Annotated in this window: 52 protein-coding genes, 1 tRNA gene and 1 pseudogene (2 of these 54 only partly in view); 39 read left to right on the forward strand and 15 right to left on the reverse strand. The window is 63.3% G+C overall.

Annotated elements, in window-relative coordinates; all coding sequences use genetic code 11:
• The 6 genes from tssK to AB3347_RS07855 all read left to right on the forward strand — a co-directional run.
• Positions 1 to 831, forward strand: the 3' portion of a protein-coding gene (gene tssK, locus AB3347_RS07830) for a type VI secretion system baseplate subunit TssK (RefSeq protein ID WP_369091226.1). Its footprint begins 510 nt before the window's first position; the window shows 831 of its 1341 coding nt (coding positions 511-1341); the start codon falls outside the window, past its left edge; it ends in the stop codon at positions 829 to 831.
• Positions 828 to 3653 (forward strand): type VI secretion system Vgr family protein, encoded by a 2826-nt coding sequence (locus AB3347_RS07835; RefSeq protein ID WP_369091227.1) that lies wholly within the window; start codon positions 828 to 830, stop codon positions 3651 to 3653. The genes tssK and AB3347_RS07835 overlap by 4 nt, the downstream gene beginning before the upstream one ends.
• Positions 3654 to 3689: 36 nt before the next feature.
• Positions 3690 to 5135 carry a hypothetical protein gene (locus tag AB3347_RS07840; RefSeq protein WP_369091228.1) on the forward strand — a complete coding sequence of 482 codons (1446 nt, stop codon included), beginning with the start codon at positions 3690 to 3692 and terminating at the stop codon, positions 5133 to 5135.
• Between the two features lie 139 nt (positions 5136 to 5274).
• Entirely contained in the window at positions 5275 to 6372 is a 1098-nt protein-coding gene (locus tag AB3347_RS07845; protein WP_369091229.1) for a hypothetical protein, read from the forward strand.
• 36 nt (positions 6373 to 6408) lie between these two features.
• The gene (locus AB3347_RS07850; protein ID WP_369091230.1) at positions 6409 to 6672 is read left to right on the forward strand and encodes a PAAR domain-containing protein; all 264 of its coding nucleotides are present in this window, start codon (positions 6409 to 6411) and stop codon (positions 6670 to 6672) included.
• A 9-nt stretch (positions 6673 to 6681) separates the two neighbouring features.
• A complete protein-coding gene (locus AB3347_RS07855) occupies positions 6682 to 8088 on the forward strand; it encodes a hypothetical protein (RefSeq protein WP_369091231.1) in 1407 nt (468 codons plus the stop codon).
• Positions 8089 to 8106: 18 nt separating this feature from the next.
• Here AB3347_RS07855 and AB3347_RS07860 read toward each other — a convergent pair whose 3' ends face one another.
• Positions 8107 to 9414 (reverse strand): hypothetical protein, encoded by a 1308-nt coding sequence (locus AB3347_RS07860; RefSeq protein ID WP_369091232.1) that lies wholly within the window; start codon positions 9412 to 9414, stop codon positions 8107 to 8109.
• A 3-nt stretch (positions 9415 to 9417) separates the two neighbouring features.
• Entirely contained in the window at positions 9418 to 10509 is a 1092-nt protein-coding gene (locus AB3347_RS07865; RefSeq protein WP_369091233.1) for an NAD/NADP octopine/nopaline dehydrogenase family protein, read from the reverse strand.
• A 614-nt stretch (positions 10510 to 11123) separates the two neighbouring features.
• Here AB3347_RS07865 and AB3347_RS07870 point away from each other — a divergent pair.
• A complete protein-coding gene (locus AB3347_RS07870; RefSeq protein ID WP_369091234.1) occupies positions 11124 to 12476 on the forward strand; it encodes an amidohydrolase family protein in 1353 nt (450 codons plus the stop codon).
• 161 nt (positions 12477 to 12637) lie between these two features.
• Here AB3347_RS07870 and glmS read toward each other — a convergent pair whose 3' ends face one another.
• Positions 12638 to 14467 carry a glutamine--fructose-6-phosphate transaminase (isomerizing) gene (glmS, locus tag AB3347_RS07875; protein WP_369091235.1) on the reverse strand — a complete coding sequence of 610 codons (1830 nt, stop codon included), beginning with the start codon at positions 14465 to 14467 and terminating at the stop codon, positions 12638 to 12640.
• Between the two features lie 159 nt (positions 14468 to 14626).
• On the opposite strand from glmS, the gene AB3347_RS07880 reads away from it, so the two are divergent.
• The gene (locus tag AB3347_RS07880; protein ID WP_369091236.1) at positions 14627 to 15097 is read left to right on the forward strand and encodes an Lrp/AsnC family transcriptional regulator; all 471 of its coding nucleotides are present in this window, start codon (positions 14627 to 14629) and stop codon (positions 15095 to 15097) included.
• A gap of 124 nt (positions 15098 to 15221) precedes the next feature.
• On the opposite strand, the gene glmU is transcribed toward AB3347_RS07880, so the two are convergent.
• A complete protein-coding gene (gene glmU, locus AB3347_RS07885) occupies positions 15222 to 16598 on the reverse strand; it encodes a bifunctional UDP-N-acetylglucosamine diphosphorylase/glucosamine-1-phosphate N-acetyltransferase GlmU (RefSeq protein ID WP_369091237.1) in 1377 nt (458 codons plus the stop codon).
• Between the two features lie 24 nt (positions 16599 to 16622).
• Here glmU and AB3347_RS07890 point away from each other — a divergent pair, with 24 nt between their 5' ends.
• The 5 genes from AB3347_RS07890 (at position 16623) to AB3347_RS07910 (ending at position 19810) form a co-directional block, all read left to right on the forward strand.
• Entirely contained in the window at positions 16623 to 17516 is an 894-nt protein-coding gene (locus AB3347_RS07890; RefSeq protein WP_369091238.1) for a DUF6279 family lipoprotein, read from the forward strand.
• 41 nt (positions 17517 to 17557) lie between these two features.
• Positions 17558 to 18208, forward strand: coding sequence for a 16S rRNA (guanine(966)-N(2))-methyltransferase RsmD (gene rsmD, locus AB3347_RS07895; protein WP_369091239.1), 651 nt, complete (start codon positions 17558 to 17560; stop codon positions 18206 to 18208).
• A 110-nt stretch (positions 18209 to 18318) separates the two neighbouring features.
• Positions 18319 to 18819 carry a pantetheine-phosphate adenylyltransferase gene (gene coaD / locus AB3347_RS07900; RefSeq protein ID WP_369091240.1) on the forward strand — a complete coding sequence of 167 codons (501 nt, stop codon included), beginning with the start codon at positions 18319 to 18321 and terminating at the stop codon, positions 18817 to 18819.
• 34 nt (positions 18820 to 18853) lie between these two features.
• Positions 18854 to 19114, forward strand: coding sequence for a YfhL family 4Fe-4S dicluster ferredoxin (locus tag AB3347_RS07905; protein WP_369091241.1), 261 nt, complete (start codon positions 18854 to 18856; stop codon positions 19112 to 19114).
• Positions 19115 to 19258: 144 nt separating this feature from the next.
• Positions 19259 to 19810: a DUF1003 domain-containing protein gene (locus tag AB3347_RS07910; protein WP_369091242.1), complete on the forward strand. Its 552-nt coding sequence runs from the start codon at positions 19259 to 19261 to the stop codon at positions 19808 to 19810.
• 572 nt (positions 19811 to 20382) lie between these two features.
• On the opposite strand, the gene AB3347_RS07915 is transcribed toward AB3347_RS07910, so the two are convergent.
• On the reverse strand, positions 20383 to 20589 hold the full coding sequence (locus tag AB3347_RS07915) for a hypothetical protein (RefSeq protein WP_369091243.1): 207 nt from the start codon (positions 20587 to 20589) through the stop codon (positions 20383 to 20385).
• A 142-nt stretch (positions 20590 to 20731) separates the two neighbouring features.
• On the opposite strand from AB3347_RS07915, the gene AB3347_RS07920 reads away from it, so the two are divergent.
• The gene (locus AB3347_RS07920; RefSeq protein ID WP_369091244.1) at positions 20732 to 21688 is read left to right on the forward strand and encodes a LysR family transcriptional regulator; all 957 of its coding nucleotides are present in this window, start codon (positions 20732 to 20734) and stop codon (positions 21686 to 21688) included.
• 114 nt (positions 21689 to 21802) lie between these two features.
• Here AB3347_RS07920 and AB3347_RS07925 read toward each other — a convergent pair whose 3' ends face one another.
• Positions 21803 to 22258 carry an Lrp/AsnC ligand binding domain-containing protein gene (locus tag AB3347_RS07925; protein ID WP_005664065.1) on the reverse strand — a complete coding sequence of 152 codons (456 nt, stop codon included), beginning with the start codon at positions 22256 to 22258 and terminating at the stop codon, positions 21803 to 21805.
• A gap of 215 nt (positions 22259 to 22473) precedes the next feature.
• On the opposite strand from AB3347_RS07925, the gene putA reads away from it, so the two are divergent.
• Positions 22474 to 26130, forward strand: coding sequence for a trifunctional transcriptional regulator/proline dehydrogenase/L-glutamate gamma-semialdehyde dehydrogenase (gene putA, locus AB3347_RS07930; RefSeq protein ID WP_369091245.1), 3657 nt, complete (start codon positions 22474 to 22476; stop codon positions 26128 to 26130).
• 223 nt (positions 26131 to 26353) lie between these two features.
• Positions 26354 to 27469, forward strand: coding sequence for an alanine dehydrogenase (gene ald / locus AB3347_RS07935; RefSeq protein ID WP_369091246.1), 1116 nt, complete (start codon positions 26354 to 26356; stop codon positions 27467 to 27469).
• 136 nt (positions 27470 to 27605) lie between these two features.
• On the opposite strand, the gene AB3347_RS07940 is transcribed toward ald, so the two are convergent.
• Together AB3347_RS07940 and aac(6') are read right to left on the reverse strand one after the other, a co-directional pair.
• Positions 27606 to 28502, reverse strand: a complete 897-nt coding sequence (locus AB3347_RS07940) for a 5'-methylthioadenosine/adenosylhomocysteine nucleosidase (protein WP_369091247.1) — start codon at positions 28500 to 28502, stop codon at positions 27606 to 27608.
• Entirely contained in the window at positions 28432 to 28878 is a 447-nt protein-coding gene (gene aac(6') / locus AB3347_RS07945) for an aminoglycoside 6'-N-acetyltransferase (RefSeq protein ID WP_369091248.1), read from the reverse strand. The genes AB3347_RS07940 and aac(6') overlap by 71 nt, the downstream gene beginning before the upstream one ends.
• A gap of 1381 nt (positions 28879 to 30259) precedes the next feature.
• Here aac(6') and AB3347_RS07950 point away from each other — a divergent pair.
• The 3 genes and pseudogenes from AB3347_RS07950 to AB3347_RS07960 all read left to right on the forward strand — a co-directional run bounded on the left by AB3347_RS07950 (position 30260) and on the right by AB3347_RS07960 (position 32923).
• Positions 30260 to 31900 (forward strand): GMC family oxidoreductase, encoded by a 1641-nt coding sequence (locus AB3347_RS07950; protein ID WP_369091249.1) that lies wholly within the window; start codon positions 30260 to 30262, stop codon positions 31898 to 31900.
• Between the two features lie 50 nt (positions 31901 to 31950).
• A pseudogene (locus AB3347_RS07955) lies at positions 31951 to 32076 on the forward strand (branched-chain amino acid ABC transporter permease); the annotation flags it as partial.
• Positions 32077 to 32104: 28 nt separating this feature from the next.
• On the forward strand, positions 32105 to 32923 hold the full coding sequence (locus AB3347_RS07960; RefSeq protein WP_369091250.1) for an alpha/beta fold hydrolase: 819 nt from the start codon (positions 32105 to 32107) through the stop codon (positions 32921 to 32923).
• A gap of 3 nt (positions 32924 to 32926) precedes the next feature.
• Here the strand turns inward: AB3347_RS07960 and AB3347_RS07965 are convergent, their stop codons facing one another.
• A complete protein-coding gene (locus AB3347_RS07965) occupies positions 32927 to 34084 on the reverse strand; it encodes an iron-containing alcohol dehydrogenase (protein ID WP_369091251.1) in 1158 nt (385 codons plus the stop codon).
• Between the two features lie 118 nt (positions 34085 to 34202).
• Between AB3347_RS07965 and AB3347_RS07970 the strand changes: the two genes are divergently transcribed.
• The 16 genes from AB3347_RS07970 to AB3347_RS08045 all read left to right on the forward strand — a co-directional run bounded on the left by AB3347_RS07970 (position 34203) and on the right by AB3347_RS08045 (position 49392).
• Positions 34203 to 34973 (forward strand): TSUP family transporter, encoded by a 771-nt coding sequence (locus tag AB3347_RS07970; protein ID WP_369091252.1) that lies wholly within the window; start codon positions 34203 to 34205, stop codon positions 34971 to 34973.
• A gap of 192 nt (positions 34974 to 35165) precedes the next feature.
• Positions 35166 to 37097 carry a tRNA uridine-5-carboxymethylaminomethyl(34) synthesis enzyme MnmG gene (mnmG, locus tag AB3347_RS07975; protein WP_369091253.1) on the forward strand — a complete coding sequence of 644 codons (1932 nt, stop codon included), beginning with the start codon at positions 35166 to 35168 and terminating at the stop codon, positions 37095 to 37097.
• Positions 37094 to 37753, forward strand: a complete 660-nt coding sequence (gene rsmG / locus AB3347_RS07980; protein WP_369091254.1) for a 16S rRNA (guanine(527)-N(7))-methyltransferase RsmG — start codon at positions 37094 to 37096, stop codon at positions 37751 to 37753. The genes mnmG and rsmG overlap by 4 nt, the downstream gene beginning before the upstream one ends.
• A gap of 131 nt (positions 37754 to 37884) precedes the next feature.
• Positions 37885 to 38655 (forward strand): ParA family protein, encoded by a 771-nt coding sequence (locus AB3347_RS07985; RefSeq protein ID WP_369091255.1) that lies wholly within the window; start codon positions 37885 to 37887, stop codon positions 38653 to 38655.
• Positions 38656 to 38675: 20 nt separating this feature from the next.
• Positions 38676 to 39548: a ParB/RepB/Spo0J family partition protein gene (locus tag AB3347_RS07990; protein ID WP_369091256.1), complete on the forward strand. Its 873-nt coding sequence runs from the start codon at positions 38676 to 38678 to the stop codon at positions 39546 to 39548.
• Positions 39549 to 39862: 314 nt separating this feature from the next.
• Positions 39863 to 40201 (forward strand): ATP synthase subunit I, encoded by a 339-nt coding sequence (locus tag AB3347_RS07995; protein WP_369091257.1) that lies wholly within the window; start codon positions 39863 to 39865, stop codon positions 40199 to 40201.
• Between the two features lies 1 nt (position 40202).
• Positions 40203 to 41054 carry a F0F1 ATP synthase subunit A gene (gene atpB / locus AB3347_RS08000; protein WP_369091258.1) on the forward strand — a complete coding sequence of 284 codons (852 nt, stop codon included), beginning with the start codon at positions 40203 to 40205 and terminating at the stop codon, positions 41052 to 41054.
• 74 nt (positions 41055 to 41128) lie between these two features.
• On the forward strand, positions 41129 to 41380 hold the full coding sequence (atpE, locus tag AB3347_RS08005) for a F0F1 ATP synthase subunit C (RefSeq protein WP_209589398.1): 252 nt from the start codon (positions 41129 to 41131) through the stop codon (positions 41378 to 41380).
• Positions 41381 to 41453: 73 nt separating this feature from the next.
• The gene (locus tag AB3347_RS08010; RefSeq protein WP_369091259.1) at positions 41454 to 41924 is read left to right on the forward strand and encodes a F0F1 ATP synthase subunit B; all 471 of its coding nucleotides are present in this window, start codon (positions 41454 to 41456) and stop codon (positions 41922 to 41924) included.
• 2 nt (positions 41925 to 41926) lie between these two features.
• Positions 41927 to 42460 (forward strand): F0F1 ATP synthase subunit delta, encoded by a 534-nt coding sequence (locus tag AB3347_RS08015; protein ID WP_369091260.1) that lies wholly within the window; start codon positions 41927 to 41929, stop codon positions 42458 to 42460.
• Between the two features lie 77 nt (positions 42461 to 42537).
• On the forward strand, positions 42538 to 44079 hold the full coding sequence (gene atpA / locus AB3347_RS08020) for a F0F1 ATP synthase subunit alpha (protein WP_277484939.1): 1542 nt from the start codon (positions 42538 to 42540) through the stop codon (positions 44077 to 44079).
• A gap of 56 nt (positions 44080 to 44135) precedes the next feature.
• Positions 44136 to 45011 (forward strand): F0F1 ATP synthase subunit gamma, encoded by an 876-nt coding sequence (gene atpG, locus AB3347_RS08025; RefSeq protein ID WP_369091261.1) that lies wholly within the window; start codon positions 44136 to 44138, stop codon positions 45009 to 45011.
• A gap of 44 nt (positions 45012 to 45055) precedes the next feature.
• Entirely contained in the window at positions 45056 to 46459 is a 1404-nt protein-coding gene (atpD, locus tag AB3347_RS08030; protein ID WP_027864640.1) for a F0F1 ATP synthase subunit beta, read from the forward strand.
• Between the two features lie 27 nt (positions 46460 to 46486).
• On the forward strand, positions 46487 to 46909 hold the full coding sequence (locus AB3347_RS08035) for a F0F1 ATP synthase subunit epsilon (RefSeq protein ID WP_369091262.1): 423 nt from the start codon (positions 46487 to 46489) through the stop codon (positions 46907 to 46909).
• 312 nt (positions 46910 to 47221) lie between these two features.
• Positions 47222 to 47584, forward strand: a complete 363-nt coding sequence (locus tag AB3347_RS08040) for a hypothetical protein (protein ID WP_051997044.1) — start codon at positions 47222 to 47224, stop codon at positions 47582 to 47584.
• Positions 47585 to 47724: 140 nt separating this feature from the next.
• A complete protein-coding gene (locus AB3347_RS08045; RefSeq protein WP_369091263.1) occupies positions 47725 to 49392 on the forward strand; it encodes a serine hydrolase in 1668 nt (555 codons plus the stop codon).
• 138 nt (positions 49393 to 49530) lie between these two features.
• Here AB3347_RS08045 and AB3347_RS08050 read toward each other — a convergent pair whose 3' ends face one another.
• A complete protein-coding gene (locus AB3347_RS08050; protein WP_369091264.1) occupies positions 49531 to 50148 on the reverse strand; it encodes a peptidoglycan recognition family protein in 618 nt (205 codons plus the stop codon).
• A gap of 123 nt (positions 50149 to 50271) precedes the next feature.
• Between AB3347_RS08050 and AB3347_RS08055 the strand changes: the two genes are divergently transcribed.
• From AB3347_RS08055 to AB3347_RS08065, 3 genes are all read left to right on the forward strand, one after another.
• Positions 50272 to 50694: a CoA-binding protein gene (locus tag AB3347_RS08055; RefSeq protein ID WP_369091265.1), complete on the forward strand. Its 423-nt coding sequence runs from the start codon at positions 50272 to 50274 to the stop codon at positions 50692 to 50694.
• A gap of 97 nt (positions 50695 to 50791) precedes the next feature.
• Positions 50792 to 51391, forward strand: a complete 600-nt coding sequence (locus AB3347_RS08060) for a glutathione peroxidase (RefSeq protein WP_369091266.1) — start codon at positions 50792 to 50794, stop codon at positions 51389 to 51391.
• Between the two features lie 118 nt (positions 51392 to 51509).
• Positions 51510 to 52121, forward strand: coding sequence for an OmpW family protein (locus AB3347_RS08065; RefSeq protein WP_369091267.1), 612 nt, complete (start codon positions 51510 to 51512; stop codon positions 52119 to 52121).
• A gap of 6 nt (positions 52122 to 52127) precedes the next feature.
• Here the strand turns inward: AB3347_RS08065 and pabB are convergent, their stop codons facing one another.
• From pabB to AB3347_RS08080, 3 genes are all read right to left on the reverse strand, one after another.
• Positions 52128 to 53978, reverse strand: a complete 1851-nt coding sequence (pabB, locus tag AB3347_RS08070) for an aminodeoxychorismate synthase component I (protein WP_369091268.1) — start codon at positions 53976 to 53978, stop codon at positions 52128 to 52130.
• Positions 53979 to 53995: 17 nt separating this feature from the next.
• Positions 53996 to 54571 (reverse strand): nucleoid occlusion factor SlmA, encoded by a 576-nt coding sequence (gene slmA / locus AB3347_RS08075; RefSeq protein WP_369091269.1) that lies wholly within the window; start codon positions 54569 to 54571, stop codon positions 53996 to 53998.
• A 151-nt stretch (positions 54572 to 54722) separates the two neighbouring features.
• Entirely contained in the window at positions 54723 to 55451 is a 729-nt protein-coding gene (locus tag AB3347_RS08080; protein ID WP_369091270.1) for an HAD-IA family hydrolase, read from the reverse strand.
• Between the two features lie 27 nt (positions 55452 to 55478).
• Here AB3347_RS08080 and AB3347_RS08085 point away from each other — a divergent pair, with 27 nt between their 5' ends.
• Complete coding sequence (locus AB3347_RS08085) at positions 55479 to 56381, forward strand: TraB/GumN family protein (RefSeq protein ID WP_369091271.1); 903 nt, start codon at positions 55479 to 55481, stop codon at positions 56379 to 56381.
• 43 nt (positions 56382 to 56424) lie between these two features.
• On the opposite strand, the gene AB3347_RS08090 is transcribed toward AB3347_RS08085, so the two are convergent.
• Positions 56425 to 56499 (reverse strand) — tRNA-Thr (locus tag AB3347_RS08090).
• Positions 56500 to 56542: 43 nt separating this feature from the next.
• A protein-coding gene (gene argB / locus AB3347_RS08095) for an acetylglutamate kinase (RefSeq protein ID WP_051306276.1) crosses the window boundary here: on the reverse strand, positions 56543 to 56690 show its final stretch. 782 nt of this gene lie beyond the right edge of the window; only the last 148 of its 930 coding nucleotides appear in the window; its start codon lies beyond the right edge, outside the window — the gene reads right to left on this strand; the stop codon is at positions 56543 to 56545.

The following is a 56690-nucleotide window of genomic DNA, read 5'->3' on the forward strand; positions in this document are numbered from 1 at the left end:
CTGCGGCGCGCCTCCAGCGGCGGCTTCGAGATGGACGACAGCTTCGTGCCGCCCACGCTGTCGGTTGGCGCCGCGCCGGTGCTGTTCCAGCAGCTGCGCCGCCTGCTGGACGCGCTGCAGGCCAAGACCGCCGCCCTGTACGGCCACCAGCGCGAGCCGAGCCGCAACGTGGTGGAGTTCCGCTCGGGCGACATGTCCTCGTTCTGGCTGCTGCACACGGCCAGCTCCGCGTATGCGACGCTGACCCACCACTTCAACCATCCGGCCCTGCATCCGGAGCGCCTGTACGAACAGCTGCTCGACCTCGCCGGCGGCCTGATGACCTTCTCCAAGAGCTGGCTGCTGTCCGACCTGCCGGCGTACCAGCACCACGACCCGGGACCGTCTTTCGCCAAGCTGCACGCGATCATCCGCGAGCTGCTCGACACCGTGATCTCGTCCAAGTACTTCGCGATCGCGCTCAACGAAGTGCGCCCGTCCTACCACATCGGCGCGCTCGACTCGGGCAAGATCGACGAGCGCACCACTTTCTATATCGCGGTGTCGGCGGCGATTCCCGCGGTGGAACTGGTGGACGTGGTGCCGCTGCGCTTCAAGGTCGGGGCGCCGGACGACGTCGAGAAATTCGTGCTGTCGGCGCTGCCGGGCGTGCGCCTGCAGTACGCGCCGCAACTCCCGGCGGCGGTGCCGGTGCGGCCCGAGACTTGCTACTTCGTGCTTGAAGCGAAAGGACCGATGTACGAGCGCATGCTCAAGGCCCAATCGATCTCGATCTACGTCCCGGCCGGCATGAAGGAACTGCGGCTGGAGTTGCTGGCCGTCGCCGCATGAAGGCGACACCGGAGTTCCCGACCCTGGGCGTGTTCGGTACGGGGCTGAGCCAGCACGCGCGCCTCGTCACGCTGGCCAGCGCCCAGGACAGCGGCTTGCCCGAGTCGCTGGTGGCGGAAGGCTTCAGCGGCCGTGAGGCCGTCAACGAACCGTTCGGCTTCGACGTCGACGCACTGAGCACTTCCACCGACCTCGACCTGGCGCAGTTCATCGGCGACGAGCTCACCATCGGTCTGCTGCAGCCGGACGGCAGCAAACGCATGTGGCATGGCCTGTGCACCTCGGCCTCGTGGCTGGGCGCGGACGGCGGCGTGGCGCGCTACCGCCTGCGGCTGGAACCGGCCCTGTCGATGCTGGCGCTGCGCCGCGACAGCTACATCTTCCAGGACAAGAACGTCCGCGACATCGTCTGTGAATTACTCGCGGATTATCCACAGGTGCAGTTTGACTTCGACATCACCCAGGAACTGCTGCCGCGCGCGGTCTGCACCCAGTACCGCGAGAGCGACCTGGATTTCTTCAAGCGCTTGCTGGCCTCGGAAGGCCTGAACTGGCGCTTCGAGCATGACCAGGCCGAAGATGCCGGCGATGGCACCCATGGACAGGCCAGGCACCGCTTGCTGATCTTCGACAGCCGCGCAAGGGCGCCGTCGATGCCGGGCGGCGATGTGATCCGCTTCCACGGCGTGCGCGCCACCGAGACCGACGATGCGATCGACGCTTTCCGGGCGCGCCGCAGCGTGCAGGCGAATGCCGTCGCGATCAGCAGCTGGGACCCGGCGCAACTGCTGGCGCCCGCCTATGAACACACGAGCCACCTGGATGCGGGCGAACTGCCACCGCTGCCTCTCTACGACGGCAGCGGGGAGCGCATCTTCAGCGAACGCGCGGCGGCCGATGCGCACAGCGAGCTGATGCTGCTGGCGCTCGAGCAGGACAACAAGCTGTTCGAAGGCAGCGGCGCGGTGCGCAGGCTGGCGGCCGGCCACGCGTTCCGGTTGACGCAGCACGAGCGCTATCCGGATGGCGAGAATGCCTTCACGCTGCTGTCGGTATGGCACGAAGCACGCAACAATGTCGAAACCGGGATCGCGGGCGCGTCCTCGTCGCGTGTCGAGAACGGCACCTACCGCAACCTGTTCGCCTGCGTGCGCGCGGCAGTGCCGCTGGTGCCGCGCCTGACGGCGGCGCCGCACCCGACCACGGCGCCGGGCCCGCAGTGTGCGCTGGTGGTCGGGCTGGCGGATGCGGTGTCGACCACCAACCGCGATCACCAGGTGCGCGTGCAGTTCGCGTGGCAGCGGGGTGCGTGTCCGAACGCGGGCGGCATGGCGCACAACACCGACGACCAGGGCTGCGCGCCGGGCAACGAGCGCTCGGGCACCTGGGTACGCGTGGCCGAGGCGCTGGCCGGTCGCAACTGGGGAACCGTGTTCACGCCGCGCATCGGCACCGAGGTGCTGGTCGACTTCGTCGAAGGCGACATCGACCGGCCGGTGATCGTGGCGCAGCTGTACAACGGGTCCGATTTGCCGCCGTTCCCGGCCGGCGTCGACTCGAGCGCCAACCATGCGGGCGTGCTGTCGGGAATCCACACCCGCAACTTCGACGGCAGCGGCTACAACCAGTGGCAGATCGACGACACGACCGGGCAGCTGCGCATGCGGCTGGCGACCAGCCTCGGCGCAACCCAGCTCAATCTCGGTTACCTGATCCACCAGGAGCCCGGCACGTCCCAACGCGGCGCCTACCGCGGCAGCGGCTTCGAGTTGCGCACCGACGCCTGGGCGGTGATCCGCGGTGGAGAAGGCGTGTTGTTATCCACACGCCCCCGCCCTGCGCTGGGAACCGGCGTCAGCTCGACGCAGATGGATGTGGCGGAGGCGGTGGCGCAGTTCAAGAGTGCGCAGGAGCTCTCCAGCAAGTTAGGAGACGCCGCGGCTGCGCAACAGGCCTTGTTCAGCAAGGATGCCTTGCAGGCGCAGGAGGAATTCATTGCGCAGATCGATCCGGCGGCGAAAGGCAAGCACGAAGGGGCGGTGAACGGGCAGGCGGCGTTGAAGGCCAAGCCCGGGTCGCGCGAACCCGATCCGTCCCAGCCTGTGGAAAAGTTCGGGGCGCCCATCGTGCTGATGGATGCGGCGGCCAGCATCAACTGGGCGACGCCGGCATCGACCGTGCTGTACGCGGGGCGGCACCTGCATTGGACCACGCAGTCGGACCTGCACATGACGGCAGGGCATACGTTGTCGTCGGTGTCCGGCGCGGCGACCAGCCTGTTTACGCATTCCGGCGGCATCCAGGCGATTGCCGCGAACGGACCGGTGTCGCTGCAGGCGCATACGGATGCGCTGGAAATCCTGGCGGACAAGGAGATCACCGTGATCTCGGTGAACGATTGCATCGAGATCAAGGCCAAGGAAAAGATTGTGCTTCAGGCGGGGGAGTCGTCGATCACGCTGGAGGGTGGGGATATTACGTTTGCGTGTCCGGGGACGTTTTCGGTGAAGGGGGGGCAGCATGTTTTTGATAAAGGCGGTCGCCAGACGGCCAATCTCGAGAACCTGCCCGGCGACCTCAGCGAAGAAGCCCGTAACTGGATCTCGCTCAACTATTTGGACGCTGAGATCGGTGAGGGAATTCCTGAGGTGGAGTACGAAATCCATTTCGATAAAGGGCCGGTCCTGACAGGGACGCTGGACAGGCAAGGGAAAGCACGCCATGAAAACGTCGACAACAAGACGGTGAAAAAGGTCGTCTACAAACCGCGTAAGCCGAAGGAAGAGAAACCGCATGATCCGCTGCAAACCTTGCTTGGTTGATCGAAGCATCTGTCCACTTTCTTCGTTGGAGTAAGCATGCCCGACATTAATCCGACACAGATGCGCGATGCACTTGCCTGGACGACGAACGAGCAGCGTCCTGAGGAAGAGGTTAGTTCCAATCCGTGGGAGTGGTTCTGGCAGGCAGTCCAGGGCGACTTCAACGAGAACCGATCGACGAGCCAGATCGTTGTCGACGCGGCGATTTCAATGATTCCGCTGGTCGATCAGATTTGCGACGTGCGTGACTTGATCGCTAACTGCAAGAAGCTCAAGGAAGACGCATCTGACACCTGGGGCTGGGTGGCGCTCGCCTTGACACTGATCGGCCTTGTGCCTTTCCTCGGCTCGTTCGTGAAAGGTGTTCTGAAAATCTTTTTTGCGTTTGTTCGCCGTGCTGGCGGCAACGCGATTATCCAGGCTGTAGACAAGGCTATTACGTGGGTTGTTGCACTACTTCGTCGGCGCGCCTTCCAGAAGTATTTGCGGGACCATAACATCGATGACGTTTTTTCCTGGCTTGCGAACGAGATCAAGAAAGTTAAAGCGAAGACTGGTGCCGCAGAGCTGATCAAAGCCTTCGATTCCGCCATCGCGACCCTACGACAGCTAAGCAGCAAGGTGTCTCATGTGCCGGTTATCGGTCCCAAAGTCGCTCAAGCATTGGAACAAGTGATGTGGGTACGCTCCCGGGCGACCGAAGGGATAGCAAAGGTCAATCTCACCATTGACGCCATTTTTGACGCAGTGATCATGCGTTTGCTGCGCGAAACAGCGCTGAGCAAGAAGGCGATTGTTAATCTGAACAATGTGCATTATCGAGGTGCATTGCCTGAAGCGACTGCGGTGACTTTAATGCGCCGCCCGCGCCCATGCCCGAAGTGGCTTAGCGAGGGTAGTGAGCGTCGATGGTCTGAAGCAAATCCAAAGAACTTCTCCAAAAGAATAGCAAGTAGGATTAAAAAAGGCTGGCCAACCTTGACGGAGCAAAATATCAAGTCTTTTCACAAATTAAGTGCTGATGAAATAAATGGACCAGCACGTCTTATTAGAATTTTGTCGCCAAACAGTCGCGCGATGAGCGATTGCTGGATTAGTGAGAAAATTTTTAATGACATTCAAAATTCTCCAGATCCACGCGCTGCTTGGCGAAGGTATTTGGCGGTTTGGCCTGATTGGAACGTGAACGGACAGTTTGTCGTCTATGATGTGAAGCCTGGGGAAACATTGAAAGTATGGAGTGGTCCGGCATCTAGCCAGATAAAAGATACGCTACCAGACAGGCATTTGGAAGGCGGATGGGAACAGATAGTATTCAATGTCGAAAGGAACGATCGACGCAACGACATAATGCGGTACTACAAGAAAAGCGATAAAAACACTCTAAATGAATCAATCAGCCAAGATGAATTTTTCAAATTACCAAATCCGAGCAGGAAGAATATCTGGGGATTCGACAGAAGATCACGCATCCAAACATAAGTGGACCTTTTGAAACCGGTTGGGGTTACACAGATTTTGATGGAACTGGATTCCCAGACAAAATTGGTTTACCTGCTTTACCTGGACAAGTAACCACTTTTAAGACATAAATCATTTCTTCGAAATTGCGAGCTATGAAATGACAGTACAAATATTGACTACTTGGCAAAAGAAGCAAGCGGCCCTGCTTTATTTTTTTGCTTCTGATGAATATTTGAAAGGCCTACATGAACGGGTGCGGGAACTTCAGAGGTTTGTTGACGAATTATTGGACAAGAGCCGTGAAGAAGGCCGGGATCGCTTTCTGCGGAGTTCCCAGTGGGACGATCGAGACACAAGCGAAAATTGGGCCAATCATGGTTGGTCATTTCTAGCAGATTTCGGAATATCAGTAGCAAGACATTTGGCAGATCGCACTTCAGAAATTTATCACGTAACAGGAGCTTATCAATGCGGTCGAGGAATGGCAGAGTTTTCAATGCAGTGGACTTTGCCTACCGAGGAAGAGCAATTCGATGCAATGTTTGCATCTATTACAGAATACGCCAGCTATATTGATGACACGATGGAAAAAGGCCAGATCGATGGGAGGTGGCAAGATTTTGGTTTTGCTTTAGCGTGGCAAAAACACGCATCAATGTTTCCCCAGCTTCCTAAGTTTAGAGTTCGTGAAGATATTAGTTGCAGAACAGGTGAGGTTCCACCAAAAACTGGTGTATATGTATCTTCCGAATATTCTGATGGTGCCCTGCAATTTGCATGGAATGGTAACGAGTATGGAGAACTCCTTGAGTGTTCCATCTTCAATGATCTGGGTCGGAAGGCTCTCACTACCGTTGGTAGATCTAAATTATGGTTGGATGAAGAAGCAATGCTTGATTTTGTTCAGAGGAACGCTAATGCCCCTGAGCTAACAGAGGATCCCTTTTATTCCGAGTCCTTCACACCGGATCTTGCTCCAAGTTTGGTTGCAAATAATGCTTTTACTTCGGCATCCTCAAAATGGTACTACGTCGAACTTCTAGAAGGCGAATTCGAGGAAATCGATACTGAAACCGATCAGCCAGAACATCAAGAACAACGCGTTGAAGCAGGAAAGCACTGTAAGACGAGCGGCTACTATTTCAGCCCGGCGTCTCCAGGATCACGCCGCTTTTTCGGTCAAGGCGACATGTTCCCAAAACTGGATTCCGCTTACGGAAATACGATATGGCAGTGGGATGAGAAGCAGGATTAGCTGCATTGGATACCTTAAACGTCGAGAGGAAAAACCATGGCAGGTCCATTGATCACGCTTGGCGACAAGACGTCTCACGGAGGCTCAGTCATTGAAGCCTCTCCACATAGCGATACAGGTGGTAAGGGAATCGCGCGCATGGGCGACAAGACGGTCTGCCCAAAGCACGGCCCTAACCCGATCGTCACCGGCGACACGACACTCATCATCGACGGCAAGCCCGCGGCACGCCACGGCGACAAGACCGCCTGCGGCGCTACCCTGATCGCCGGTCAGCAGGCCACTATCGACAACATCTGAGCGCCAGACATGACAACAACAACGACAACAGCACCGGCACGCCTGACTGCCGAGTGGTTCAAACTAGGCGCCATCATCGTCACGACCTTCGTGGTCTGCTGGGCTCTCACGGTAGGGTACTGGCGCATCACGCACCAGAATCCGGGAGCAGCGGAACTGGGACTGACGTTGCTCGTGCTGCCCCTGGGCGTGCTGCTTGCCTTCTGGGGCGCCCATCACGTCATCACGGCCCGTGCCGCTGCGGTTCCGGCCACGAGCTCGACGCCAGCCGCATCCTCGGCACGGGCAGATGCAGCGACAGCAAACACCCCTGTGCTGGCCATCGTCGGCACCGCGCTGCGCACGCCGCACGGCAGCTCGTCGGAAGAACTCGCCGGCGCCATCGCCGACAACGCGGCGCGCGCCGAGCTGGACAAGGAGCTTGTCGACGACAATGGTTTTCCGGTGATGACGGCGCGTTGCGACGACGCGCAGGACGAGATGCTGCAGGACGAGATCGCGGACTGGCTGTCCAGCCAGCACATGCGTGTCCATTTCACTGAAGAACAATGGCGCGCGCTCATCCTGGCAAGTGGCGTCGCAGCCGAGCTCGCCAGCCAGGCCGCGGGCGAGCTGATGCCGTCCGAGGGAACTCCGCCAACGCTTCAGCTCAGGCCAATGCTGCCCAATGACTGGGCTGTGGACGTCCGGCGTGCGATGAGCTTATGGCTCAAGCATACGGTCAGCCAGTACGGCTGGCCGGAAACCAGCATCGCCATCCCGGACATACACGTCCAAGAACACACTACCCCAAGCGCGGTACTGACGCAGCTGATGCCGGCCACAGCATCGGGCAACCCGCCCGTTGTCGGCCTGGTCATCGCCTGCGCCTCCCTGATCGGACAGGAAAGCGTCGACCGCCTGGCGGCCCAGTCGGCCCTGTTCACGTCCTCGCAAGCGCGCGGCCAGGTTCCTGGCGAGGGCGCGGCGGGATTGCTGTTGACGGACCTGCCGCTGGCGCAATCCTGCGGCGCAGATGCCGCGCTGCTCGGCCCCGTGGCCGAACGCCGCCGCGACAGCTCGGCCGATGACGCCCGCCGGGTCGATTCGACCATCTTGCTGGAGCTGAGCGAACAGGTGAGCAAGGCGGCGAGGCTGGAACTCGCCCAGATCGGCATGATCGTCGCCGATACCGCGCACCGCCCGAATCGTGTCCTTGAACTGATGGGCCTGAGCACGCCCGCTATTGCGCAAGTCGATGCGGCGGACGACATCGTCCGTATTGGCCTCGGCAGCGGCAGCTGCGGCGCGGTTCCCTTCGTGGCGGTGCTGGCCCTGGCACGCCATTACGCGCTCGAGCGCCAGGCGCCGGTCCTGTGCATCGGCAACGAAGATCCGATCCTGCGCAGCGCTACCCTGGTGCGTCCCCCGGCATGAGCCGGGGCGCCGCAAGGTTCAGACGTCGAGCGAATTGACCACCAGCTTGCGCTTGCCGTTCGGCGCCAGCGGAATGTCGTTTTCTTCCTGCAGCGAGATGTCGAAGAAGCCACCCCAGCGTTTCTGTTGCGCATCCAGCACGAAGGCGCGCTGTTCGTCGTTCAGGCTGCCGTGGCGCGGCACCACCGCCAGCGTGATCTCCCCCGGCTTCTTCTGCCGCACCTGATACAGGCGCACGAAGTCCCAGGTGACTTCGTCGATGACGATCGACAGTCCCGGGATGCGCTTGCCGCTGCGGTCGATCAGGTATTCGTGCCCGCGGCCATCGATGCCCGGGCAGCGGCCCTGCGCGTCGATCGGGCCGTAATCGTTGGTGCGGTAACGGATCAGGGGCATCACGTCGTTCCACAGCGAGGTGCCGACGATTTCCGGGCGGTCGCCGTCCATGCGGTTTTCGTTCCAGCCGTACAGCGGCTGGAACTGGTAATCCGAGGTGCCGCCCTCATCCACCTTCAGGAAGGCCAGGTTGGTTCGTTCCGACAAACCGTAGTTCAGCGACACCGGTGCGGCGAACAGCCGGCGGATCGACGCCAGTTGCGCCGGCGTCGCCGGTTCGGAAGCCAGCAGCACGGCTTTGACTTGCACGTCGAGCTCGCCGGACCGGAGCAGTTCGGCCAGCGCCGTCACCGAACTCGGGTAGCCATGCACGTACTCGGGCCGGAAGCGGTTGATGGCGTCGATGATGGCTGCCTTGTGCTGGCCGTGCACGTGGTAGGGCGACAGCATCAGGCGGTTGCCGACCACGCGCGCCGGCTCCTCGTGGGCCAGGCGACGGGCGTCGGCGCCGATGCGCAGGATGCGCGACTTGTCGAAAGAGAAGCCGAGCTTGCCCCATTCGTAGGTAAAGAAGGCTTTTTCGATGTCGGCCAGGCGCTTGGTGCGCCACAAGCCGATGCCCTGGCCCGAGGAACCGCCGCTGGTCGCGTACATCAGCTTCTGCGGATCAAGCCGACAGTCGAGGAAGTCGCGCTGTTGCGCCATCACCTCTTCCTTGGCCAGGAAGGGGAAGGCGGCCAGCACCTCGTGCACGGGTTCGTTCTTCGCCTGGTCGATGCCCAGCTTGACCATGCGCTGGTAGTAAGGCACGTGTTCGAGGGCGTGCACGAGGATCCGGCGCAGACGCTGCTCGGCCTCCAGCGCGATGGCGGCCTGGTCCTGCGCCAGCAGGTCGAGCACGCTGAAGAAGTCGGGGTGGTACAGCACGCGGCTCGGGATATAGCGGCGCCAGGCGTAATAAGGTTTGGCGAGCAGGTCGTGGATCGTCATGACTTACCCGTTCAGTACGCGCTTGAACTCGTCCGGCGACTTGTCGCCCAGGCCCAGCTTCTCGAGGGTACGCGCCTCGTCCCTGAAGTCGCGGTCCAGCAGGCCGCTGGCGATGACGATCAGCGCGTCGGCGGTCGGGGTCGGCACGCCCATCATGCGGCCGATCGAGGACAGCAGCGCCAGGCCCATCGGCACGTCTTCGGTGATGAAGCGCGTCTGCAGGGTATTCGGGCCCTTCGGTCCGCCTTCGCGCGCGTAGCGGCGGAACACGGAAATCGAGGGCTGCGACAAGTCCTCTTCGTTGCGGAACTTGCATTCGTCAAAGTAGGGCGAAGGCTTGCCGCCGGTGGCCGCGATGACGGCGTTCTTTTCGGCGTCGAGCTTGTACAGCAGATTCAGCACCGACGGCGTAAACGCTTCGCGGTACATCCAGAACTCGCCTTCCGAATACTCGATGCGGCTGGCCGACAGCAGGGTGCCGATGGTGTGCACGATCAGGTTCGGATTGTGCATCGCGGACTCGACCACATTGGTGCGGGTCGCCACATAGGTCGGGAACAGGCGGGCGGCGCGTTCCAGCCCTTCGGCGGCGCGCTCGCGCGGCAGGAAGGCCAGGGCGTTGCGGGTGTTGCGGAACAGGACGTTGACCACGCCCGGCTCGAGGATGCGCGCGTCGTAGGGCAGGCTCTCGCCCTCGGCCAGCAGGAAGCCTTCTTTCTGCTGGTAGGGCAGGAAGTAGCAGGACCCCATGTAGCCGGGGGCCAGCAGCACCAGCTGGTGCGCCTTCAGGTAGGGGCCGATCAGCTCGGCGATCTCGGCGTGGCACTGGGTCTGGGTGGTGATGATGATCGCGTCGGGGGTGACGGCGAAGGCTTCTTCCACGTCGCGGGTGGCCAGGGCGATCGAGGCCGTACTGGTCTCGCCGCCTTTCGGGTTGCTGATGAGCTTGATCGTGCGGGTATCGCGCACGGTATCGAAATTCTGGTCGTGCAGCGAGTGCGAGGTTTTCAGCAAGGCGACCCGGTGCCCGTCCTGTGCCAGGATCGCGCCCAGCGCGCATCCTGCATTGCCTGCACCTACCATTAACACGTTCATGCGTCCTCCATTCGACCGGCGAAGGGCACGACGCGACGAGCGTCAGTGCCAGGTTCCGCGAGGCGGCGGCCCGGTCATCGGGTTCATCAAAGGCGGCAACAGGATGTCCTGGAACGTCGCGCAAACGCTTCCCAAGAGAGGTTACAGTGCCTCTGCGCGTCACCGCACGAATTGAAAATTATCAAGAGAGCACGGTTTTCGGCTGCTCATCGATGAAATTAAGATAAGTTTGTTCAATTGGGAAGTCAACCGAATTCCTCCCTGTGCCCGGCAGCGGAAAATGTATAGACAAAGGAAGAAGAAGCCGTCTTTTCACGACAAAAACGCACATGACGCAGGAGAGAAAAAGGGCCGGCCTGGCTGCTCATCCACTCTGGCGCGCCGTGTTTCCGCCTTATACGCTTGGCACCACAAACTGCCGCTACGCATGTGCCGGAACTGCTCGCCGCTTTATACATATTGTTACAACAAAAAAGTTGGCCTGACACAAGGTAAAGTTACCCTATGTAAATTTTCGGGAGCCTGCCTTGCTTTCAATAAAACCACTCGTTGCAGCCATGCTGCTTGCTGGCGTACTCGCTGAGACACAGGCGGCCGATAAAATTGCCGTCGATGTGGCGCTGACCCAGGCCACGTTGATCGACGTCGCCAGCGGGACCCGCAGCAAGGGGCAAAACGTGCTCCTGAAGGGCGACACCATCGTCGCCGTGGTCAAGGACGCGGAACTGAAGCGCTACGCGCCCAAAAAAACCATCGCCTTGCCGGGTAAATACCTGATGCCGGGCCTGTGGGACACGCACGTGCACTTCGGCGGGGGCGAAGCGCTCATCGACGAAAACAAGCAACTACTTCCTCTCTATCTCGCGCACGGCATCACGACGGTACGCGACTGCGCGGGCGACCTGCCCGACACCGTGCTGGCCTGGCGCCAGCAGATCGCCGACGGCAAGCTGGCCGGCCCGACCATTTTCACTTCCGGTCCAAAGCTCGAAGGGCTCAAGCCGATGTGGAAGGGGACGATCGAAGTCGGCTCGCCCGCCGAGGTCGGCAAGGCGCTGGACAAGCTCCAGGCCATGCACGTCGATTTCGTGAAGATCACCGAAAACACGATGACCCCGGAAACCTACCTGGCCGCGCTGCGCCAGGCCAAGGAGCGCGGCCTGCGCAGCTCGGGCCACCTGCCGGGCCAGATCCCGCTGGCGCGCGCCTTCGAGGCCGGGCTGGGCACAGTGGAACACCAGAGCAACCTGCTGCGCGCGACGACGCCGCGCGAAGCCGAACTGGTGGAGCAGGTCGTGGCCGGCAAGCTGAGCGGGCGCGAGGTCATGCGGCTCAGCCTGGAGAGCTATGACGAGGCCACCGCGCGCCGCGCTTTCCGCCACATGGCTGCACAGGGCACGGCGGTGGTGCCGACCTTGTGGGGATCGCGCATCACTGCCTACCTGGACCAGGAAAGCCATCACGGCGACGACTACCTGAAATACATCGGAAAGGGCCTGCGCGCGACCTATGAGTGGCGGGTCGAGCGCGCCGCGAAGGACGGGCCGGAGGCGGTCGCGCTGCGCCATGCCATCTTCGAGAAATCGGCCCAGCTCCTGCCGCTGCTGGCGCAGGAGGGCGTGAGCATCATCGCCGGCACCGACGCCGGCTTCCTCAATTCGTTCAACTATCCGGGCCAAGCGCTGCACGACGAGATTGCCCTGTTCGTGCGGTATGGCCTGACGCCGCAGCAAGCCCTGCAAAGCGCCGTGGTCAACGGGCCGCGCTTCCTCGGCAAGCTGGATCGCTACGGCAGCATCCAGAAGGGAAAGGCGGCTGATTTGCTGGTGCTGGATGCCGACCCGCTGGCCGATATCGGCGCCACCCGCAAGATCCGCATGGTCGTCAGCCGCGGCGAGGTGCATGACCGCGCACGTCTCGATCGCATGCTCGAAGAGACCCGGCGCAAGGTGGCGGAGAATCAGTGAAGTGATTCCTGGCTAGCGCTGTGCAGCCAGGTTCGGGCTGGCGGACACATTGCCGACGTCAATGGCACTGTTGAGAAGAAAGTCGGCGGTCGGGCCAGCGCCCGCCGCCGTGTGTCAGATCTTACTACCGCTCGACAGCTCAGCGGAAACCACCAAACTGCTTACTCCACCGTCACCGACTTCGCCAGATTACGCGGCTTGTCCACATCGGTGCCGCGCGCCAGCGCGGTGTGGTAGGCCAGCAGCTGCAGCGCTGCCACGTGCAGGATCGGCGACAGGTCGCCATAGTGCTCCGGCAGGCGGATCACGTGCAGGCCTTCGCCGGAGGTGATGCGCGAGTCGACGTCGGCGAACACATACAGCTGGCCGCCGCGGGCGCGCACTTCCTGCATGTTCGACTTCAGCTTTTCCAGCAGCGCGTCGTTCGGGGCGATCGTGACCACCGGCATCTCTTCGGTCACCAGCGCCAGCGGGCCATGTTTCAGCTCGCCTGCCGGGTAGGCTTCGGCGTGGATGTACGAGATTTCCTTGAGCTTCAGGGCGCCTTCCAGGGCGATCGGGTAGTGCATGCCGCGGCCCAGAAACAGGGCGTTTTCCTTGCGTGCAAATTCTTCGGCCCAGGCCATGATCTGCGGCTCCAGCGCCAGCACTGAGCTCAGCGCGACCGGCAGGTGGCGCATCATCTTGAGGTGCTCGGCTTCTTCCGCATCGCTCAGGCGGCCGTTGACTTGCGCCAGCGTCAGGGTCAGCAGGAACAGGGCGGTCAGCTGGGTCGTAAACGCCTTGGTCGAGGCCACGCCGACTTCGACGCCGGCGCGGGTGATGTAGGCCAGCTTGCATTCGCGCACCATGGCGCTGGTGGCGACGTTGCAGATGGTCAGCGTATGCGGCATGCCGAGGCTGCGCGCATGCTTCAGCGCGGCCAGGGTGTCGGCGGTCTCGCCGCTTTGCGAGATCGTGACCACCAGGGTCTGCGGGTGCGGCACGCTGTCGCGGTAGCGGTATTCGCTGGCGATCTCGACGTTGACCGGGACCTTGGCGATGCACTCGATCCAATACTTGGCGGTCAGGCCGGCGTAGTAGCTGGTGCCGCAGGCCAGGATCAGCACGCGGTCGATTTCCTTGAACACGCCATAGGCGCCGTCGCCGAACAGTTCCGGCATGATGCCGGTCACGCCTTCGAGGGTGTCGCCGATGACGCGCGGCTGTTCGAAGATTTCCTTCTGCATGTAGTGGCGGTACGGGCCCAGCTCGGCAGCGCCGGTGTGGGCGTGCACGGTTTTCACTTCGCGCTCGACCGGACGGCCGTCAAGGTCGACGATCCAGTAGCGCGCCAGCTGCAGGTCGACCACGTCGCCTTCTTCGAGGTAGATGATCTGGTTGGTGGTGCCGGCCAGCGCCATCGCGTCCGAGGCGACGAAGTTCTCGTTCTCGCCCACGCCGACGATCAGCGGCGAGCCCTGGCGGGCGGCGACCACGCGGTGCGGCTCTTCCCGCGCGAACACGGCGATCGCATAGGCGCCGTGCAGGCGCTTGACGGCCTGCTGGACGGTGTCGAACAGGTCGCCGTTGTACATGTGGTCGACCAGGTGGGCGATGACTTCGGTGTCGGTCTGGCTGGTGAACTCGTAGCCGAGGCCCTTCAGTTCGGTGCGCAGCTCGTCGTGGTTTTCGATGATGCCGTTGTGGACAAGTGCGATGCGCGCATTGTCTTCGCTCGGCGAAAAGTGCGGGTGCGCGTTGTGCGAGGCCGGGGCGCCGTGGGTGGCCCAGCGGGTGTGGGCGATGCCGGTGAAGCCTTCCAGGTGGGCTTCACGCACCTGCGTTTCGAGCTCGGCCACGCGCGAGGTGCTGCGCGAGCGGGTCAGCTTGCCGTCCAGATGGACGGCCACGCCGCAGGAATCATAACCACGATATTCCAGACGCTTCAGGCCCTCGATCAGGACGGGGGTGATGTTGCGCTTGGCGACTGCACCGACGATACCGCACATGTTGACCTCACTTAAAGATTTTCAATTAAACCTATCGTAGAGCAACTAGTATGAAATAAGCTTTCAGAGTGCGCCTAATTTTGATAGATTATTTCATCACTCAACCATGATGAAATATTCTCTCATTTAAGACCAATAATTTTACTTTTATTTCATACGATGTCAGAACAACCAGCCCTGGACGAGCTTGATCGTCGCATCCTGAACACCCTGCAGACTGATGCATCGCATACGAATGCCGAATTGGCCGAACTCGTGCATGTCTCGGCCCCCACCTGCTTGCGCCGGGTGAAACAGCTCAGCGACAGCGGCGTGATCCAGCGCCAGGTGGCAATCGTCGACCCGGCCAAGGTCCGCGCGCGCCTCAGCGCCATCGTCGAGATCACGCTCGACGTGCAGGCGGCCGAGCGCATGGACGAATTCGAAGCCCTGGTGGCGCCCGATCCGGCGGTGCTGCAGTGCTACCGGGTCAGCCCGGGGCCGGACTTCGTGCTGATCGTGCAGGTGGCGGACATGCCGGCCTACCATGCGCTGGCGCACCGCCTGTTCACGGCGCACGCCAACGTGCGCAACGTAAAAGCCTATTTTTCCACCCACCGATCCAAGTTCGATACCCGGATCGTGGTGTAGTGCAGCACGGCATTTCTGTGGATAACTTTGTGGATTAACCCCGGGAGAACCACAGGATAAGCATGTGATTAGCCTGTGTTTATCCTGTGTCCTTCCTGTGATTAGCCTGTCGGCATCCGGTGGATTACTTCTTCGTCTTCACCGGACGCGTCCAGCCTTCGAGGGTCATCTGCTTCGGGCGCGAGATGGTCAGTTTGCCTGCCGGCGCATCCTTGGTGAGCGTCGTGCCCGCGCCCAGGGTCGCGCCTTTGCCGACCGTGACCGGCGCCACCAGCTGGCTGTCGCTGCCGATGAAGGCGTCGTCCTCGATCACGGTGCGGAACTTGTTGGCGCCGTCGTAATTGCAGGTGATCGTGCCGGCGCCGATGTTGACGCGCGAACCGACCGTGGCGTCGCCGACATAGGCCAGGTGATTGGCCTTGCTGTGCGCGGCCACCTGGCTGTTCTTGATCTCCACGAAATTACCCACATGGACGTCCTCGCCCAGCTCGGTGCCCGGGCGCAAGCGCGCATACGGACCGATCTGCGACTTGTCGCCCACCACCGCCTCTTCGATGTGGCAGAAGGGCTTGATCTGGGCGCCGGCGCCGACCCGCGCGTTGACCAGCACGCAGTGCGGGCCGACCGTCACGCCATCGGCCAGCTCGACGCGGCCCTCGAACACGCAGCCGACGTCGATCACGACATCGCGGCCGCAGACGAGTTCACCGCGCACGTCGATGCGTGCCGGGTCCATCAGGGTCACGCCCTTTTCCAGCAGGGCAGTGGCGATGTTCAGCTGGTGACGGCGCTCGAGCTCGGCCAATTGCACCTTGCTGTTGACGCCGGCCACTTCCCATTCGGCCGAGGGCTGGGCCGAGACCACCGGCACGCCGTCCGCGACCGCCTGGGCCACGATGTCGGTCAGGTAGTACTCGCCCTGCGCGTTGTTGTTCGACAGCGCGTTCAGCCACTTCTTGAGGTGGACGGTCGGGATGCACATGATGCCGCTGTTGATTTCGCGGATCGCGCGCTCGGCTTCGCTGGCATCCTTTTCTTCGACGATGCGCACGATGCTGCCGTTTTCGCGCACGATGCGGCCCAGGCCGAAGGGATTGGCCTGCTCCACGGTCAGGATGGCGAGCTTGTCCTTGCCCGCGGCCTCGACCAGGCGGCCGAGCGAAGCGGCGGTGGTCAGCGGCACGTCGCCGTACAGCACCAGGGTCGGCACGCTGTCATCCAGCTGCGGCACGGCCTGCATCACGGCGTGGCCGGTGCCCAGCTGCGGCTCTTGCTTGGCGGTGTCGATCGGGGCGCCGGTCTGCTCGGCCAACTTGCCGACCATCTCCGGCACCGCTGCGCCCCCGTGCCCGTAAATCACGCATAATTTACTCGGCGATAAGCCGCGAGCGGTATCGATAACATGTCGCAACAGCGGTTTCCCCGCCAGCGGATGCAAGACTTTCGGCAGCGCAGACTGCATGCGTTTTCCCATGCCGGCGGCGAGGATTACAACGTTCATAAGCCGTTCTCAAAAGTTGAAAATATGAAAAAGTTTAACACGCAAGAGTCCTTGTCCCGGCGCACTATTGCGCTCTGCCTGATGGTGCTGTTCGCCTTCCTGACCGCGTGCAGCTCGGTGCGTTTTACCTACAACCAGGGCGATACGCTGCTGTACTGGTGGCTCGATTCCTACGCCGACCTCGAAGGTCAGCAGGCCGACATCGCCAAGCGCGACATCGACAAGCTGTTCCGCTGGCACCGCCAGACCCAGCTGCGTGATTACGCGGCACTGCTTGGCAACATGCAACGCGAGCTGGCCGGCAATCCCACCCAGGCCGACCTGATCGACCTGTACAAGGAAGTGCGCGTGCGCGGCGAGCGCCTGGCCGGCCATGCGGTGCCGGAGATGACCACCCTTGCACTGTCCCTTAAACCGGATCAGATCGCCGACATCGAACGCAAGTTCATTTCAAAAAATGCGGAATATCGCAAGAAATTTATCGAGGGTAGCACCGAAAAGCGCCAGCGTGCGCGCTTCAAGAAGGCGATGGACCAGCTGGAACTGTGGTTCGGCCGCTTCAGCAGCGAACAGGAAGACATCCTGCGCAAGACCATGAATGCGCGCCCGCTCGACAACGAGATCTGGCTGGAAGAACGCGTCTGGCGCCAGCGCCGCATCCTCAGCCTGCTGCGCAAGTTCCAGCAGGAGAAGCCGAACCGCGAGCAGGCGGCGGCCCAGATCACGGCGATGCAGCGCGAGCTCTTCGGCCGCATGGATTCGCCCGAGCGCAAGGCCTTCTACGATACCAGCATCGACCAGACCACGAAATTCGTCCTGACCGCGATCCGCATCGCCACCCCGGCGCAGAAGAAGCACGCGCAGGAACGCATGCAGGGCTGGATCAACGATTTCCAGGCCCTGGCTGCGGGTAAATAGGGGCGGAAGGGGGTGCCAGGCCCCATGCTATAGTGCCGCCCATGCAAAAGAAGTCTTCCCCACCACGAGCCCACGGGGCTCCCCGCCTGGCGCCGCGCCAGGTGCGCATCATCGGCGGCGCCTGGAAACGCGCGCTGCTGCCGGTCCTCGATGCCGACGGCCTGCGCCCGACCCCGGACCGCGTCCGCGAAACCGTGTTCAACTGGATCCGGCACCAGCTCGGCGGCGATTTCGAGGGCAGCAATTTCCTCGACCTGTTCGCCGGTTCCGGGGCACTCGGCTTCGAAGCGGCGAGCCGCGGCGCGGCCTCGGTGACGATGGTGGATAACCATGGCCCGGCGGCACGCCAGCTCGAAGCCAACCGCGACAAACTCAAGGCCGGCAACGTGAAAGTGCTGCGCGCCGACGCCCTCGGCCTGGTGCGCGACCTGGCCGCGCGCGGCCAGCGCTTCGACGTGATCTTCCTCGATCCGCCCTACCAGCTGGGCCTGCTTACCGAGATCCTGCCGCTGTGCCCGGCCATCCTGAACGAGGACGGCCTGGTCTATTGCGAAACCGGCGAGCCGCTGCCGCTGGAAGGCGAAGGTCCCGAGTGGCTGGCCGGCTGGGAGGCGATCCGCGCGGATAAAGCCGGCATGGTCTATTACTACCTGCTGAAATTGAACGGCGAGCCGCACAACGAAGTCGCCTGAGCAACAAAAACTGCACAAAGATTGGGCAAAAACCGCCCCAGGCTGGGGCGGGTGCCGGATTTTCAGGCATAATGCGCGTTCTGACAGGGTGATTCTCCAAGGGAGCCGCAATGGTTGTAGCCGTTTATCCAGGTACGTTCGATCCGCTCACGCGCGGGCACGAAGATTTAGTGCGCCGTGCATCGGGCCTGTTCGACCGCCTGGTGGTGGGCGTTGCCGACAGCAAGAACAAGAAACCCTTCTTTTCGCTCGACGAACGCCTGGAAATCGCCAACGAGGTACTCGGCCATTATCCCAACGTGCAGGTGGAGAGTTTTTCCGGCCTGCTGAAGGATTTCGTGCGCCAGCACGATGCGCGCGTGATCGTGCGCGGCCTGCGCGCCGTGTCCGACTTCGAATACGAATTCCAGATGGCAGGCATGAACCGCTACCTGCTTCCCGATGTCGAGACCCTCTTCTTGACGCCGTCCGACCAGTACCAGTTCATCTCGGGCACCATCGTGCGCGAGATCGCCATGCTGGGCGGCGACGTCTCGAAATTCGTCTTCCCGTCGGTGGACCGCTGGCTGCAGAAGAAAATCGCAGCGATCAAGGCGGCGCCGGCAGCCTGAACCGGCAGCAACCAGCAGCAAGGAACCGCACACCATGGCACTGATGATTACCGACGATTGCATCAACTGCGACGTCTGCGAGCCCGAATGCCCGAACGACGCCATCTCGATGGGCGCCGAGTTTTACCAGATCGATCCGCACAAGTGCACCGAATGCGTCGGCCATTTCGAACAGCCGACCTGCGCGGAGTTATGCCCGGTCGCGTGCATTCCCCTCCATCCCGACTGGCGCGAAACGCGCGAAGAACTGCAGGCGAAATACGAACGCCTGAACGCCGCCAAGGCGAGCGCCTGATCCCCGAAGCCGGCTTCCATGCCGGCTTTTTCTTTTCCTCTATTTCCTCTGCCTGTATTTCCTCTGTCTCAATGACGCGTGGATGTCCCGCCGGGGCCGGCGTGCGTGCGTGGCGCGCGAAACTGGCGTGCTATCCTGATTTTCATGCATGCGCCAGACGACCGGAAGGACGCCATTCCCACCTCATTGCACGAGCATCTCGGCAAGGTGACGGAGTTCTACGCGCGTCATGAAAGCGAGCTGCCGACGGCCCAGCGCCTGGTCGAGAAAACCAGCGTCTTCCTCGGCAGTCCTGCCTACGTCGCCGGTAACCTGGTGTTCGTCGTCCTCTGGATCGCCTGGAACCTGGCGGCGCCCGAACTCGGCTTCGATCAATGGGACGAGCCGCCCTTCTTCTGGCTGCAGGGGCTGATCGCCCTGAACGCCTTCGTGATTTCCACCACCGTGCTGATTCGCCAGAATCGCATGTCCACCCTCGCCAACCAGCACGCCCACCTCGATCTGCAGGTCAACCTGCTCGCCGACGAGAAGAGCAGCAAGATCATCGCGATGCTGGAAGACCTCCGGCGCGACCTGCCCAACGTGCGCGACAAGGTCGACCAGCAAGCCGAAGAACTGGCCAAACCCACCGATACCGGCGCCGTCATCTCGATCATCGAGGACGCCGCCGAACAACTCAACTGTAAGCACAAGTAGTCGACTGCACAGGGCCGATACATGCCCCCGAAAGCAGGGGCAGGGTCGTTTGCACCTCGGCAGTAACCATTACTTATCATTTATCGATAAGACAAAGTGAATTGTGTTGAACGGTATCGATTACGCATCCATATCAGGTGAACTCAACATTAACAGCGCGCAAAATCCACATTTATTTGCGCTTTTCAGGCTCCCAAGTGAATCAAGCCTGACAGCGCCATTTTCACGCTTCTTACGTACAACCTCCCGTTAATTTATCTCATCCTTATACTATTTCGCTATTCATGGCATCTCGATGACGAAGGAGATGTTGACTCTTAGTGAACTTTGTTAAATCGACGGGACGAGAAAAGCCCGGTGACGAAGAGTCACTCCGGACAGCGCAATTGACGGTCGGCGACCAAAGGGCCGAAACGGGTGGAACAGGCGGAAACGGGGAGAACGGAGAATCAGCCCGGGAAGCGGGACAGGGAAAGCGGGACAGGAAAAGCGGAGCAGGAAACCCGGAAAATGCGGACGTAAAAAAACGCGGCGTCCGGATCGGAGGCCGCGTTAAACGGAGAATCGGGAGATCAGTGGTGCTTGGCCAGGTGCGCCTTCGGCGGGCGCGGGCGCACGGTCAGGACCGCGGCGCGGCCAATACCGACCAGCAGCGGACGGAAAAACATGGCAACGCCGCCCAGCAGCGCAAGGCCGGTGGCGGTACGGAGGACCTGACCGACAGGAACGGCTGCAGCGGTGGCGCCGGCGGTCTGGATGAGGGTAAGTACGGCAGACATGATGTGGATAAATGTTCAGTTGTGCACAATATAGTGCGATGCAACATATAAATCTAATTTTGTTCCCTGATGACGCTTATGCATTCTGTGAATACTTGAGGTACACTTGGCACACTTACTGTATTGCCATCAATACCTTCCCATGAGCTTCCTGACGCTTGACCTGAACCTGCTGCGCGTATTCGACGCAGTGATGACCGAGCAAAACCTCACCCGCGCCGCCGGGCACCTCGCGATGACCCAGCCGGCGGTCTCGAACGCGATCAAACGCCTGCGCGAAAGCCTCGGGGACGAACTCCTGATCCGCACCGCGTACGGCGTGAAGCCGACGCCGCGCGCCGAAGCGCTGTGGCCGGCGGTGCGCCAGGCCCTGGCGGCGCTGGAAGCGGCGGTGATGCCGGAAACCTTCGACGTGTCGAAGGCCCAGGCGACCTTCCGGATGGCCATGGCGGACGCCACCGCGGCCCTGTGGCTGCCGTCGCTGATGCGCTCGATCGAACGCGAAGCGCCGGGCGTGAATATCCGCATGGTGCCCCTGACCACGCGCGAACCGCGGCCGATGCTGCTGCGCGGCGACATCGACTTGGCGGTCGGCTTCTTCCCCGGCGTGGCGGCCCAGCTGTCGTACGAGACCGGTTCGCCGATCCGCCACGAGCGCCTGTATTCCGGCGTGTACGTGTGCGTGATGCGCAAGGACCATCCGCTGGCCAAGGAAAAGCTCGACCTCGACGCCTACTGCAAAGCCAATCACCTGCTGGTGAGTTTCTCCGGGCGCGCGCACGGCCTGGTCGACGAAGCCCTGGCCCAGATCGGCCGCGAGCGCCGCATCCTGCTGACGGTGAACCAGTTCTTCACGGCAGGGCGCGTGGTGGCGAATTCCGATCTGATCACGGTGTTGCCGAAGCACCTGATGGTCTCGACCGGCATGACCGATGCGCTGGTATGGCGCGAGCTGCCCTTCCAGCTGCCGGCCGTGCACCTCGACATGCTCTGGCACGAGCGCGACGGCCGCAGCCCGGCGCACCGCTGGCTGCGCAAGAACCTGGAAAGCATGGCGGAGAGCGCCTCGCCGAAGACCGGCGCGCGCAAGGTCGTGTGATTTTTTTGTAGGGTGGGCGGGGGAGAACAGTCCAGTGGACTGTTTTGCCGCCCGCGCCTTCAACTACCTCTCGCGTCGCCTGTACGCATCCGCGAACCGGCTCAGCCGACCACCCTACCTGATCGGCAGCTTGGTGGTGTTCTTGACTTCTTCCATCACCGCATAGGTGTGCGTCTCACGCACACCTTTTTGCAGCAGGGTCTTGCCCAGGAATTCGCGGTAGGCGGCCATGTCCTTCACGCGCGCCTTGACCAGGTAGTCGAAGCCGCCGGCCACCATGTGGCACTCCAGCACTTCGGGTATCATCTGAACGCTCTGTTTGAAAGCATCGAACACTTCGGGAGTGGTACGATCGAGCACCACTTCGATGAAGACCAGCAGCGACACGTCGAGCAGCTGCGGGTTGAGCTGGGCGGTGTAGCCCATGATGTAGCCGGATTCGTGCAGCTTGCGCACGCGCTCCAGGCAGGCGGCCGGAGACAGGTTGACCCGCGCGGCCAGTTCGACGTTGCTGATTCGTCCGTCGTTCTGGAGTTCTGCCAGAATTTTCTTACTGATCTTGTCGAGCATGGTCGGTCTCCTGCCATGTAAATATTATTCGGTTAGATTGTCGCATCAAAAACTATCTTTTGCTAGTCTGTCTTAAAAACAGAATTAATCCAGAAGATTTCCTTCTACAATCGAATCATTCCATTGTGTCGCGCAGCACGCCGGCCGCCTCTTGAGCGGTGCGGCGTTTTTTGCTGCGTGGAGCACGGTTTCGATTCCTTTTTAGAAGACTCACTATGCAGACTGCCGCCGCACTGGCTAGCACCACGGCCTCCACTTTCGTTCCTTTCGATGCGCTCCAGCAGGAGGTCAAGCGCGACCAGACGCCGCTGCGCCAGGCCATCACCAATGCCTACCGCCGCGACGAAACCGAGGCGGTGCAATGGCTGCTGGCGCAGGGCGCAAGCGCCAACGGCGACGCCTACATGCTGGCCCACCGCCTGGTCTCGAGCGTGCGCGAAAAGCGCACCCGCTCCTCGGGCGTGGACGCGCTGATGCACGAGTTCTCGCTGTCTTCGGAAGAAGGCGTGGCGCTGATGTGCCTGGCCGAAGCCCTGCTGCGCATTCCCGACAGCGCCACCGCCGACCGCCTGATCGCCGACAAGATCAGCCGCGGCGACTGGAAAAAGCACCTGGGCGAATCGCCTTCGCTGTTCGTCAACGCGGCCACCTGGGGCCTGCTCATCACCGGCAAGCTGGTCTCGACCAACAGCGAAAAAAACCTTGGCTCGGCGCTCACCCGCCTCATCGCCAAGGGCGGCGAACCCCTGATCCGCAAGGGCGTCGACATGGCCATGCGCATGCTGGGCAACCAGTTCGTCACCGGCCAGACCATCGACGAAGCGCTCAAGAACAGCCGCGAGAACGAAAGCCGCGGCTACCGCTATTCCTACGACATGCTGGGCGAAGCCGCGCTGACCGAACTCGACGCGCAGCACTACTACGCCTCGTACGAGAGCGCGATCCACGCGATCGGCAAGGCCGCGAACGGCCGCGGCATCAAGGACGGCCCCGGCATCTCGATCAAGCTGTCGGCCCTGCACCCGCGCTACAGCCGCGCCCAGTACTGGCGTGTGATGAACGAGCTGCTGCCGCGCGTGCGCAGCCTGGTGCTGCTGGCCAAGGGCTACAACATCGGCATCAACATCGACGCCGAAGAAGCCGACCGCCTCGAGATCTCGCTCGACATGCTCGAATCACTCGCTTTCGATCCCGCCCTGGCCGGCTTCGAAGGCATCGGCCTGGTGGTGCAGGCCTATCAAAAACGCTGCCCCTTCGTGATCGACTACGTGGTCGACCTGGCGAAGCGCAGCGGCCGCAAGTTCATGGTGCGCCTGGTGAAGGGCGCCTACTGGGATGCCGAGATCAAGCGCGCCCAGGTCGACGGCATGCCGGGCTACCCGGTGTACACCCGCAAGGTGTACACCGACGTGTCTTATCTCACCTGCGCGCGCAAGCTGCTGGCGGCCAGCGACATCGTCTATCCGCAGTTCGCCACCCACAACGCGCACTCGCTGTCGGTGATCTACACCTGGGCCAAGGCCGAGGGCATCACCAACTACGAATTCCAGTGCCTGCACGGCATGGGCGAGACCCTGTACGACCAGGTGGTCGGCCCGAACAAGCTGGACAAGGCCTGCCGCATCTACGCGCCGGTCGGTTCGCACGAGACCCTGCTGGCCTACCTGGTGCGCCGCCTGCTGGAAAACGGCGCCAACTCCTCGTTCGTGAACCAGATCGTGGACGAGAAGGTGGCGATCGACACCCTGCTGGCCGATCCCTTCGAGCAGGCGCGCGCTGCCGGCGGCCAGCCGCATCCGGCGATCGCCGTGCCGCTGCAGCTGTTCGGCGCCGAGCGCAGGAATTCAAGCGGCCTGGATCTGGTCAACGAGAACACCCTGGGCAAGCTGGTCGACGGCCTGGCCGAGCAGCGCCAGTACGGCGCGGCGCCGCTGATCGCCGGCCCGGTGGAAGGCAGCGCAGCGGCGAATGTCGTCAATCCGGCCATGTCGTCCGACGTGGTCGGCCAGGTCGTCGAGGCCTCGCGCACCGACGTCGAAACCGCACTGGCCGCCGCCGCCGCCTTTGCCGGCGAATGGGAAGCCACGCCGGTCGCCACCCGCGCCGCCATGCTCGAGCGCACCGCCGACCTGTTCGAACAGAACGGCACCGAACTCATGGCGCTGGCCGTGCGCGAAGCCGGCAAATCGCTGCCGAATGCGATCGCCGAATTGCGCGAAGCGGTCGACTTCCTGCGCTACTACGCGGTGCAGGTCCGCGCGTCGACCGCCGAGGGCGCACTGGGAGCGGTCAGCTGCATCAGCCCCTGGAACTTCCCGCTGGCGATCTTCACCGGCCAGGTGGCGGCCGCGCTTGCGGCCGGCAACGTGGTGCTGGCCAAGCCGGCCGAGCAGACTCCCCTGATCGCGCACCGCGCCGTCGAACTGTTCCTCGAAGCCGGCTGCCCGCGCGCGGCGCTGCAACTGCTGCCGGGACGCGGCGAAGTGGTGGGCGCGGCCCTCACGTCCGATGCGCGCGTAAAAGGCGTGATCTTCACCGGTTCCACCGAGGTGGCGCAGCTGATCAACCGCACCCTGGCGAAACGCGCCGAACAGGAAGGCATCGACATCCCGCTGGTGGCGGAGACCGGCGGCCAGAACGCGCTGATCGTCGATTCCTCGGCGCTGCCGGAGCAGGTGGTACAGGACGTGCTGTCCTCGGCCTTCGATTCGGCCGGCCAGCGCTGCTCGGCGCTGCGCGTGCTGTTCCTGCAGGAAGACATCGCCGACAAGACCATCAAGATGCTCAAGGGCGCGATGCAGGAGCTGCGGGTCGGCTCGCCGGACCGCCTGGCCACCGACATCGGCCCGGTGATCGACGCCGAGGCCCAGCGCAACCTGCTGGCCCACATCGAGCGCCTGCGCGCCACCGCGCGCAGCCATTTCGCGCTCGACCTGCCGGATAGCGTGAACAATGCCGGCACCTTCGTGCCGCCGACCGTGCTGGAAATCGGCTCGCTGGCCGAACTCAAGCACGAAGTCTTCGGCCCGGTGCTGCACATCGTGCGCTACCGCCGCGCCGACCTGGCCAAGGTGGTCGACACCATCAACGCCACCGGCTACGGCCTGACCCTGGGCGTGCATTCGCGCATCGACGAGACCATCGACTTCATCGTCACGCGCGCCCACGTCGGCAACATCTACGTGAACCGCAACATCGTCGGCGCGGTCGTGGGCGTGCAGCCTTTCGGCGGCGAGGGCAAGTCGGGCACCGGCCCGAAGGCCGGCGGCCCGCTCTACCTGAAGCGCCTGCAGCGCAAGCCGGCGCCGCTGATGGAGCACAGCCGCACGTTCGATGCCGGCCTGGATGCGCTGCTCGGCTGGCTGCGCAACAACGGCCAGCAGGATCTCGCCACACTGGCGCAGGGCTACGGCCGCAACGCGCTGAACGGCGTCGAGATCGCCCTGCCGGGTCCGACCGGCGAGCGCAATACGCTGGCTTTCACGCCGCGCGGCACCGTGCTGTGCGCGCCGCAGAGCGCTGCCGGCCTGCTCAACCAGCTGGCGGCCAGCCTGGCCGACGGCAACCGCGCGCTGGTGCTGGCCGCGCCGGCGCTGATCCCGGCCGATCTGCCGGCCCTGGTGAAGGAGCGCGTGCGCTTCATCGGCGACGATGAAGTCGACGCCAGCGAATTCCAGGTGGCGCTGCTGGAAGCGGGCTTGAACGGTTCGCTGCGCAGCAAGCTGGCGGCGCGTCCGGGGGCCATCGTCGGCATCGTCGACACCAGGGCCCAGGAGCCGGTCGCCCTGTGGCGACTGGTGGCCGAGCGGGCCGTGTGCGTCAACACGACGGCGGCTGGCGGCAACGCAAGCCTCATGACCTTGGAAGTGTAATCATCACGGGGAGCGCGAGCTCCCCTTTTTTTTGCCAAATTAAGCGGTTCGTAGGGTGGGCAGGTTCCCTGCCCACGCGGTGGTAGTCAACAGCGAGATCACCGGGCACGAAATCGGAGCCGTTACCGGTCACCGCGTGGGCGGGAAACCCGCCCCCCCTACAAAATCGCAAAACAGGAGTAGCGTAGTAGCAGTCTCATTCTTATGAAACTTGGAGGCAGACATGCTTGTTGGCGTACCGAAGGAGATCAAGAACCACGAGTACCGCGTCGGGCTCACCCCGCCCTCGGTGCGCGAACTGACGTCGCGCGGCATCGACGTGATCGTGCAGCAGGGCGCCGGCGCGCAGATCGGGCTCGCGGACGAGCAGTACCTGGCCGCCGGCGCCAGCATCGTGGGCACGGCGCAGGAAATCTTCGGCCGCGCCGACATGGTCGTCAAGGTCAAGGAACCGCAGCCGGCCGAATGCGCGATGCTGCGCGAAGGCCAGGTCCTGTACACCTACCTGCACCTGGCGCCGGATCCCGAACAGGCCGCCGCGCTGGTGAAATCCGGGGCGGTCTGCATCGCTTATGAGACCATCACCGGCCCGGGCGGCGGCCTGCCGCTATTGGCGCCGATGAGCGAAGTGGCGGGACGCATGGCGATCCAGGCCGGCGCCAGCCACCTGGAAAAATCGAAGGGCGGCATGGGCCTGCTGCTGGGCGGCGTGCCGGGCGTCGCCGCGGGGCACGTGGTGATCATCGGCGCCGGCGTGGTCGGCACCAATGCGCTGCAGATGGCGGTGGGCACCGGGGCCCGCGTGACGGTGCTCGACAAGAACGTCGACCGCCTGCGCCAGCTCGACCTGGTCTACGGCAACCGCATCTCCACGCTGTATTCCAGCACCCATGCGATCGAGGAAGCGGTGCTGGATGCCGACCTGGTGATCGGCGGCGTGCTGGTGCCGGGCGCAGCTGCGCCGAAGCTGGTCACCCGCGACATGATTGCGCGCATGAAGCAGGGCGCGGTGGTGGTGGACGTGGCGATCGACCAAGGCGGCTGCTTCGAGACCTCGCACGCCACCACCCATGCCGACCCGACCTTCGTGGTGGACGGCGTGATCCACTATTGCGTGGCGAACATGCCGGGCGCGGTGGCCCGTACTTCCACCTTCGCGCTGAACAACGCCACCATCGGCCACGCCGTGGCGCTCGCGACTAGGGGCTGGCGCCAGGCACTGGCGCTGGATCCGCACCTGCGCAACGGCCTGAACGTCTGCCAGGGCAAGGTCACCTACGAGGCGGTGGCCAAGGACCTGCACTACGACTACGTGCCGGCGGAGTCGCTGCTGGGCTAAGTACTCGACAAGAAATAAATGTGAGTTTTGGCGAACAGAACCGGATGCGGTGCAAGGCGGCGAGTGCGCCGCAGTGCGAGCACTGCAAGCGCGAGCCAACGCAGCAACGCGCCGGTTATGGAAGCCAAAAACACATTTATTTAAGGGCGAGTACGTGGGTGCCGGCCGGCAGCGGGCTGGCGGCCAGGTCGCGGCACACGCGCCGGGTGACGTGGAAGGCATACTGCGCGGCCACCGACGACACGAAGCGCATGAAGTCGTGCGCCGCGTCTTCGTTCGCGTTGTCCGAAATGGTGCGGATCACGGCGCAGGGCACGCCCAGCTCGTGGCACACCTGCGCCACCGCGGCGCCTTCCATTTCGACCGCCACCAGGCCGGGCAGGGCCGCATTCAGCCCGTTCAGGCGCACCCGGTCGGCCATGAACTGGTCGCCGCTCGCCACCAGGCCGCGGTGCACCCGCGGCTGGGCCAGGCGAAATGCGCGCCGGTCTTCCGCGCCGATCGCGTCCACCAGGTCCGACTCGAGAAAATCATGGGCCGCGCGCGATACGCGCAGCGACAGCGCATGATCCGGCGCGAAGTGCGTCCGGCCGGTGAGCGGCACCTCGAAACGGGGAAACAGCGGACTTGCATCCATGTCGTGCTGCACCAGCGCATCGGCCACCACGATATCGCCCACCTGCACCGTTTTGTCGCCGGCACCGGCCACCCCAGTGAAGAGGATGTGGGTAACTCCGAACTTTTCCACAAGCGTGGTGGCTGTCATGGCAGCGGCAACCTTGCCAATTCGCGATAAAACGCACACAGCGTCGATTTCCCACAGGGTTCCTGCCCAGTACTCGCGCATGCCGTGGATGAGCTTGGCGGGGCCTCTCATGGCTTCTACGAGCCCCAGCTGTTCTTCGTGCAAGGCGCTGATGATCCCCAGTCGCATGTTTTTCCTTGTTTTCCTTGTATTTTTGTCAGGCCAGCGGCTTGCGGAAATAGACCACACGCTCAGTTTCGTCAAATCCGAGCGCCCGATGCATTGCATGGCTGGCCGTATTCTCGACCAAAGCGTCGGAGGCCATTTCGGTACAGCCCTGTTTCCTGGCCCATTGCTCGGCAGTTTTGACGAGCAGGGCGGCGATGCCTTGCCCGCGGAATGCCGGATCGACGTACAGGCCTTCCAGGAAGCCGACAGGAGACGACGTCGTTCCGTTCACGTAATCGCTGCGCAGCGCCACTTCGACCAGTCCCTGGGCTGCTCCAGCGCCGGAATAGGCGATGAACTGTGCATAACGATCGGGTTGTGCACATAGCTCGCGCATTTCTTGCAGGTGTTCCGCGCGATCTGCCGGCCACAAAGCCATGCGCAGCTGCAACCAGCCGGCTTGTTCAACGCTTGTGCACGCTTTGATCGAGCTCATGAGGCCGCCGTTTTCTACGCTTGAGTGCGCATTTTGCTTGTCTTACGAAGCTGAGGCCAGCAAAAACCGGTTTTTCCTGGTCTTTCCTGGCTTTTCCGGCAGTGAAGCTTCCACGGTATTAGTTAACTAAAGTTTGTATACAAACTGGTAGTAGATAGTAAACGCGGCTCCTTCTGTTGATAACTCGCGTTTACTCCACAGGATCAATGATTTGCGTGTGCGTTTACCGGCTGGAAAAAGCCTGTGTGGACGTGGGACGGAACTTGGACAGATTCTGGGCTGGCCAGGAAATGCAGCGTTCTGCACATCCGATCCTGTGGATATACATCGACTTTTCCACAGCAGGACCGGCACAAAGCAGTCAAAAGCGCTTGCAAAACGCTTTTTGCAGGCAGTCCGGGAACGCGATCGCCTGCGGTGTGCATGTTCGGGCAGATGCTTGTCGGCGATGTTCGGGTTAACGCCGTGTGCGAACAGGCGTTCAGCCTGGCAGCGAAGGCGGTCCGTTTCGCGTTATCGGTTTTGTTGTTGTAGTAAACAAGTTTGTATACAAACTGGTAGTAATAGTAAACGCGCCTTCTGTTGTGGATAAGAAGAGTTTTCTCCACAACGTCAATGGTTTACGGTCGCGTTAACGCCTTGAACAAAGCTTGTTTTTAAGGTGTAGGAAACTTGGACAGAATGTCGGCCGGTTCGTTAACCGGGCTGTTCTACACATTCGATCCTGTGGATATCCCAGAGGTTTTCCACAGATGCCTGTCGAGACAGGGCGTTTTGCCGCCAGATGCGTGCCTGGGCGTGGCCGATGCCGCCATGCCGGCAGGCTTGCAGACCGATGTGCTGCCTTGCACGGTGGCGCGATTCTTCGGCCGAGCAGGACGATGCCGCTGCGCCAAGCGCGACATCGCTGTGCATCGCGCAGCCGGATGTCGCTGGCGCTTGCGCCCTGTGGGTGCGATACGACGGCGGGCAAAATTTTTTTTTTCGGCGCAGTCGCAAGGTTTACAAGCAAAGTTTGTATACAAAAATGATAGTAGTGGTTAACGCAGGCCCCTTCTTGTGGAAAAGGCGGTTAACGGCTGCGAAATCATGGACTTACTGACCGTATAAGCCGGTGCACCAGTAGCGCGTGAAAGCAGGGTGAAAACTGGATAAGATTTTGCCGGCCTCGAACTGCCCCGGTTCTGCACAAACCGGACCTGTGGATATCAAGAGGTTTATCCACAGGTGGCCCCTAGACTTCTGTTTACGATCTGGTAAGCTTGCCTCAACGAATGACGAACGGAGGGTGTGTGGATCTCGACGCGTTGTTTCATCCGCCCCTGTCACGTGCGTTGGGGAGCGACGGCTTGCGTCCGTTCGTGGCTCGGGAACGCTAGCCTTGGAATCGGCCGGCGAGTACGACTACATCATCGTCGGCGGCGGCACGTCCGGCTGTGTGCTGGCCAACCGCCTGACGCGGGACCCCGGCATTGAGGTCCTGCTGGTGGAAGCGGGCGGCCGCGACGATTACATGTGGATCCACATCCCGGTCGGCTACCTGCATTGCATCGGCAATCCGCGCACCGACTGGCTGTTTCGTACCGAAGCCGATCCCGGCCTGAACGGACGGGCGCTGATCTACCCGCGCGGCAAGGTGCTGGGCGGCAGTTCGTCGATCAACGGCATGATCTACATGCGTGGCCAGCCGGCCGATTACGAGCGCTGGGCCGAGGCGGCCGGCGACGATAGCTGGCGCTGGGAACGGGTGCTGCCGCTGTTCAAGCGCAGCGAAGACCACTACCTGGGCGCGAGCGATGTGCATGGCGCCGGCGGCGAATGGCGCGTGGAAAAGCAGCGCCTGTCGTGGAAGATCCTGGACGCGTTCCGCGAGGCGGCGGCGCAGACGGGCATCCCCAAGATCGACGACCTGAATGCCGGCCGCGGCGAAGGTTCCGCCTATTTCGAGGTCAACCAGCGGCGCGGCATCCGCCTGAATACCGCGAAAGCCTTCCTGAAACCGGTGGCGAAACGGCCGAACCTGACCATCATGACGGGTTGCCACGTCGAGCGCCTGCTGTTCCAGGACACGCCGCAAGGCAAGGTGTGTTCCGGGATTCGGTTCACCGGCGGCGGCCAGGCCTACACGGCGACGGCGCACCGCGAAACCCTGCTGGCGGCGGGGGCGGTGGGGTCGCCGCAGATCCTGCAGCTGTCCGGCATCGGCGATGCGGGCGCACTCCAGCGCCACGGCATCGCTCCGGTGGCGGACCTGCCGGGCGTCGGCGCCAACCTGCAAGACCACCTGCAGCTGCGCATGATCTTCAAGGTCGAGGGCGTGCCGACCTTGAACACACGCGCCACCAACTGGTTCGGCAAGGCGCTCATCGGGCTGGAATATGCCTTGTTCCAGAGCGGGCCGATGTCGATGGCGCCATCCCAGCTCGGTGCTTTTGCGCGGTCTTCGCCCGACTTGCCGGCGCCGAACCTGCAATACCACGTCCAGCCGCTGTCGCTGGACAAGTTCGGCGATCCGCTGCACCGCTTCCCGGCGTTTACGGCCAGCGTGTGCAACCTGCAGCCGACGTCGCGCGGGAGCGTAGCGATCACGTCCGGCGACAGCTACGCGCCGCCGAAGATCGCGCCGAACTACCTCAGCACCGAGGCCGACCGGAAAACCGCCGCCGCGGCGCTGGCGCTGACGCGCCGCATCGTGGCCGCGCCGGCGCTGGCCGGCTACCGCCCCGAGGAATTGACGCCCGGGCCGCAATTCCAGAGCCAGGAAGAACTGGCCCATGCGGCCGGCCTGGTCGGCACCACGATTTTCCACCCGGTCGGCACCTGCCGCATGGGGAGAGAAAACGATTCGCAGGCGGTCGTCGACAGCCGCCTGCGGGTGCGCGGCATTGGAAAACTGCGCGTCGTCGATGCCTCGATCATGCCGTTTATTACCTCCGGAAACACCAATTCGCCGACCATCATGATTGCCGAAAAGGCGGCCCAGGACATCCTGCTCGGGCACGCCGTCCCGGCCATATCGTGAGGGCCGGGCCTTGTCGGTATCAACGGGCAAGTAGTCCTCGCAGTCCCGTCAGCCTGGGCGAGTCGGTCGGCATGGTCACTGGCCTGATCTTCATTGTCTGTGTTCTCGTGTTCCGCCGTGGTATTGTTGGGGAACTCGATGCGCTGCGCGCGCGTGCCCGCAGGGCAGGCGCGTGAGCGGCGCCACGCAGCCATGGGAGCGCGCATGAACCTCGAATCGCATTTTGTCGACGTGCACGGCCTGCGCATGCATGTCGTCAGCGCCGGCACGGGCCCGGCCGTCATCCTGATGCACGGCTTCCCCGATACCCACGCCATCTGGCGCCTCCAGATTCCGGCGCTGGCGGCGCAGGGTTTCCGCGTCATCGCGCCCGACATGCGCGGCTACGGCAAGACCGACGCGCCGCCCGGCACCGGCGCCTACGCCATCGAATTCCTGTGCGCCGACATCCTCGGCCTGATGGATGCGCTCGGCCTGGAAAAGGCCTCCATCGTGGGACACGACTGGGGCGGCCTGGTCGGCTGGCAGCTGTGCATGGACGCGCCGCAGCGCTTCGAACGTTTCGCGGCCCTGTCCACCGGACATCCGGCGGCGATCGCCAACGCCGGCGTCACCCAGCAGATGCGCTTCTGGTACATCCTCGGTTTTCTGATGCCGGTGGTGGCCGAGACCGCGATCCGCGCCAACGACTGGTTCTTCCTGCGCCAGATGACGCGCCGTCCGGAACAGGTGGCGATCTGGCGCGCCGCGCTGGAGCCGGAAGGGCGCCTGACCGCGGCCCTGAACTACTACCGCGCGAACATCAAGCTGGGCCGCCCGCACCACTGGTGTCCGGTCGAGGTGCCGGTGATGGGCGTGTGGAGCGACCGCGATCCGGCGCTGGGCGAAAAGCAGATGCTCGATTCCGCCCACCACTGCCGTGCCGGCTTCCGTTACGAACGCCTGGGTGGGGCGGGGCACTGGATGCAGCTCTCGGCCACCGAGCGCCTGAATGCCCTGCTGCTGGACTTCCTGCGCTCCTGAGCCCTACAAGGCCGCGGCGTAGATCGCGTGCGCGTCCGCCCGCGTGACGTCGCGCGGGTTGTTGCCGAGCAGCCTGGTCTGGAGCATGGCATCGTCGGCCAGGCGGTCGAGGTCAGTTTCCCTGATGCCGACCTGGCGCAGGCTGGTCTCGATACCCGTCATTGTGGCGATCTGTTGCATTGCAACAATAAGCGCTTCCGCCTGCGCCGTGTCGCTGCCGCTGGCATGCGGCACCACGATGCCTGCCAGTTCCGCATACAGGCCGGCCGCTTCGGGCAAGTTAAAGCGCAGGACATGCGGCAACACCAGCGCGTTCGACAAGCCGTGCGGCACGTGGAAGATGCCGCCGATCGGGTAAGCCAATGCATGCACGGCCGCCACCGGCGCGTTCGAAAACGCCTGTCCGGCCAAACAGGCGCCGAGCAGCATCGCCTGGCGCACGGCGAGATTGTCGCCCTGCTCGCAGGCGCGCAGCAGGTTGCGCGACAACAGCGACAAGGCTTCGCGCGCCAGGGCGTCCGACAGCGGGTTCTTCTTGTGCCGGCTGGTATAGGCTTCGATCGCGTGTACCATCGCATCGATGCCGGTCGCGGCGGTGACGACCGGCGGCAGACCCAGGGTCAAGCTCGCGTCGAGCACGGCCAGGTCGGCGTACAACTGGGGCGCCACCACCCCGGTTTTAGTGGTGGCGCCGGTGGTGACGATCGCGATGTTGGTCACCTCGGATCCGGTGCCTGCCGTGGTCGGTACCTGCAGCAGCGGGAGCCGCCTGCCCTGGACCTTACCGATGCCGTAGATCTCGCCGATGGCCTGGCGCGAACCGGCCAGCACGGCGACCAGCTTGGCAACGTCCATCGAACTGCCGCCGCCGAAACCGATGACCAGGTCCGCCTCGTGCCGGCGTGCAGCCTCGACCGCATCGAGGATGACCGCTTCGGGCGGGTCGGCCAGGACGTCGGAAAACAGCGCCGGCGCCACGCCTTCCTGTTCCAGGCTCAGGCGTGGAAGCGAAAGCAACCCGGCGCGCAGGACGCCGGCATCGGTCACGATGAAAGGGCGGCGCGTGCCGGGGAAGCGTTCGGCGACGATGTCGCCCAGATGCCTGCTGGCGCCGGGCTCGGACAGGATGGTAGCGACGGTGCTGAAGGCGAAGGCGGTCATGGCTGTCTCCTGGTGTGGTGGCGCTAGCTTACCCCATCCCTGGCCGTCGCTGGACCTCGGGATGATGCCTGCAGGAAGGCGTACAATGCAGCCTCTGCATTCCCACTGTTTCCTTCCCATGATTGATTTTGCTTGGCTCGGCGCTGCTGCCTTCACCGCCGGCCTGGTCGATGCCGTTGTCGGCGGCGGCGGCCTGATCCAGATTCCCGCGATTTTTTCCGTGCTTCCGAAAGAGGTTCCTGCGACGCTGCTGGGAACGAACAAGTTTGCCAGCATCTTCGGCACCAGCGCCGCGGCGGTGAATTATGCGCGCCGGGTGCGGGTGGCGTGGAGCACGGCGGCGCCGGCGGCGCTTGCTGCCTTCGTGCTGTCCTTTGCCGGCGCCTGGACCGTCACCCGCGTGCCGGCCGACTTTGTACGTACGCTGCTGCCGATCATCCTGGTCGCGGTCGCCGTCTACACCTTCACCAAGAAAGACTTGGGTGCGGTCCATGCGCCGGTGCACAGCGGACTGGCCGAACGCTACTGGGCCATCGGCATCGGCGCCGCGATCGGTTTTTATGACGGTTTCTTTGGTCCAGGGACAGGCAGCTTCCTGATCTTCCTGTTCGTGCGTTTCTTCGGCTTCGATTTTCTGAGCGCGTCGGCAGCGGCCAAGATCGTCAACGTCGCCTGTAACTTCTCGGCCTTGCTATGGTTCGGCTACAGCGGGCACCTGCTGTGGCAACTGGGCCTGATGATGGCCGTCTGCCAGGTCGCCGGTTCGCTGGTTGGCACCAGGCTGGCGCTCAAGCACGGCAGCGCCTTCGTGCGCAAACTGTTCCTGGTGGTCGTGTCGATCCTGATCCTCAAGACGGCCTACGATGCCTTCACCAAGATCGGTTGGTGATTGTTCCACGTGAAACAGCAAAGCCGGGTTCGTCCGGCTTTTTGTTTTTTTGTTCCACGTGAAACATCATTGAGGACGAATGGCTGACTGTTCCACGTGAAACAAAATCTGTCGTTTTCAGGCCCCCAAAAGCTTCCGCAAGAAAAAAGAATCTATAATCGCGCATTAGACTCCTCGCCTCACTCTTCCATCATGCTATTTCCTACTGAATTCGACGTCATCGTCGTCGGCGGCGGCCATGCCGGTACCGAGGCCGCGCTCGCGTCGGCACGCACGGGACAGAAGACTCTGCTGCTGACCCATAACATCGAAACCCTGGGCGCCATGTCCTGCAACCCGTCGATCGGCGGCATCGGCAAGGGCCACCTCGTCAAGGAAGTCGACGCCCTCGGCGGCGCCATGGCGATTGCCACCGACGAGTCGGGTATCCAGTTCCGTATCCTGAACTCGTCCAAGGGCCCGGCCGTGCGCGCCACCCGCGCCCAGGCCGACCGCATGCTGTACAAGCAGGCGATCCGCTCGCGCCTCGAAAACCAGCCGAACCTGTGGCTGTTCCAGCAGGCCGTGGAAGACCTGATGCTGGAAGGCGAGCGCGTGGTCGGCGCCGTCACCCAGGTCGGACTGAAATTCCGTGCCCGCGCCGTGGTGCTGACCGCCGGTACTTTCCTGGACGGGAAGATCCACGTCGGCCTGCAGAACTACTCGGGTGGTCGCGCCGGCGATCCGCCGGCCGTCTCGCTGTCGAGCCGCCTGAAGGAACTCAAGCTGCCGCAGGGTCGCCTGAAGACCGGCACGCCGCCGCGCATCGACGGCCGCAGCATCGATTTCTCGGTGCTGTCCGAACAGCCGGGCGACCTCGATCCGGTCCCAGTGTTCTCGGTGATGGGTACTGCCGCCATGCACCCGCGCCAGGTGCCGTGCTGGGTCACGCATACCAACGAAAAGACTCACGAGATCATCCGCAACGGCCTCGACCGCAGCCCGATGTACACCGGCGTGATCGAAGGCGTCGGCCCGCGTTACTGCCCCTCGATCGAAGACAAGATCCACCGTTTCGCCTCGAAGGAATCGCACCAGATCTTCCTGGAACCGGAAGGCCTGACGACCAACGAGTTCTACCCGAACGGGATCTCCACCAGCCTGCCGTTCGACGTGCAGCTGGAACTGGTGCGCTCGATGCGCGGCATGGAGAATGCTTTCATCCTGCGCCCGGGCTATGCGATCGAATACGACTACTACGACCCGCGCGGCCTGAAAGCCTCGCTCGAGACCAAGGCCATCAAGGGCCTGTTCTTCGCCGGCCAGATCAACGGCACCACCGGCTACGAGGAAGCCGCAGCCCAGGGCCTGCTGGCCGGCCTGAACGCCGCGCTGCAGACCCAGGGCAAGGATGCCTGGACCCCGGGCCGCTCGGAAGCCTACCTCGGCGTGCTGGTCGACGACCTCACCACCCAGGGCGTGGCCGAGCCTTATCGCATGTTCACCAGCCGCGCCGAGTACCGCCTGTCGCTGCGCGAAGACAATGCCGACATGCGCCTGACCGAGATCGGCCGCAAGCTCGGCATCGTCGGCGACGCCCAATGGGCCGCCTTCGAGACCAAGCGCGAGTCGGTGGCACGCGAACTCGAGCGCCTGCGCTCGACCTGGGTCAACCCGCGCATCCTGGCAGCCAGCGAATCCGAACGCGTGGTGGGGCAGGCGATCGAGCGCGAGTACAACCTGGCCGACCTGCTGCGCCGCCCCGGCGTACAGTACGACACCCTGATGAGCATGACGGGCATCGAGGGCCAGCCATTGGCCGGGCCCGGCGTCGACGATCCGGCGGTCAAGGAGCAGATCGAGATCCAGCTGAAGTACGCCGGTTACATCGACCGCCAGGCGCGCGAAGTCGAGCGTCACGACCACTACGAGAACCTGAAGCTGCCGGAAAACCTGAATTACCTGGATATCCAGGCCCTGTCCTTCGAGGTGCGCCAGAAACTCGACAAGCAGCGTCCGGAAACCCTGGGCCAGGCTTCGCGCATCTCGGGCGTGACCCCGGCCGCGATCTCGCTGCTGCTGGTGCACCTGAAAAAGCGCGGCGCCAAGGGCTTTACCAATGCACCCGTGGAGCAGGCCGAATGAAGTATTTCGACCGCGCCGCGCTGGCGCAAGTGCTGGCCGACGGCATCACGGAGATGAAACTCGCCGTCACGCCGGCCCAGCAGGAACAGCTGCTGGACTACCTGGCCCTGATGAACAAGTGGAACAGCGTCTATAACCTGACGTCCCTGCGCGACCCGATGCAGATGGTGACCCACCACGTGCTCGATTCGCTGGCGGCGGTGCCGGCCTTTGCCGATGCGCGCAACGTGCTCGACGTCGGGGCAGGGGGCGGCCTGCCAGGCATCGTGCTGGCAATCTGCCGCCCGGACATGAAAGTGTCGATGATCGACACCGTGCACAAGAAAACCGCCTTCCTCAAGCAGGTAAAAGCGGAACTGGAACTGGCCAACGTCACCGTCTACACGATGAAGGTGCAGGACCTGGGAACCGTTACCCCTGTGAGCGACAAATTCGACGTGATCACCTCGCGCGCCTTTGCCGACCTGTCGGATTTCCTGGAGTGGTCGGGACACCTGCTGCAGGAGGGCGGCAAATTCATCGCGCTGAAAGGCACGGCGCCGGCCGAAGAGCAGGAGCGGGTGCCGGCCGAATGGAAAGTGACGGGTTTGCAGCCGCTGCAGGTGCCCAGGCTCGGAGCGGAACGTCACCTGGTGTTCGTCGAGAGATCGAACTAAACCAAATAAACCGTATAAACAATTTATATCGTTTATATAGTATAAATCGTTAATATGATTTGTATGGTATGAACGATATGGCTTCATGCACATCGGATTGCTCTCATTAAAGAAAGCGCGGACAAGGACAGATGGCAAAGATTTTTTGCGTAGCGAACCAGAAGGGCGGGGTCGGCAAGACCACCACCACCGTCAACCTCTCGGCAGGCCTGGCCAAGCTGAACCAGCGCGTGCTGCTGGTGGACCTTGACCCGCAGGGCAATGCCACCATGGGCGCGGGCATCAACAAGGCCGCCCTCGAGGGCTCGATCTACCAGGTGCTGCTGGGCGAGCTCGACGTGGCCGCCGCGCGCCAGCGCTCCGAGTCGGGCCGCTTCGACGTGCTGCCCGCCAACCGCGAGCTGGCCGGCGCCGAGGTCGAGATGGTCGCGCTGGAAAACCGCGAACGCCGCCTGAAGGACGCGCTGGCGGCGGTCGACCAGGACTACGACTTCATCCTGGTCGACTGCCCGCCGGCCCTGTCGCTGCTGACCCTGAATGGCCTGTGTGCCGCGCACGGGGTGATCATCCCGATGCAATGCGAGTACTACGCGCTGGAGGGCCTGTCCGACCTGGTCAACACGATCAAGAAGGTGCACGCCAACCTGAACACCGACCTGCGCATCATCGGCCTGCTGCGGGTGATGTTCGATCCGCGCATGACCTTGTCGCAGCAGGTGTCGAGCCAGCTCGAGCAGCACTTCGGCGACAAGGTGTTCAAGACCATCATCCCGCGCAACGTGCGCCTGGCCGAAGCGCCTTCGTACGGCATGCCGGGCGTGGTGTTCGATCCGTCCTCGAAGGGCGCGCAGGCGTACATCGCCTTCGGCGCGGAGATGGTCGAGCGTATCAAGACAATGTAATTACACAAGCTGACATAGATATGGCAACCAAAAAACTGAAAGGACTGGGACGCGGCCTCGACGCGCTGCTCGGCGGCGACAGCCAGCCGGCCCCGGTGAAAGCACCCTCGTCGCTGGCGGTCACCCAGATCCAGGCCGGCAAGTACCAGCCGCGCACCCGCATGGACGAAACCTCGCTCAGCGAGCTGGCCGCCTCGATCAAGACCCAGGGCATCATGCAGCCGGTGCTGGTGCGTCCGCTGGGGGAGGGCGCCGCCGTGCCCTACGAGATCATCGCCGGCGAGCGCCGCTTCCGCGCGGCCCAGATGGCGGGCCTGGACGAGATCCCGGTGCTGGTGCGCGAGGTGGACGACCAGTCGGCCGCCGCCATGGCCCTGATCGAGAACATCCAGCGCGAAGACCTGAACCCGCTCGAGGAAGCGCAGGGCATCCAGCGCCTGATCAACGATTTCCAGTTCACCCACGAGCAGGCCGCCGCCGCGGTCGGCCGTTCGCGCAGCGCGGTGTCGAACCTGCTGCGCCTGATCAACCTGGCCCAGCCGGTGCAGACCATGCTGATGGCCGGCGACATCGACATGGGCCACGCGCGCGCACTGCTGGCGGTGGACAGCGCGCACCAGATCACCCTGGCCAACCACGTGATCGCCAAGCGCCTGTCGGTGCGCGAGACCGAAAAGCTGGTCGCCCGCGCGCTCGAGGAACAGTCGAACCCGGCCGCGCCGGCGCGCGCCAAGGACAAGCCGGGCGACATCGTGCGCCTGGAAGAGGAACTGTCGGACAAGCTGGCCACGCCGGTGATGTTCAAGATGGGCGCGAAGGGCAAGGGGCAGCTGATCATCGACTTCGCCGACCTCGACATCCTGGACGGCGTGCTGGCCCGCCTGCGCGCCTGAAATGTGTCTTGATCGTAGGGTGTTCGGCTCCGCCGAACGCGCGTTCAACTGACGTATGCATGCCACGGTCGCTCACTGCGAAGACTGTTTGAACGCGCGGCCGGCACAGCCGGCCACCCTACATGGCTCATCAGTTAAGTGACTGAAAATATGGGGAAAACCGCCACCCCAATGTTGCTCCCATCACATCTTTACGCAGCAGTTATAAGCGCGGAATCGTTTGACTCGCGTCCGTATAACCACTTATAATCCCGCTGATTCATGTAATTACCACATCGTAACTGTCCGATCGCGCGGCGAGAAACCAGAACAATATGTTGCGCATCGTCTCCCTGCAATTGATTGCAACAGTAGTCGCAGGCCTGGTCGCCGCACTGCTGGGGGGATGGTCTGCGATGTTTTCGGCAGTACTGGGCGGTTTGTGTTGTGTTGTGCCCAACGGCATCATGGCAGTACGGCTGTTCGCCAACGCCCACCGGGCCGAGGGCGCCAGTCCCGCAACATTCTTCATTTGGGAATTTGTAAAGATTGCACTGACGGTCGCGCTTCTGTTCGCGACCGCCAAGCTGTACCACGATCTGAACTGGCTGGCGCTGGTCGGCGGTTTCATCGTGGCGCTGAAAAGTTACATCATCTTATTATTTAGGCACTGACATGACGAGTCCAACCGTAGAAGGCGCAGCAGCAGCAGGATCGCACGCGGCCCCGACCCCATCAGAGTACATCACCCACCACCTCGGGCACCTGACCAACAAACACCAGGATTTCGTGGTCGACTTCGGTGTCTTCAACTACGACACCATCTTCTGGTCGATCACCATGGGCGTGCTGGGCTGCCTGTTCATGTGGATGGCCGCCCGTAAGGCGACCTCCGGCGTGCCGGGCCGCTTCCAGGCTGCCGTCGAGATGCTGGTCGAGATGGTCGAAGACCAGTCGAAATCGATCGTGCACGGCGACCGCAGCTTCATCGCTCCGCTGGCACTGACCGTGTTCGTCTGGGTCGCCCTGATGAACTCGCTGGACTTCCTGCCGGTCGACATGTTCTCCGCGCTGTTCGGCCTGATCGGCCTGGAACACGTGATTCCTTACCACCGCGTGGTCCCGACCGCCGACCTGAACGGCACCCTGGGCATCTCCCTCGGCGTGCTGGCCCTGATGCTGTACTACAGCGTCAAGATCAAGGGCCTGGGCGGCTGGATCCACGAACTGTTCGCAGCCCCGTTCGGCATCTGGATGGCGCCGTTCAACCTGCTCCTGAACATCATCGAATATGCAGCAAAAACCGTGTCGCTCGGTATGCGACTGTTCGGCAACATGTACGCCGGTGAGCTGCTGTTCCTCTTGATTGCTCTGCTCGGCTCCATGGCCACCGCCTTTGGTGTGATCGGTCACATCATCGCGGGTTCGATCTGGGCGATCTTCCACATCCTGATCGTGTTCCTGCAGGCATTCATCTTCATGATGCTGACGCTGGTGTATATCGGTCAGGCCCATGAAGGCCACTGATCGGCGCCGCAAGCATCGAACAGATAGTGGTTGTAAAGAAGTTGTAGTTTTTAATCTAGTTTTTAAATTAACTTTTGGAGTTACACATGACTGACCTTTCTTTTGTTGCACTGGCTTGCGGTTTGATCATCGGCCTCGGCGCTATCGGTGCTTGCATCGGTATCGCAATCATGGGCGGTAAATACCTGGAAGCTTCTGCACGTCAGCCAGAACTGATGAACACCCTGCAGACCAAGATGTTCCTGCTGGCTGGTCTGATCGACGCGGCATTCCTGATCGGCGTCGGTATCGCCATGCTGTTCGTCTTCGCACGTCCGTTCAGCTAATCAAGCACGACCTTGATCTGAAGAGCCGAACCTCCCCTGGTTCGGCATCCGTTTTTGTGAGAAGGAATTTACCGTGAACTTGAACGCAACTTTGTTTGTCCAGTTCGCAGTCTTCTTCATCCTGGCGGGCTTCACGATGAAATTCGTGTGGCCGCCACTGATGAAAGCGCTCGACGAGCGCGCCGAGAGGATCGCGAATGGCCTGGCCGCCGCTGACCGTGGCAAGGCCGACCTGGCCGCCGCCGAAAAACGCGTGCAGAACGAACTGGCCGGTGCCCGTGACGAAGTCCAGAAGCGCATCGCCGACGCCGAAAAGCGCGCTGCCCAGATCATCGACGCAGCCAAGGCAACCGCTGCCGAAGAAGCCGCCCGTATCGTCGCTGCCGCCCAGGCCGACGCCGAGCAGCAAGTGACCCGCGCCCGCGAAGAACTGCGTGGCCAGGTTGCCGCGCTGGCAGTGCAGGGTGCAGAGCAGATCCTGAAGCGTGAAGTGAACCCAGCGGTCCACGCCGACCTGCTGTCGAAACTGTCGACCGAGCTCTGATCATGGCTGAACTCGCAACCGTCGCCCGCCCTTACGCCGAAGCGCTGTTCCGTGTCGCCCAATCCGGCGACATGGCCGCCTGGTCGGCCGTCACCGCCGAGCTGGGCCAGATCGGCGCCAATCCGGATGTGCAGGCTTTCGCCAGCAACCCGAAGGTCACCGCCGCTCAGCTGGCCGACACGATTGCGTCCCTGGTCAAGTCGCCGCTGAACGCTGAAGCGAAGAACTTTATCGCGATGCTGGCCGAAAACGGCCGCGTCAACCTGCTGCCCGAAATCGCCGCCCAGTTCGCGGCACTGAAGAACGCCAACGAAGGTGCCGCCGATGCGGACATTTTCAGCGCCTTCGAGATCTCGGGTGACCAGCTGGCCCAGCTGGTCGCCAAGCTGGAACAGAAATTTGGCCGCAAGCTCAACCCGACGGTGACCGTGGATCCTTCGCTGATCGGTGGTGTGCGCGTCGTGGTCGGCGACGAAGTGCTCGATACCTCGGTACGCGCCAAGCTGCAACAGATGCATGTTGCGCTGGCCTCGTAATCGTCTATCGTATTCACAGCACGCGCCGGCCCTAGCGCCCTTGCCCTACGCATCAAAAACATTTGGAGTTAGCACTCATGCAACTTAATTCTTCTGAAATCAGCGAACTGATCAAGAGCCGCATCCAGGGTCTGGAAGGTTCGGCTGAAGTTCGCAATCAAGGCACGGTGATCTCCGTCGCCGACGGTATCTGCCGCATCCATGGTCTGTCGGACGTGATGCAGGGCGAGATGCTGGAATTCCCTGGCAACACCTTCGGCCTGGCGATGAACCTCGAGCGCGACTCCGTCGGCGCCGTCATCCTGGGCGCCTACGAGCACATCTCGGAAGGCGACACCGTCAAGACCACCGGCCGCATCCTGGAAGTGCCGATCGGTCCGGAACTGCGTGGCCGCGTGGTCAACGCACTGGGCCAGCCGATCGACGGCAAGGGTCCGATCGCGACCAGCCTGACCGCCCCGATCGAAAAGATCGCACCTGGCGTCATCGCCCGTGAATCGGTCTCGCAGCCGATGCAGACCGGCATCAAGTCGATCGACGCGATGGTACCGATCGGCCGTGGCCAGCGTGAGCTGATCATCGGCGACCGCCAGACCGGTAAATCGGCTGTCGCTGTCGACGCGATCATCAACCAGAAGGGCCAGGGCGTCACCTGCGTGTACGTCGCTATCGGCCAGAAGGCATCGACCATCAAGAACATCGTCCGCTCGCTGGAACAGCACGGCGCGATGGAGTACACCATCGTGGTCGCCGCTTCCGCTTCGGAATCGGCTGCGATGCAGTACATCTCGGCCTACTCGGGCTGCGCCATGGGCGAATACTTCCGCGACCGCGGCGAAGACGCGCTGATCGTCTATGACGACCTGTCGAAGCAAGCTGTCGCTTACCGTCAAATCTCGCTGCTGCTGCGCCGTCCGCCGGGCCGCGAAGCCTACCCGGGCGACGTGTTCTACCTGCACAGCCGTCTGCTCGAGCGCGCAGCCCGCGTGAACGCTGACTACGTCGAGAAGTTCACCAACGGCGCCGTCACCGGCAAGACCGGTTCGCTGACCGCACTGCCGATCATCGAAACCCAGGCTGGCGACGTCTCGGCCTTCGTGCCGACCAACGTGATTTCGATTACCGACGGCCAGATCTTCCTGGAGACCTCGCTGTTCAACGCCGGTATCCGTCCTGCGATCAACGCCGGTATCTCGGTGTCGCGCGTCGGTGGCGCCGCCCAGACCAAGGTCATCAAGGGCCTGTCGGGCGGTATCCGTACCGACCTGGCGCAGTACCGTGAACTGGCTGCGTTCGCGCAGTTCGCATCGGACCTGGACGAGTCGACCCGCAAGCAGCTGGACCGCGGTGCGCGCGTGACCGAACTGCTGAAGCAGCCGCAGTTCTCGCCGCTGTCGACCTCGCTGATGGCCGCATCGCTGTTCGCCGTCAACAAAGGCTACCTGGACGACATCGAAGTCAAGAAAGTGCTCCCGTTCGAGCACGGTCTGCACAACTTCCTGAAGTCGAGCCACGCTGCCCTGCTGTCGAAGATCGACGAAACCAAGCAACTGGACAAGGACGGCGAAGCTGCGCTGGCCGCCGCCATTGCTGATTTCAAGAAATCCGGCGCATATTAATCGTCAAGCCGGCGTCGTGTGAGCACGGCGCCGGTGCGCGGAAGGAGTAAGGACTCATGGCAGTAGGCAAAGAGATTCGTGGCAAGATCAAGAGCGTAGAGAATACGAAGAAGATCACCAAGGCGATGGAAATGGTCGCCGCATCGAAAATGCGCAAGGCGCAGGATCGCATGCGCGCCGCCCGTCCCTACAGTGACAAGGTTCGTACCATCACCGCCAATCTGGCCGGCGCAAACCCGGAGTACACCCACCCGTTCATGGCGCAAGCCAAGGGCGTGAAGGCGAACGCCGTCGGTTTCATCGTCGTCACGACCGACAAGGGTCTGTGCGGCGGCATGAACACCAACGTGCTGCGCCAGGTGACCCAGAAGGCGCGCGACATGGAGCAGGCAGGTAATGCCGTCGAGGCGGTTGCCATCGGCAACAAGGGCCTGGGCTTCCTGAACCGCATGGGCATGAAAGTTGTTTCGCAAGCGACCCAGCTCGGCGATACCCCGCACCTGGACAAGCTGATCGGCCCTGTCAAAGTGATGCTGGACGCGTACCAGGAAGGCAAGCTCGACGCTGTCTACCTGTGCTACACCAAGTTCATCAACACGATGAAGCAGGAACCGATGGTCGAGCAGCTGCTCCCGCTGCCGGCCAAGCACATGGAAGCGGAAGCAGGCGGACACAGCTGGGACTACATCTACGAACCGGAAGCGGCCGTCGTCATCGACGAACTGCTGGTGCGTTACGTGGAAGCGCTGGTGTACCAGGCAGTGGCGGAAAACCTGGCGTCCGAGCAATCGGCACGCATGGTCGCGATGAAGGCTGCGAGCGATAACGCCGGCAGCGTCATCAACGACCTGAAGCTGGTCTACAACAAGACCCGCCAGGCAGCGATTACCAAAGAACTCTCCGAAATCGTTTCCGGCGCAGCTGCCGTCTAACGATCAAAGCAAAAGAATTTAACTATATATCTGAAGGAACGAACATGGCTGATGGCAAAATCGTTCAGTGTATCGGCGCAGTGGTCGACGTGGAATTCCCGCGTAACGCCATGCCGAAAGTGTACGACGCACTGAAAATGGAAGGTTCGGAACTGACCCTGGAAGTCCAGCAGCAGCTGGGCGACGGCGTGGTCCGTACCATTGCACTGGGCAGCTCGGAAGGCCTGCGCCGCGGCATGATTATCCAGAACACCGGTAACCCGATCATGGTCCCGGTCGGCACCCCCACCCTGGGCCGCATCATGGACGTGCTGGGCAACCCGATCGACGAATGCGGTCCGGTCAGCCACGAACGCATGGCATCGATCCACCGCGATGCGCCGGCCTACGACGAGCTGTCGCCGTCGACCGACCTGCTGGAAACCGGCATCAAGGTGATCGACCTGGTTTGCCCGTTCGCCAAAGGCGGTAAAGTCGGCCTGTTCGGCGGCGCCGGCGTCGGCAAGACCGTCAACATGATGGAACTGATCAACAACATCGCGAAGGCGCACTCGGGTCTGTCCGTGTTCGCCGGCGTGGGTGAGCGTACCCGTGAAGGTAACGACTTCTACCACGAGATGGCGGACGCCAAGGTCGTCGACCTGGAAAACCCGACCAACTCGAAAGTGGCGATGGTCTACGGCCAGATGAACGAACCGCCGGGCAACCGTCTGCGCGTCGCGCTGACCGGCCTGACCATGGCGGAAGCCTTCCGTGACGAAGGTAAAGACGTTCTGTTCTTCGTCGACAACATCTACCGCTACACCCTGGCCGGTACCGAAGTGTCGGCACTGCTGGGCCGTATGCCGTCGGCAGTGGGTTACCAGCCGACCCTGGCCGAAGAAATGGGCCGCCTGCAAGAGCGTATTACCTCGACCAAGACCGGCTCGATCACCTCGATCCAGGCCGTGTACGTCCCTGCGGATGACTTGACCGACCCGTCGCCGGCAACCACCTTCGCCCACCTGGACTCGACCGTCGTTCTGTCGCGTGACATCGCTTCGCTGGGTATCTACCCGGCAGTGGACCCGCTGGACTCGACCTCGCGCCAGCTGGACCCGCTGGTCGTCGGTGAAGAGCACTACGCCACCGCGCGCGCCGTGCAGGGCACCCTGCAGCGCTACAAGGAACTGCGTGACATTATCGCGATTTTGGGCATGGACGAACTGGCGCCGGAAGACAAGCTGGTCGTCGCACGCGCTCGTAAGATGCAGCGTTTCCTGTCGCAGCCGTTCCACGTCGCCGAAGTGTTCACCGGCTCGCCGGGCAAGTACGTTTCGCTGAAAGACACGATCAAGGGCTTCAAGATGATCGCGTCGGGCGAACTGGACCACCTGCCGGAGCAGGCCTTCTACATGGTCGGCACCATCGAGGAAGCAATCGAGAAGGCCAAGAAGCTGGCTGCCTAAGCCAGATTCTTAACCCGAAGGACAGACATGGCAAACACCATTCAAGTGGACGTGGTCTCGGCCGAAGAGCAGATCTTCTCCGGCCTGGCTACCTTCGTCGCGCTGCCGGGTGAAGCGGGTGAGCTGGGTATCTACCCGAAGCACACCCCGCTGATCACGCGCATCAGGCCAGGTGCCGTCCGGATCCAGACGGCTGCCGGCGGCGAAGAGTTCGTCTTCGTCGCAGGCGGTATCCTCGAAGTGCAGCCGAACGGCGTGACCGTGCTGGCCGACACCGCAATCCGCGGTGGCGACCTGGACGAAGCGAAGGCACTGGAAGCAAAGAAGCAGGCCGAAGAGCTGATGCTGAACAAGGAATCGAAGATCGACTACGCGAAAGCCCAGGCCGAAATGGCCGCGGCGATCGCGCAGTTGGCGGCGATTCAGAAGCTGCGTTCGCGAGGACGCTAAGCATCCGCTTTCGCGGTACAAGGAGGCAGCCTGCGGGCTGCCTTTTTTATGGGGGGGAGGTCTGACATTTGGACACAAGCTCTGCCTTGGCACCTACTTGTTTCTTGCATTGCCGCTATGCTGGACAGACGCACGGTCGAGGTCGTGTCCGAATGTCAGACCTGACCCCGGGGATGACCCCGGGGAAGTTGACATTGTTTTTGCGCAAGTGCCTGTAATGACGATGGCGGCGCACGGTTAGCTGGCGCACGAGTGCGTGGGTGTTTTTGGCTTAGTATGGCCTCCTGTGTGTTGAGACAGCTCGAGCCGACCATGGCAAGCCCTCCAGACCATCGCGAACAGCAGCAAACCCTGCCGGCGGATGACCGCTTCGGCCAGACCCTGTACCGCTTCCTCTTTTTCGACTGGCTGTTCCGCGACGTGAGCAGGGCGCGCAATTTGTACGAGCGCCATGCCGCGCGCGAGCACAACCGGCGCATGAGCCGTTATTTACCGGTCTACATGCGGCGCTGGTCGGTGCTGGCCACCTTCGACTTCGCGCTCGGCTTCCTGTTCGAGCGCGTGCTGTCCGCTACCATGCTGTCGGCCCTGTTCTTCACCGGTACCTGCGTGACCATTACCGGCATCCTCGTGATGACCGTGATCTGGCTGTTCCTCGCCGCCCGCCTGCCGTGAGCCCTGCCGGGGCGGTCCCGTTCGCCCCCGGATAGCCACCACTCGACCCATCCGAACGACCGCTGATCGGCGCTCGATTGCGGCCGGCCAGACCCCGTACGTACAGTCACGGCACGCCAAAACAAAAAGGAATGCCGACCATGTTCATCCGTACCGCCATCTGCGCCGCGCTGCTCCTGTGGACGCCGCAGGCCGCCTTCGCTGCCGACGCCAGGCAGGACAAGCCGCTGAGCAAACGCGCCCTCGAGGACCTGTCCTTCCGCCTGCACGCCACCGTCGCTCCCTATTTCCCTGCCGAGGCGCCGGGCGGCGTCGTCCTGGTCGTCAAGGATGGCCAGACCGTCCTGCGCCGCGCCTATGGCATGGCCGATGCTACCCGCGGCGTGAAAATGGCGCCCGAGATGGCCATGCGCATCGGTTCGATGACCAAGCAGTTCACCGCCACCGCCATCCTGCTGTTGGCGGACGAAGGCAAGCTGTCGGTCGACGACGAGATCACCAGGTACCTGCCCGACTACCCGACCCAGGGCAAGAAGATCACCATCGAACACTTGCTGACCCACACCTCGGGCATCGTCAGCTATACCGGCAAGCCGGGCTTCCCGCAGCGGGCGCCGCAGGACATCACGGTGGCGGCCCAGATCGACTCGTTCAAGAACGACCCGCTGCAGTTCGAGCCGGGCAGCACCTGGCGCTACAACAATTCGGGCTACTACCTGCTCGGGGCCATCATCGAGAAGGCCTCCGGCCTGCCTTATCACCAGTTCCTGGAACAGCGCATCTTCGTGCCCCTCGGGATGGAACACACCGCCTACGAAGGCCACGCGCGCAGCGGGTGGCCGAGCGCCGCCGGCCATTCCCCGCTCGAAAAAGGGTTTGGTCCGGCCCGGCCGCTCGGCAAGAACCAGTCCTATGCCGCCGGCGAACTGGTGTCGACCGTGGACGACCTGGCGAAATGGGATGCGGCCGTCGGCAAGAAGCTGCTCAAGCCGGCCACCTGGCAGCGCGCCTTCACCTCCTATCGCCTGAAGGACGGCAAGGACAGCCACTACGGTTACGGCTGGGAGATGAGCCTGGTCCAGGGCGAGCCGGCCATCGGCCATAGCGGTTCGACCCGCGGCTTTCGCTCGTATGGCCTGCGCCTGCCTGCCAAGGGCGTCTACGTGGCGGTGCTGACCAACGGCGACGCCGGCATGGTGGTGCCGGACGTCGTGGCGCGCCGGGCGGCCGCCGTCGCCATCGGCAAGCCGCTCCCGGAATTCAGGGAGGTGGCGCTGGACGCGGCCGGCCTGGATGCGGTGGCGGGCGTGTACACCCTGGACAAGGACAGCCAGCGCGTGTTCCGCCGCGACGGCGAGTTCCTCTCCTTGCAGCGCCCGGGCCGCGGACCCTTGGTGCTGAAGGCGATGTCGGCCAACGAATTCTTCGTGCCCGATACGGCCGACTGGTTCGTGTTCCAGCGTGATAGCGCCGGCAAGGTGACGGGCGTGATCTACCACCAGGACGGCCGGGTGCTGGCGCATGCGCGCAGCGGCGAGGCGCCGCCGCCGCGGATCGTGGCCAGGATTGCCGATGCCGCCTTTGACGCCCACGTCGGCCGCTACGAGATGCAGCCGGGGATGGTGCTGGAAGTCCGCCGCGAAGGCAGCCGTTATGTCGTGCAGCCAACCGGCCAGCGCCAGGTCGAGATCTTCCCGCTGAGCGAGACCCATTTCTTCGCGCGCGATGTCGATGCCGAGATCAGCTTCGAGGGACCGGGCCTGCAGTTCAAGCAGGGGGGCCGCAGCTTTACTGCCCGCCGGATTTGAATCTGTACGCTGTAGGGTGGGCAGCTTTCTGCCCACGCGTTCAACAAGCGTATGTGGATCGAACCATGATCGCAGTGCGCAACTGTGATTTGAACGCGTGGGCGGCATAGCCGCCCACCCTACGAAAGCAAGACTGCTTCAGCGTTTCGCGGCCTGTTCCCCCGCCAGCCGCAGCGCCACCTTGTGGCGGAACCAGTCTTCCTTCACGTAGCGGTACAGGTTCGCGCCCGGGCACACGGTCTTGTCCGAGTGGTCGCGGTGGCTCTTGATATCGTCCAGCGAGACCCGGTACTTCGCCGCCAGCAGCGCCATCAGGTCGACCACGGCGTCCAGCTGCTGCTGGTTCGGTTCCACTTCCTCGAAATTGCCGACCACCTCGATCAGGGCGTGGCCGCTCGGGTCGTACTCGGTGTTGGTGTCGCCCGCGTAATCGATGTTGCGCGCTTCGTAGATACGGCCGTCGAGGTCGATGACGTAGTGGTAGGGGATGTCGAGCCAGCCCTTGCTGGCGCGCGACCACGACTGCAGGCGGCGCAGGTAGGCCTGCGGGTCGGTGCCCGGCTTGAACGGCTCGCCCTGGTGGTGCAGGGTGATCTGGCTGATGTGGTGGCGGCGCGCCTTGGCCGGGTCGGCCGGGGTGCCGCCCCAGGCGGCCACCGGGACGATGGCGCGCTCCACCGCGGCGAGCGGTTCGGCCGCATGGACGGGCAGGGACAGGGCGAGGAGGGTGAGGCAGGACAGGACAATGCGGCGCATGGAGGACTCGATCGGGAACGAGCCCGCATCTTTCCACGTTTGCGCTTCCAGCGCCAGCGCAGGCGCGCCGGGCGATGCAAACCTGATAAGCTAGCGGTCGACCCCTCAACCAATGAACCTACCATGAGAAGCATTGCCCAGATCCTCAGCGACAGCAAGACCATCGCCATCGTCGGCCTCTCGAACAAGCCCGACCGGGCCAGCCACGAAGTGGCCGCTTACTTGCAGGAACACGGCTACCGTATCGTGCCGGTCAACCCGAGCTACGCCGGCGAGACCATCCTGGGCGAGCAGGTCTACGCCACGCTGCAGGAAGCGGCCGATGCCCTGGCCGGCAGCGGCCAGTCGATCGACATCGTCGACTGCTTCCGCAAATCCGACGATATTCCGCCGATCGCGCGCGATGCGATCGCCGTGCGCGCCGGCTGCCTGTGGATGCAGCTCGACATCGAGAACCAGGCCGCCGCCGACCTCGCGCGCGCCGCCGGCCTCGACGTGGTCATGAACCACTGCATCAAGATCGAGCACCGCAGCCTGAATGGCTAATGAACGGCTGACGCAGGCCCGGCGCGGCGCGGCGGCGATGTTTACCCGGGTGGCTGCGTTACAATCGTGGCATTCCAACCCGAGGGAATTCCCCGCCATGTTCAAGACCACCGCCCTGCTGTTCGTCTCCCTTGCCGCAGCGAGTACAGCCCTTCCGGCCGCCGCACAGACCGCGGCCGCAGCCGGCGCACCGGCGGCTGCGCGCATGCCCGCCAGCTGCCCGGCCCTCCTCAAGCAGAACTTCAAGCGCCTGCAGGACGACGCGCCGCAGGACCTGTGCCAGTACGCCGGCAAGGTGGTGCTGGTGGTGAACACGGCCAGCTACTGCGGCTTCACCAAGCAGTACGAAGGACTGGAGAAGCTGTACGCGAAGTACGGTGGCCGCGGCCTGGTGGTGCTGGGCTTCCCGTCGAACGACTTCGGCAAGCAGGAACCGGGCAATGCGAAGGAGATCGCCGACTTCTGCTTCAACACCTACGGCGTCAAGTTCCCGATGTTCGCCAAGAGCGTGGTCACCGGCCCGGAAGCCAACCCGCTGCATGCCGCACTCACCAAGGCCACCGGCCAGGCGCCGAAGTGGAACTTCACCAAGTACCTGATCGGCCGCGACGGCAAGGTCATCGAGCATTTCCCGAGCAAGGTGACGCCGGAAGATCCGGCCCTGGTCGGCAAGATCGAGCAGGCGCTCGCCATGTGAGCCCCCGGATCGAATAACCTTTCCAGCATTGTGGTTATTTGATCCAGATCAACGATTTTTTTGCGCTGCATCAATATTCTTAGCTTCGTCAATGATGACATGACGAAAGGTAAGAAAAATGAAAACGATGTTGCAGCATGTGCTGGCAGTTACCCTTGCACTCGCCGGCAGCCAGGCCCTGGCGCAGGAAACCAACTGGATGGTGCGCGCGCGCGCCGTCCACATCGACCCGGCCAACGAGTCGGCGCCGCTGGCCGGCGTGGGCGCGGCGGACCGCATCCACGTCAGCAGCAAGACCATCCCCGAAATCGACATCTCCTATTTCTTCACGCCGAACCTGGCGGCGGAACTGATCCTGACCTATCCGCAGAAGCACGACGTCACCCTGGACGGCGCCCGTATCGGCAGCTTCCGCCACCTGCCGCCGACCCTGAGCGCCCAGTACCACTTCGCACCGCAGTCGATGCTCAATCCCTACCTGGGCGTGGGCGTCAACTACACCCGCCTCTCGCACGTGAAGCTCCTGAATGGCGCGGGCGACCTCGAGAGCGGCAGCTGGGGCATGGCGCTGCAGGCCGGCGTGGATTTCCGGCTCGACGCGCGCTGGTCGCTCAACCTCGACGTGAAGAAAGTGAACATCCGCAGCGACGTGATGGTGGGCGGCGCGAAAGCCAGTAGCGTGAAGGTGGATCCGGTGCTGTTCGGCGTCGGCGTCGGCTACCGCTTCTAAGCGCCGTTAGTCCTCTTGCGGGTCGGCCAGCAGGACCGCCCGCAATGGACCGCGCAGCGCATTGCAGACGACGATGTCGTCTGCCGCTGCCAGCATCTCCCGCGTGATCACGCGTTCGCTCGCGTTCCAGGCCGGCGCCTGCAGCAGGATGCCGCGCATCACGCCCGGCAGCAGGCCGCTGGAGAGCGGCGGCGTGAACCACTCGGTGCCGAAGCGCACAAACACATTGCAGCGTCCCCCTTCGGTCAGTTCCCCGCGCTCGTTGAAGAACAGGGCGTCGAAGGCGCCCAGCGCCTCGGCGGCGCGCCAGGCCGCGTCGTAGCGGCTGCGCACGCTCGTCTTGTGGCGCAGGAACAGGTCGCCGGACTGCGTCGTCTCGCTCTCCAGCAGCAACAGCACCGGTTCGCCCAGGGGGGCCAGCGGCGCCGCCTGCAGCGCCAGTTCGCCGTCGTGCCGCACCGACAGGCGCAACCGGTGCAGCTGTCCGGGAGGCAGGGCCAGGCAGGCCTCGTTCAGGGCCGCGCGCGCGGCGCCGACGTCGAACGGGTGCCCAAAATAGCGGCAGGACGCGGCCAGGCGGTCGAGGTGCTGCTCGATGTGGCGACAGCCGTCGTCCCAGCTTGCGCGCAGGGTCTCGAAGATCTCGCACTCGTTGGGCAGGCCGGTGAGGAAGCGCGCCTTGAGCCGGCATTCGGCGAATTCCGAGGCGGCGTCGCTGTCGTACACGATGCCGGCGCCGACGCCCAGTTCTCCCTGGCGGGTGCCGCCTTGCGCGGGGCCCAGCGCCAGCGTGCGGATCGGGACCGACAGGCAGAAATCTCCAAAACCCGCGCCGAAGGGGGTGCCGCTGCCCGCCTGCGGCGGATCGAACCAGCCGATCGCGCCGGTATAGATGCCGCGCGCGCTCGGTTCGAGTTCGTGGATGATCTCCATGCTGCGGCGCTTCGGCGCGCCGGTGATCGAGCCGCAGGGGTAGAGCGCGGCGAACACCTGTTCCAGATCCGCATCCGCGCGCAGGCGCGCCTGTACCGTGGAGGTCATCTGCAGCACGGCGCCGTAGCGGCGCACCTCGAACAGCGCCGGCACCTCGACGCTGCCGGTGCTTGCCACTCTTCCCAGGTCGTTGCGCAGCAGGTCGACGATCATCAGGTTCTCGGCGCGGTTCTTGGTGTCCGCCGCGAGCGCCTGCGCGCGTTCGTCGTCGACGGCGTCGTCGCCGCTGGCCGGCGCCGTGCCCTTCATCGGCCGCGCGGTCAGGAGGCCCGCATCGTGGCGCACGAACAGTTCGGGCGAGAAGGACAGCAGCGCGCTGCCGTCGGGCAGCGCCACCAGCGCGCCGTAGGGCACGCGCTGGCGCGCGCGCAGCCGCGCATACAGCGCCACCAGCGGGCCGTAGGCCTCGAAGCGCAGGCGGTAGGTGTAGTTGACCTGGTAGGTGTCGCCGGCGGCGATGTAGGCGCGGATGCGATCGATGGCGTCGGTGAACGCGGCTTCGTCGACGTTCGGCGTGATGCCGGCCACGCCCGCCGGCGCGCCGCTCGCTGTGCGGGTGGCGATCCAGGCCTCGACCTGGGCCGCTTCCAGGCGCTCGCACTGCTCGAACAGCAGCACCTGCGCCAGCGCGCCCGCCACCGGGTGGGCCGGTATGCCCTGCAGGTGCGCCCCCAGTTCATAGCTCAGCAGCGGCACCGCATACAGGCCGCGCCCCAGGGCCTCCTGCATGTCGCGCAGCAGTTGCGGCCAGTCGCTGGCGCCATCGCAGCGCAGCGTGCCCGCATGGCGGCTGTACAGGCGCGAGCGGGCTGCTCCGGGTGCGCCGGCGTCGTCCAACAGCGCGAAGACTTCCTGGGTGTCCATGGTGCTCGTAAGCTTCCTTATGCCGCCAGCAGCAGCGACAGCTGCAGCGCCGAGCCCTCGGCCGGATTGTGCCTGAAGCCGCTCTTGGCGAAGCGGTGCCAGCGCCCGGTCACGTAGCTCACCAGCAGGCTGGCGCGCGCCGCGACGTCGGTCTCCGCGCCATGGCCCTGGGTGACGGCGACCCGCAAGGCCTGCTTGAACGCCATCTCGACCTTGTCGTAGAACTGGTTCATGCGCAGCTGCAGGCGCTCGTCCTCGCCCACCAGGGCGTCGCCGATCAGGACCCGGGTCATGCCCGGGTTGTTGCTCGAGAAGGACAGCAGTATCTGCAGGATGGCGTGGGCCTGGGTCACGCCGTCTTCCTCGCGTTCGGCGATCTGGTTGATCAGGCCGAAGACGCTGGATTCGATGAAGTCGATCAGGCCCTCGTACATCTGCGCCTTGCTGGCGAAGTGGCGGTACAGCGCCGCCTCCGATACCGACAGGCGCGCCGCCAGCGCGGCCGTGGTGATCTTCTCGCCCTTCGGCTGCTCGAGCATCGAGGCCAGGGCCTGCAGGATTTGCAGCTTGCGCTGCCCCGGCTTGGTTGCCATGTGATCCCTAGTTGATGGGGGCCTCGAGAAACCTGCTGCGCGTTGTAATCTCGACCTGCGATGCTCGCTGTACCACCGTACAGCTGCGCTTCTCGGTCAAGCTTACTGCCGCTCGCGACGGTTTTCGAGGCCCTTTGTTTATTTATCATTGTTAGCGCAATCGGTGCAAACGCGCCGGAAGCTGCCGCACGGATTTTACTTTGACATCGACGTAACGGGGGCGTTTCAGGGTCCGCGGCAAGGGCGCTTTGCCGATCGGATCGCTCATGCGCAGGTATTGCGTCACCCACACGGTGCGCAGCCCGAGCCGGCTGGCGCTCTTCAGGTTGGCCAGGGTGTCTTCGACCAGGATGCAGCGGCGCGCCGCCACGCCGTGCTTGCGCAGCAGGCGGCGCAGCATCAGGCCGGACGGCTTGGGCCGCAGCTGGCGGTGCACGTGCATGTGTTCGATCGCGACGTGGTGTGCGAAATGCCGGCTCAGGCCCAGGTGGCGCATGACGTCGGTGGAGTAGCGCGTCGGCGCGTTGGTGAGCAGGATCTTGCGGCCCGGCAGGCGGCGCAGCAGCGTGGCGAGTCCCTTCTCGGCGCGCACCAGCTTGTCGAGCGCGCCGAGGTCGTGGGTCACGTGCAGGAAGTCGGCCGCCGACACCCCGTGATGGCGGATCATGCCGAGCAGGGTGGCGCCGTAGCGCTTCCAGTAGCCCAGGCGCGCGGCGTCCACCGCGGCCTGGCTGGCCGGCGTGACGCCGTCGCCCAGCACGCGCCCGATATAGGTGTTCATGTTGGCGCTGATGGCCGGGAAGATGGCGTGCGATGCATCGTGCAGGGTGTTGTCGAGATCGAACAGCCAGACGGGGGAGGGGAGGGTATGATTTGGCACGGTTTCGAACACAACAAGGGGTAATGAATGCGACGTCCGATTATAGTGGTCTTCTTCAGCCTGTTCCTGTTGGCGTTCCAGTCCGTGGCCGCGGAACTGGCGGCACAACGCGGCGCGCTGTTCCGCGTCAGCGGCGGCGGCCACGCCCTGTACCTGTACGGCACCATCCACGCCGGCCGTCCCGATTTCTACCCGCTCGAGCCGCGCATCCGCCAGGCCCTGGCGGCGGCGCCCACGCTGGCGCTCGAGATCGACGCCGGGCGCGACCCCGCGGCGATGGCGGCCGCCCTGCAGCAATACGGCATGTTCCCGGCCGGGCAGGCCGGATTGGCGGGACTGGCGCCGCAACGCCGCGCGCGCATCGAAGCCGCCCTGAAGGGGCAGGGCATCGACCCGGCCGCCGTGGCGCAACTGAAACCGTGGATGATCGTGATGACGCTGGTCGTGATCGATGCCGCCCGGATGGGCTACGACCCGCGCCTCGGCGTCGACGCCCACCTGGCGCAGCAGGCCCGCGCGAGCGGCGCCACCCGCATCGCCGAACTCGAATCGATCGGTTACCAGGCCGCGCTGCTGGATCGGCTCGGGATCGAGGACCAGTGGAAGCTGCTGGAAGAAACGCTGGAGAACGCGGCATCGGGCCGCCAGCTGCGCGAAGCGCGCGAACTGTTCGATGCCTACGAGCGCGCCGACGGGGCCGCGCTGGAACGCATCGCGCAGCGCATCGACGAAGACGACAGCTTGAGCGGCCGCTTCACGCGCGAACTCCTGATGGACGAGCGCAACGGGCCGATGGCGGACAAGGTGGCGGCGTTGCTGGCGCGCGAGGACAAGGCGGTGGTGGCGGTGGGCTTGCTGCACCTGGTGGGACAACGCGGCGTGCCCGAGCTGCTGCGCAAGCGCGGCATCAAGGTGGAGCGCATCTACTAGGGAAATACTGCGGGGAGGTACTGCGGATACTGCAGGAGGGAAGTGGTGCCCTTGACGTGGATTGAACACGTGGCCTCTCCCTTACCAAGGGAGTGCTCTACCACTGAGCTACAAGGGCGGGTAGATCGTTTTCTGTGGCGGAGATTTCCGCCACAAAAAATTTAGTGAGACCGGATCATAGTGCCAAATGCCTGTTCGGTCAAGACTTCCAGCAACAAAGAGTGCTCGATGCGGCCGTCGATGATGTGCACGGTATTGACGCCCGACTTGGCGGCGTCCAGCGCCGACGAGATTTTCGGCAGCATGCCA

Origin of the sequence: Massilia sp. X63, from assembly GCF_041023745.1 — a bacterium.
Classification (GTDB): domain Bacteria; phylum Pseudomonadota; class Gammaproteobacteria; order Burkholderiales; family Burkholderiaceae_D; genus Telluria.

What these genes read in the sequence shown, in the direction of transcription:
- AB3347_RS07905 (WP_369091241.1), top strand. Translation starts at nt 18,854, where the DNA reads ATGGCACTGATGATTACCGACGATTGCATCAACTGCGACGTCTGCGAG.
- AB3347_RS08045 (WP_369091263.1), top strand. Translation starts at nt 47,725, where the DNA reads ATGTTCATCCGTACCGCCATCTGCGCCGCGCTGCTCCTGTGGACGCCG.
- pabB (WP_369091268.1), bottom strand. Translation starts at nt 53,978, where the DNA reads ATGGACACCCAGGAAGTCTTCGCGCTGTTGGACGACGCCGGCGCACCC.
- ald (WP_369091246.1), top strand. Translation starts at nt 26,354, where the DNA reads ATGCTTGTTGGCGTACCGAAGGAGATCAAGAACCACGAGTACCGCGTC.
- AB3347_RS08015 (WP_369091260.1), top strand. Translation starts at nt 41,927, where the DNA reads ATGGCTGAACTCGCAACCGTCGCCCGCCCTTACGCCGAAGCGCTGTTC.
- AB3347_RS08065 (WP_369091267.1), top strand. Translation starts at nt 51,510, where the DNA reads ATGAAAACGATGTTGCAGCATGTGCTGGCAGTTACCCTTGCACTCGCC.
- atpG (WP_369091261.1), top strand. Translation starts at nt 44,136, where the DNA reads ATGGCAGTAGGCAAAGAGATTCGTGGCAAGATCAAGAGCGTAGAGAAT.
- AB3347_RS07940 (WP_369091247.1), bottom strand. Translation starts at nt 28,502, where the DNA reads ATGCAATGCATCGGGCGCTCGGATTTGACGAAACTGAGCGTGTGGTCT.
- AB3347_RS08060 (WP_369091266.1), top strand. Translation starts at nt 50,792, where the DNA reads ATGTTCAAGACCACCGCCCTGCTGTTCGTCTCCCTTGCCGCAGCGAGT.
- AB3347_RS07990 (WP_369091256.1), top strand. Translation starts at nt 38,676, where the DNA reads ATGGCAACCAAAAAACTGAAAGGACTGGGACGCGGCCTCGACGCGCTG.
- AB3347_RS07960 (WP_369091250.1), top strand. Translation starts at nt 32,105, where the DNA reads ATGAACCTCGAATCGCATTTTGTCGACGTGCACGGCCTGCGCATGCAT.
- AB3347_RS08050 (WP_369091264.1), bottom strand. Translation starts at nt 50,148, where the DNA reads ATGCGCCGCATTGTCCTGTCCTGCCTCACCCTCCTCGCCCTGTCCCTG.
- AB3347_RS07840 (WP_369091228.1), top strand. Translation starts at nt 3,690, where the DNA reads ATGCCCGACATTAATCCGACACAGATGCGCGATGCACTTGCCTGGACG.
- coaD (WP_369091240.1), top strand. Translation starts at nt 18,319, where the DNA reads ATGGTTGTAGCCGTTTATCCAGGTACGTTCGATCCGCTCACGCGCGGG.
- AB3347_RS07965 (WP_369091251.1), bottom strand. Translation starts at nt 34,084, where the DNA reads ATGACCGCCTTCGCCTTCAGCACCGTCGCTACCATCCTGTCCGAGCCC.
- AB3347_RS08035 (WP_369091262.1), top strand. Translation starts at nt 46,487, where the DNA reads ATGGCAAACACCATTCAAGTGGACGTGGTCTCGGCCGAAGAGCAGATC.
- slmA (WP_369091269.1), bottom strand. Translation starts at nt 54,571, where the DNA reads ATGGCAACCAAGCCGGGGCAGCGCAAGCTGCAAATCCTGCAGGCCCTG.
- AB3347_RS07925 (WP_005664065.1), bottom strand. Translation starts at nt 22,258, where the DNA reads ATGCTCGACAAGATCAGTAAGAAAATTCTGGCAGAACTCCAGAACGAC.
- putA (WP_369091245.1), top strand. Translation starts at nt 22,474, where the DNA reads ATGCAGACTGCCGCCGCACTGGCTAGCACCACGGCCTCCACTTTCGTT.
- AB3347_RS08055 (WP_369091265.1), top strand. Translation starts at nt 50,272, where the DNA reads ATGAGAAGCATTGCCCAGATCCTCAGCGACAGCAAGACCATCGCCATC.
- AB3347_RS07985 (WP_369091255.1), top strand. Translation starts at nt 37,885, where the DNA reads ATGGCAAAGATTTTTTGCGTAGCGAACCAGAAGGGCGGGGTCGGCAAG.
- rsmG (WP_369091254.1), top strand. Translation starts at nt 37,094, where the DNA reads ATGAAGTATTTCGACCGCGCCGCGCTGGCGCAAGTGCTGGCCGACGGC.
- rsmD (WP_369091239.1), top strand. Translation starts at nt 17,558, where the DNA reads ATGCAAAAGAAGTCTTCCCCACCACGAGCCCACGGGGCTCCCCGCCTG.
- atpA (WP_277484939.1), top strand. Translation starts at nt 42,538, where the DNA reads ATGCAACTTAATTCTTCTGAAATCAGCGAACTGATCAAGAGCCGCATC.
- AB3347_RS07880 (WP_369091236.1), top strand. Translation starts at nt 14,627, where the DNA reads ATGTCAGAACAACCAGCCCTGGACGAGCTTGATCGTCGCATCCTGAAC.
- AB3347_RS07845 (WP_369091229.1), top strand. Translation starts at nt 5,275, where the DNA reads ATGACAGTACAAATATTGACTACTTGGCAAAAGAAGCAAGCGGCCCTG.
- atpB (WP_369091258.1), top strand. Translation starts at nt 40,203, where the DNA reads ATGACGAGTCCAACCGTAGAAGGCGCAGCAGCAGCAGGATCGCACGCG.
- AB3347_RS07850 (WP_369091230.1), top strand. Translation starts at nt 6,409, where the DNA reads ATGGCAGGTCCATTGATCACGCTTGGCGACAAGACGTCTCACGGAGGC.
- AB3347_RS07995 (WP_369091257.1), top strand. Translation starts at nt 39,863, where the DNA reads ATGTTGCGCATCGTCTCCCTGCAATTGATTGCAACAGTAGTCGCAGGC.
- AB3347_RS07970 (WP_369091252.1), top strand. Translation starts at nt 34,203, where the DNA reads ATGATTGATTTTGCTTGGCTCGGCGCTGCTGCCTTCACCGCCGGCCTG.
- glmS (WP_369091235.1), bottom strand. Translation starts at nt 14,467, where the DNA reads ATGTGCGGTATCGTCGGTGCAGTCGCCAAGCGCAACATCACCCCCGTC.
- mnmG (WP_369091253.1), top strand. Translation starts at nt 35,166, where the DNA reads ATGCTATTTCCTACTGAATTCGACGTCATCGTCGTCGGCGGCGGCCAT.
- AB3347_RS07915 (WP_369091243.1), bottom strand. Translation starts at nt 20,589, where the DNA reads ATGTCTGCCGTACTTACCCTCATCCAGACCGCCGGCGCCACCGCTGCA.
- AB3347_RS07920 (WP_369091244.1), top strand. Translation starts at nt 20,732, where the DNA reads ATGAGCTTCCTGACGCTTGACCTGAACCTGCTGCGCGTATTCGACGCA.
- AB3347_RS08085 (WP_369091271.1), top strand. Translation starts at nt 55,479, where the DNA reads ATGCGACGTCCGATTATAGTGGTCTTCTTCAGCCTGTTCCTGTTGGCG.
- AB3347_RS07860 (WP_369091232.1), bottom strand. Translation starts at nt 9,414, where the DNA reads ATGACGATCCACGACCTGCTCGCCAAACCTTATTACGCCTGGCGCCGC.
- AB3347_RS07855 (WP_369091231.1), top strand. Translation starts at nt 6,682, where the DNA reads ATGACAACAACAACGACAACAGCACCGGCACGCCTGACTGCCGAGTGG.
- AB3347_RS07835 (WP_369091227.1), top strand. Translation starts at nt 828, where the DNA reads ATGAAGGCGACACCGGAGTTCCCGACCCTGGGCGTGTTCGGTACGGGG.
- glmU (WP_369091237.1), bottom strand. Translation starts at nt 16,598, where the DNA reads ATGAACGTTGTAATCCTCGCCGCCGGCATGGGAAAACGCATGCAGTCT.
- AB3347_RS07910 (WP_369091242.1), top strand. Translation starts at nt 19,259, where the DNA reads ATGCATGCGCCAGACGACCGGAAGGACGCCATTCCCACCTCATTGCAC.
- AB3347_RS07890 (WP_369091238.1), top strand. Translation starts at nt 16,623, where the DNA reads ATGAAAAAGTTTAACACGCAAGAGTCCTTGTCCCGGCGCACTATTGCG.
- atpD (WP_027864640.1), top strand. Translation starts at nt 45,056, where the DNA reads ATGGCTGATGGCAAAATCGTTCAGTGTATCGGCGCAGTGGTCGACGTG.
- AB3347_RS07865 (WP_369091233.1), bottom strand. Translation starts at nt 10,509, where the DNA reads ATGAACGTGTTAATGGTAGGTGCAGGCAATGCAGGATGCGCGCTGGGC.
- AB3347_RS08040 (WP_051997044.1), top strand. Translation starts at nt 47,222, where the DNA reads ATGGCAAGCCCTCCAGACCATCGCGAACAGCAGCAAACCCTGCCGGCG.